Genomic DNA, 49,431 nt, shown 5'->3' with positions numbered 1-49,431 from the left:
GTGACGCCCAAAGGGAGCAAGGCCGAGAGCCCTCACCCCCCCCTTCTGCCCCTCCTCCCCCTCGGTTGTCCCCCGGACGCGCTCAACCGGGCGCTTTAGGGCGCCCGAGCGCGGGCGTCCGAAAGCGCCCGTCCGCGTTTCCACGACTCGGGGAGGACACACATGGGCGTCACGCTCGCCAAGGGAGGCAATGTCTCCCTCTCCAAGGTCGCACCCAACCTCACCCAGGTGCTGGTCGGGCTCGGCTGGGACGCACGCTCCACCACCGGAGCCGATTTCGACCTCGACGCCAGCGCACTGCTGTGCCGCTCGGGCCGGGTGCTCGGAGACGAGTGGTTCGTCTTCTACAACAACCTCACCAGCCCCGACGGCTCCGTCGAGCACACCGGCGACAACCTGACGGGCGAGGGCGAGGGCGACGACGAGTCGGTCATCGTCCGTCTCGACCAGGTCCCCGCGCACTGCGACAAGATCGTCTTTCCGGTCTCCATCCATGACGCCGACAACCGGGGCCAGGCGTTCGGCCAGGTCAGCAACGCCTTCATCCGCGTGGTCAACCAGGCCGACGGCCAGGAGCTGGCGCGTTACGACCTGAGCGAGGACGCCTCCACGGAGACCGCGATGATCTTCGGCGAGCTGTACCGCTATCAGGGTGAGTGGAAATTCCGTGCAGTCGGTCAGGGGTACGCGTCGGGGCTGCGCGGTATCGCTCTAGACTTCGGCGTCAACGTTTCATAACGCCGCGCACGGCGCGGGGGAACCCCGTTCGCACCAGGGGAGACCCTTACACAACACGATGAGGTACCAGTGGTCCTGAAAACCTTCGGCTGGTCGTTCGCGGTGACCGCGCTCGGCCTGGTCGCGGCCTTCTTCTACGGGGGGTGGCATGCTTTCGGCATCGTCGCGATCCTGTCGATCCTGGAGATCTCGCTCTCCTTCGACAACGCGGTGATCAACGCCGGAATCCTGAAGAAGATGAACGCCTTCTGGCAGAGGATCTTCCTCACGATCGGCATCCTCATCGCCGTCTTCGGTATGCGGCTGGTGTTCCCCGTCGTGATCGTGGCCGTGAGCGCCCAGCTCGGCCCGATCGAGGCCATCGATCTCTCCTTCAACGACCCCGACAGGTACAAGGAACTGGTCACGGACGCCCATCCGGCGATCGCCGCCTTCGGTGGCATGTTCCTCCTGATGATCTTCCTCGACTTCATCTTCGAGGACCGTGACATCCAGTGGCTCCGCTGGATCGAGCGCCCGCTCGCCAAGATCGGCAAGGTCGACATGCTGTCGGTCTGCGTCGCGCTGGTCGTGCTGCTGGTCAGCGCGATGACCTTCGCGACCCACGCCCACCAGCACGGTGGCGGCCACGTGGACAAGACGTCGACCGTCCTGCTCTCGGGTATCGCGGGTCTGATCACCTATCTGATCGTCGGCGGGCTCTCCGGATTCTTCGAGGGCAAGCTGGAAGAGGAGGAGGAGCGGGAGCAGGAGGCCGAGGAGCTGGCCAAGAAGGCGGGCAAGCCGGTCACCGGGGTGGCCCTCGCCGGAAAGGCCGCGTTCTTCCTCTTCCTCTACCTGGAAGTCCTGGACGCCTCGTTCTCGTTCGACGGCGTCATCGGCGCCTTCGCCATCACCAACGAGATCGTGCTGATGGCCCTGGGCCTCGGTATCGGCGCGATGTACGTCCGCTCGCTCACCGTCTACCTGGTCCGCCAGGGCACCCTGGACGACTACGTCTACCTGGAGCACGGTGCGCACTACGCGATCGGTGCCCTCGCCGTCATCCTGCTGGTCACCATCCAGTACGAGATCAACGAGATCATCACCGGTCTGATCGGTGTCGTCCTCATCGGCCTCTCCTTCTGGTCCTCGCTCCGCCGCAACAAGGCCATCGCTGCCTTGGGCGGAAGCAGCGGGGACGCCGGAGGGAGCGCCGGTTCCAAGGCAGAAGTCCACTCCGGGGTGTGACCCGGTAGGGATTGAGGAACGCTCTCTGCGGGGCGGCCCACACGGCGAAGGCTCTCCGGGATTCCCCCGGACCCGACCCGGGGGCCGCCCCGCGGCGGTATGCGGACAGACGAGTACGGCGGGTACGACGAGTGCGGATCGACAAGTCGACAGGCCGACAGGTGGGCAGGCCGAGAGGCCGGACAGGTGGGGGTTGGGATGGGACTCTTCGACGGCCTGTGGCCGACGCGCGCGGCACAGTTCGACGCGGGCAGCGGCACATCGAGCGCGATCACGCTCTCGAAACGCAATGCCACCGTCTCCCTCAGCAAACAGGGCCCGCTCTCGGGCAACCTCCGCGTCAACCTCTCCTGGCGGATGCGCACCTCGGACATCGAGGGCCGCTCGCGCCAGAGCGGCCGACTGAGGCGCCCCCTCAAGCTCTTCCAGCCCGAGGTGGTCCAGGCGCACACCCAGGGCGTCGTCAACGTCGACCTGGACCTCGGCTGCATGTACGAGCTGGCGGACGGCACCAAGGGGGTCGTGCAGCCGCTGGGCAATCTGATCGGCGACCTGAACAGCCCGCCCTACATCCGGCTCAGCGGCGACGACCGGTTCGGCGCCCCTTCCGGGGAGACGGTCTACGTCAACCTCGACCAGCGCGATCAGTTCAAGCGGCTGCTGTTCTTCGTCTACATCTACGACCGGACTCCCGCGTTCGACCGTACGCACGCCAAGATCACGCTCTACCCGGGCAACGGCCCCCGGATCGAGATCGAACTCGACGAGCGCGCGCCGCAGGCCCGCTCCTGCGCGGTCTTCACCGTGGAGAACGTCAAGGACGAGCTGATCGTGCGGCGCGAGGTGAAGTTCGTCTACGGCTTCCAGTCCGAGCTGGACCGGCTCTACGGCTACGGCATGCAGTGGGGGCGGGGCTACAAGTCACGGACCTGAGCGCGCCTCTCCGTGCCTTTCGTACGGGGCCGACGCTCCCAGGGCCACTCCGGGCTCGGACTCAGGTCCGGATGAACTGCGGGCCCTGCGGAGGCAGGACGAAGTGCGGGTCGGGCGCGTGAGCCGCGGCCACCGCCGGCTGCGGATAGCCGTAGGCGGGCGGAGCCCCGGCCCCCTGCGGATAGCCGTACGCGGGCTGCGGCGCGGGCACGGCGGGAGCGGGCGGGGCGGCCGGGGGTGCGACGGGCGGCGGGTAGCCGTAGGCGGGCTGCCGGTGCAGGACGGTGGCCTGGGAGTCAGCGCTCGGCACGGCGGGTGCCGGGGGCTCCTCAGCGGTGCCCGCCGCACCGGAACCCCTGCCGTCGGCTGCGGAGCCGGACCCACCGGCTCCGGACCCGGAATCGGCCCCACCGGAACCGGACCCACCGGAACCGGGATCGGCCCCGCCCGCCCCGGCCTCCGCCGCTTCCGAGTCGTCGACCGAGATCCCGAAGGCCGTGGCCAGCCCGATCAGCCCGGTCGGATAGCCCTGGCCGACCGCCCGGAACTTCCATCCCTCGCCGCGCCGGTAGAGCTCACCACAGATGATCGCGGTCTCCTCACCGGTCTCCGGCCGCACATCGAAGACCGCCAGCGGCTCCCCGTCGGCGGACGCCGCGTCGAAGAGGAGTATCCGCAGGTCCGGCACGCTCGCGAAGGCGGCGCCGTCGGAGGAGGCGGCGATGACCACCTGGTCCACCGAACCGTCGAGCGCGCCGAGGTCCGCCTCGATCGTGTCCGTGAGCCCCTCGGGGACGCTGCGCTTCGGCAGCCGCCGGACCAGCCCGGAGGGGTGGCGCGGCTGGTTGTAGAAGACGAAGTCCTCGTCGGACCGCACACGGCCGGAGGAACCGAGCAGCAGGGCGGAGGCGTCCACGTCCGGGACGTCGGCCCCCGGCGTCCAGCGCAGCACGGCCCGTACGGCCATGGCGTCGACCTGGACGTTCGAGCCCTTCAGCATCGTGTGCGTCATGGGCGTCATCCTGCCTGCTGGCGGCACGTGCGGACAACGCGGGGGCGGCAAAGACCCGGTTCTGTCGCGGTTGCCTCGCGCGGGCGCGGGGGCGGCGGGAGGAGGGGGCGACGAGGGGCGGGGAGGGCAAAGGGGCGGAACGGTACCGCGAGCAGAGCCCCGGTGAAGGGCGGGCAACCGGAAATTCATGTCCATCGGGAACTGTTGACACTCGTCCGTACGTACTATTACCGGCCACACGTTGTCCGGCCGGTCAGGCAGTTCGGGGGAAACTCATGCGTCACTTCGGGTATATGTCGCCCGCTGCCCGGGAGGGCCTGTTCTTCCGGGAACCGTGTGAGTTCAGCGCGGACTCGCCCGCGAGTCTGCTCTCCGTCGCGCTGGGCGCCACGCTCTACTCCCCGGCCACCCGGCCCACCCTGGCCGACGACGTGATGAAGCAGGCCGGGCGCGGGGTCGTCTCCATGGTGCTGTGCCTGGAGGACTCGATCGACGACGCCGAGGTGGTCGGCGCCGAGGCCAACCTGATCAGGCAGTTCACCGAGCTCGCAGAGCGGGACGCGACGGGCGCCGGACTGCCGCTCCTCTTCGTCCGGGTCCGCGAACCGGGCCAGATCACCGACCTGGTCGCCCGCCTCGGCCCTTCCGCCCGGACACTGTCCGGTTTTGTACTTCCCAAATTCACCGAGGAGCGTGGATCCCTCTTCCTGGAGGCCCTGGCGGAGGCCGAGGCGGCCTCCGGGCAGCGGCTGTTCGCCATGCCCGTCCTCGAATCGCCCGAGCTGCTCCACCTGGAGACGCGCGGCGAGGTCCTCCAGGGCATCGCGCGCTGCGTCGACAAGTACCGGGACCGGGTGCTCGCCCTGCGGCTCGGCGTCACCGACTTCTGCTCGGCCTACGGGCTGCGCCGCGCGCCCGACATGACGGCGTACGACGTCCAGATCGTCGGCTCCGTCATCGCGGACGTGGTCAACGTGCTGGGCCGGGCGGACGGCACCGGCTTCACGATCACCGGCCCGGTCTGGGAGTACTTCCGCCGCCAGGAGCGCATGTTCAAGCCCCAGTTGCGCCGCAGCCCCTTCCTGGAGGGCAGCGCCGAGGAGCTGCGTACGGCACTCATCGAGCACGACCTGGACGGACTGCTGCGGGAGATCGAGCTGGACCGGGCCAACGGCCTGCTCGGCAAGACCTGCATCCACCCGTCGCACGTGGCACCCGTCCACGCGCTGTCCGTGGTCAGCCACGAGGAGTTCACCGACGCGCAGGACATCCTGCGCCCCGAGCGCGGGGGCGGCGGGGTGCTGCGCTCGGCGTACACGAACAAGATGAACGAAGTGAAGCCCCACCGGGCCTGGGCCGAGAACACGCTCCGGCGGGCCGAGGTGTTCGGCGTGGCGGGGGCCGACGTCGGCTTCGTGGACCTGCTGGCCGCCGGCCTGGCGAAGTGAGCGCGCGTTCGATGAGCGGGCGCGTGAGGAGAGAAGAGACCGTGGACGTGGTGTGGTCGGGCGACTGGGTGGCCGAGCGGCTGGGCGTGGCCCTGGAGGGCGACGGCGAGCTGCGGGAGCTGCTGGGCCTCGCCCTGCGGCGCAACCCCAAGCGGGCCCATCTGCTCGTCTCCAACGTGCTGGGCAAGCATGTGCCGCAGCACCCTTCCGTCGTGTACGGGGCGGGGTACGGGCTCGGTGAGCGTGTACGGGCCCTCCTCGGCACGGAGGAGGCCCGCCGAGCGGTGGTCCTCGGGTACGCGGAGACGGCCACCGGTCTCGGCCACGCCGTCGCGGACGGCCTGCGGGACGCCCCGTACCTCCACTCCACCCGGCGCCCGGTCGCGGGCACCGCCCCGGCGGGCGGCTTCGAGGAGGCCCACTCGCACGCCACCTCGCACCTGCTGCTGCCGGAGGACCCCGGGCTGTTCGCGGGGGACGGAGCCGCTGCCCTGGTGCTGGTCGACGACGAGTTCTCCACCGGCAACACGGTCCTGAACACGATCCGCGCCCTGCACGAGCTGCACCCGCGCGAGCGGTACGTGATCGTCGCGCTCGTCGACATGCGCTCGTCGGCCGACCGCGACCGGCTGACCGCCTTCGCCGCCGAGATCGGCGCCCGCGTCGACCTGGTGACCCGCGCCGCCGGAACGGTGTCCCTGCCGGACGGCGTCCTGGAACACGGCCGGGCGCTGGTCGCGGAGCGGGAGGCGGAGCAGGCGGACGCCCCGGGCGGGCAGGCCGGCGGAAGCGCGGGCGCGGGCCGGTCCGGGGAGGCCCCCCGGAAATCCGCTCCCCCCACCCGGGTCGACCTCGGCTGGCCCGCAGGTGTCCCGGACGGCGGGCGGCACGGCTTCACCCCGGCCCACCGGGCGGCGCTCGAAGCGGCGCTCCCGGGCATGGCGGAGCGGATCGCGGCCGCGCTGGGGCCAGAGCCCCGCCGGGTCCTCGTCCTCGGCTTCGAGGAGCTGATGTACGCGCCGCTGCGCCTGGGCACCGCTCTGGAAGAGGCGCTGGGCACGCACGTCGATGTCCGCTTCTCCACCACCACCCGCTCCCCGGTCCTCGCCGTCGACGACCCCGGCTACGCGATACGCACGCGCCTCGTCTTCCCGGCCCACGACGACCCGGCGGACGGCCCCGGCGACCGGTACGCGTACAACGTGGCGGGCGCGGGCTTCGACGCGGTGGTCGCCGTCGTCGACTCCACCGCCGACACCCCCGAGCTGCACGCCCCCGACGGGCTGCTGGCCCGTCTGGCGGCCCACACCGGCCACGTACTCCTCGCGGTCGTCCCCTCGTACACCCCGGCGACCGCCCCCCACCACGAGCAGGAGCCCTCCGTGCTGCCCGAGCCCCTCCGCGGCCCCGACTTCTCCAGCTACGCGCCCGAGGACGTCGGCTGGCTGCTCCAGGACCTCTCGGACACCCAGCTGGAGGCGCCCACCGAGGAGCGCGAGGAGGCGATCCAGAGCGGCGGCGCGCACTACGCGGAGTCGCTGCCCGTGGAGTACCAGCCGAGCGCCGAGTACCAGGCCCTGTTCACGGCCGCCCTGGACGCCTCGGCCGCGCGCATCGCCCGTGCGGTGGGCACCGTCACCGAGACGGTCCTCGCCGAACGCGGCCCGCGCCCGGTCCTCGTCTCGCTCGCCCGCGCCGGAACGCCCGTGGGGGTCCTGATGCGCCGCTGGGCCCGCCACCGCCACGGACTGGACCTGCCGCACTACGCGATCTCCATCGTCCGGGGCCGGGGCATCGACGCCACCGCCCTCCGCTGGCTCGCCGCCCACCACGACCCGGCCGACGTGGTGTTCGTCGACGGCTGGACGGGCAAGGGCGCGATCACCCGCGAACTGGCCGCGGCGCTGGAGGAGTTCGAGCGGGAGGAGCCCGCGGCCCCCGGGGGCCCGGTCACGGCCGCGGGCTCCGCGGCCCGGGGCTCCACAGGCGCGGGCGGCGCCGGGCGCTTCGACCCGGAGATCGCGGTGCTGGCGGACCCCGGCGGCTGCGTCCGTACCTACGGCACCCGCGAGGACTTCCTGATCCCCTCGGCCTGCCTCAACTCCACGGTCTCCGGCCTCATCTCCCGTACGGTGCTCCGCGCCGACCTGGTCGGGCCGAACGACTTCCACGGCGGGAAGTTCTACCGGGAGCTGGCGGAGTCCGACGTCTCGGGCCGCTTCCTCGACACCGTCGCCGCGCGCTTCGACGAGGTGGCCGACGAAGTGGACGCCGCCACCAAGGAGTTGCTGGCCGCCGACCGGGCCCCCACCTGGGAGGGCTGGGCGGCCGTCGAGCGGATCAGCGAGGAGTACGGCATCCACGACGTCAACCTGGTCAAGCCGGGCGTGGGCGAGACCACCCGGGTCCTGCTGCGCCGGGTCCCCTGGAAGATCCTGGCCAGGCGCGGGGCGGACGCGGACCTCCAGCACATCCGGCTGCTCGCCGAACAGCGCGGCGTCCCGGTCGAGGAGGTCGACGACCTCCCGTACAGCTGTGTCGGTCTCATCCACCCCCGCTACACGCGCGGCGCGACGGGCGCGGACGGCAAGGCGGTACAGGGCGCGTGAACGAGACGACACCGGCCACTCTGGTGGCGAGCGACCTCGACCGTACGCTGATCTACTCGGCGGCTTCGCTCGACCTGTCCATGCCGGACGCCCAGGCGCCCCGGCTCCTCTGCGTCGAGGTGTACGGCCACAAGCCGCTCTCGTACATGACGGAGACGGCCGCCGCCCTCCTCACCGAGCTGGCGGGCGCCACGGTCTTCGTCCCCACCACCACCCGCACCCGCGAGCAGTACCACCGCATCCATCTCCCCGGACCCGCCCCCCGGTACGCGATCTGCGCCAACGGCGGCCACATCCTGGTCGACGGGGTCTCCGACCGGGACTGGCAGCAGCGGGTGGAGGCGCGCATAGCGGACGAGTGCGCCCCCCTCACCGAGATCCGCGCCCACCTCGCCGCCACCGCCGACCCGGCCTGGCTCCTCAAGGAACGGGTGGCCGAGAACCTCTTCGCCTACCTGGTCGTCGAGCGCTCCCTGCTGCCCGAGGAGTGGGTGAAGGAGCTGGCGGTGTGGGCAGCGGAGCGCTGCTGGACGGTCTCCCTCCAAGGCCGCAAGATCTACGCGGTCCCCGTGCCGCTCACCAAGAGCGCCGCCATGAACGAGGTCGCCCGCCGCACCGGCGCCACCCGCACCTTCGCCGCCGGGGACTCCCTCCTCGACGCGGACCTGCTGCTCGCCGCCGACCTCGGCTGGCGCCCCGGCCACGGCGAACTGGCCGACCACGACTGGCGAGCCCCGCACGTGGTGGCGCTGGAGGAGCGGGGCGGGGCGGCGGGGGAGGAGATCCTGCGCCGCTTCCTGGCCGCCGCCCCGACCGCGTAGGGCCCCGGCGGGGTCCGGGCCGCTTTCAGCTGCGCGGGGGCGCGGGGTGGGCGAGGCTGAGGGCATGACGAAGGGCAACGAAACCACGATCACGGCCGAGCTGTACGCGTACATGCTCGCCCACAACCCGCCGCTCGACCCGGTCCAGCGGGAGCTGGTGGAGACCACCTACGCCCGGTTCCCCGACCACGCGGGCATGGTGTCGGCCGAGGAACAGGCGCCGCTCCTCGCCTTCCTGGTCCGCCTGGTGGGCGCCCGGCATGTGGTGGAGGTCGGCACGTTCACCGGCTTCAGCGCCCTGGCGATGGCCCAGGCGCTGCCCGCCGACGGCAGGCTGATCGCCTGCGACATCTCCGAGGAGTGGACGGCGTACGGGCGCGAGGCCTGGGAGAAGGCGGGTGTCGCGGACCGGATCGACCTGCGCATCGCCCCGGCCCTGGACACCCTGCGCGCGATGGAGCCCGAGCCGCACATCGACCTCGCCTACCTGGACGCGGACAAGGGCGGCTACATCGCGTACTGGGAGGAGCTGGTGCCCCGCATGCGGCAGGGCGGTCTCATCGCCGTGGACAACGTGCTCTTCCACGGTGGCGTCACGGACCCGGAGGCGACCGGGCCGACGGCGGCCATCAAGGAGTTCAACGACCACGCGGCCGCCGACGCCCGGATGGACACCGTGCTGCTCACGGTCGCGGACGGCCTGACGCTGGCCCGCAGGAAGTAGCGCAGGGCCCTGCTGTCGGGCCGTTCCGGCTCAGCCGCAACAACCGCCGCCGCAACAGCCTCCGCCTCCGCCGGGCGGCGCGGGGGCGGACGCGGCGGCGCCACCCACGGCCACGGCTGAGAGCAGCTTGACGGTGTCGTCGTGCCCGGCCGGGCAGGAGGCCGGGTCCGAGGACTGGGCCATGGGACGGCTGAGCTCGAACGTGTCGCCGCAGGTGCGGCAGCGGAATTCATAGCGAGGCATGGCCACAGGCTAGAGCCATCCCCGCCCGACGGCTACGCCCTCCCGCAACCGACCGGGGTCGGCCCCTCGCCGCCTCGGCCTCCCGCAGGAGCGCGGGCCCGGCCCCCGCCGCCTCGGACTTCCGCGTCGGGGCGGGTTCAAGGCCCCTGCTCCCGGGCCCCCGCGGCAGCAGGGACCCGGGCGCCGCCGCTTCGGCCTCCCGTGACGGCGCCGACCCGACCCCACTCACGCGTCGGCCCTTCCGCAACCGTGCGGGCCCCGAGCCCGCCCGCTGAGGACTGACTCCGCCCGCTGAGGGCTACCGCGTCGGCGTGGGCTCAGCCCCCGCTCCCGCGCTCCTCGCGGATGTCGGAGACGACCCGGGCGGCGGTCTGCCGTACGGCCTCGGTCTCGGTCAGGAAATGCCAGTAGTCGGGGTGGCGACCCTCCAGTCCGGCGATGGCCCGGTCCAGCCGGGCCACGGAGTCGTCCAGGGGGCGGGCGTGCCGGGGGTCGGGTGTGTGGCGGCCGGCCATGGCGAGGCGCTGGGCGTCCCGCACGGCGAACCGGGTCCGCTCGATCTCCTGCTGCGGGTCCTTCGCCACGGCGTCCAGCCGCTGGAGCCGGTCCCCGGCGGCGGAGACCGCCTCATCGACCGCATTGAGCAGGGCGCGGACCGTGGAGAGCCGGGAAGTGGCGTCCGCCCAGCGCTGCTCGTCGCGCGCCTTCGCGGCCTCCGCGAGCTTCTCCTCGGCCTGCCGTACGTTGACGGCAGCCTGCTCCGGCACCGGCTGGAGGTCCTGCCAGCAGGCGGCCGAGAACCGCCGCCGCAACTCACTGAGGACCGGCTCCACCGAGCCCGTCCGGGTCGTCAGGGCCTGGGCGCGGGTCCGCAGCGACACCAGTCGCCGGTCGATCTCGGCGGCCCGCTCAGGCAGCCGCTCCGCCTCCGCCCGCAGGGCCTCCGCATCGCGCAGGACCACATCGGCCCGCTGGAGCGTCTCGGCGACACCGTGCTTTCCCGCGCCCTGGTTGAGCTTGGTCAGCTCCGGGGCGAGGGCGGCGAGCCGGGCCGCCAGCTCGTCCGCGCGCAGCCCCGCCGCCCGTACGGCGTCGAGCGCGTTGCTCGCGCCGAGCAGCGCCTGCCGGGCCCGCTCCACGGCCGGGGCGAGCCGGGCGAGCTGGGTCTCCGCACTGCCCAGCAGCGCCCCGAGCCCCTGTCCGAACCGGTCCAGCTCGCCCTTGACCCGTACGAGGTCGTCCTTGGCCCGGGTCAGCTCGGTGCGGGCGCGGGAGGCGACGGAGGGCTCCAGGTCGTCCCGGTCCAGGTCATGGCTGTCGACGGCGGTGATGTAGGCGTGGCTGACCTCGTCGATCCGCCGCCCCAGCGCCGCGAAGTCCTCCGCTGCCTTACGGCCGCGCGGGGAGTTGTCCACGGCGTTGATCGTCTCGATGGAGATCCTCAGATCGCGCTGGGCGGTGTCCAGCTCGTAGAAGGCCTCCGCCGCCGCGTCCCTGGCCGCCTGGGCCTCGGCACGCTGGTTCTCCCCCCGCCCGCCGAACCACCGCCGCGTGCCGCCCCCGGCGAAGGCGACGGGCAGAGCCGCGACGAGGAGAGGCAGGGGCAGCAGCACCAGGGCCAGGGCGTCCCGCACGCCGTGCCCCGCCGAACGGTGACCCTGCCTGCCCGGGGCCGCACGGCCACCTTGCCCGGCCGGGGCCCGGTCGCCCCGGTCTCCACGGCCCAGGTGGTCCTGGCGTATCCCCGGAGCGCTCCCGCCCCGGGCACCCGAATCTTTCTCGACGGCGGAACTCCCACCCGCTCCTGCCTCCGGCCGCGTGTGTGTCGCCGTCACATCCCTCTCCCGTGCTGTTCCGCCCCTGCCCGGTACATTCTCCCACCAGGTAAGGACGAACACACGAGCCCGTTAGTTCGCGGTTCGCACCTTCACTTCGCCGTTGTCGCTGCGGGCCTTCACCACATGGGTGCTGCTCTCGCTGCGCGGCACCCCGATGCTGACCTCGCCGTTGGTGGCGCTCGCGTTCACCGCGTACTCCTGTCCGCCCTGCGGCAGGTCGATGACGATGCTCCCGTTGTCACTGACCGTGTCCACGAGGTCGGGCACACCGCTGAACCCGAGCCGGATCTCCCCGTTGTCCGCGCGGGCGACCACGGACTTGGTGCCTATCCGCTCGGCGAGGACGGACCCGTTGTCGCTCTTGAGGTCGAGCGGCCCGCCGGAGTCCCGCACGACGATGTCGCCGTTGTCGGCGGAGAGCCGCAGCGGGGTGTCGAACCCGACGGCGGTGACCCGGCCGTTGTCCGCGTCGGCCGCCACGGTCACCCCGCGGGGCACCTTCACCTCGTGGCGCGCGGCACAGTTGTTGATCATGGCGTCGCACTTCACCCGGAGCGTGAGGGTGTCGTTCTCCATCTTCCAGACGGGATCGGGCCCGCTGCCCAGCACCACCCACCCGTCGACCTGCCGCTCCACCTCGACCTCCCGGACATCGGCCGGCACCAGGGTCACGGTGGAGTCCTCGGCGTCGATGGTCAGCGTCTTCCCCTTCAGCGCGAAGGTCTTGCGCTCCACGGGCGCGTCATCGACATCGGCGCTCCCGCACCCGGTGAGAGCCAGCGCGACCAGCGCGCCCCCGACCCCCACGCCGACTGCACGGCCGGGAACCCTGCGCCGCTTGCGGATCGGTGCGCTGATACGGATGTCCACGGTGATCGGTCCCCCAGGAATGACGGCTGCGCGGTGTCACCGGTCGTCGCCGCCGGTGCGTACTGCCAACCGTATGTACCGGCACCCCTGCGACGGCATCCGGACCGCTACCGTCTCCGGGGTGGGGTTATCCCCCGGTCCCGCTCGGTCCCGCCGGTCTCCCCCGGTCCCGCTCGGTCCCGCCGGTCTCGCCCGGTCCCGCACCGGCGGTTCGGGCCGTCCTATCTGTTTATGACCAGGGCCCCTGTCCATGTACGCTGTTGTCTCCTCCACGGGTGCGTAGCTCAGGGGTAGAGCGCTGCTCTTACAAAGCAGATGTCGGCGGTTCGAAACCGTCCGCGCCCACCAGTGCGAAGTACGAAGGCCCCGACCGTCACGGTCGGGGCCTTCGTCGTGCGATGCCGCCCCCGGCGGTCCGGGGGAGACCGGGGAGTGGGCGGAATGGGCGCTTCCGGGCCGGTGTTGAGGAGGGAGTGGACCAGGAGACCGGTGGCGACCCGTACCTTCCGCCCGAGCGCGAGGACGTACGGCAGCGACTGCTGGCCGAACGCGGCGCCACCCGTGAGCGCATGGATGCGTTGAGCCGCGATTTCGAGGCCATCGTCGAGGCGAACGCGTTGGTGGCCGTCGACGACGAGCATGACCTCGAGGGTGCGAGCACCGCCTTCGAGCGGGCCCATGTCGCCGCCCTGCTGACGCAGGCGCGCGAGCACTTGGCCGCGCTGGACCTCGCCGTGGAACGGCTGGAGGCCGGTGAGTACGGGCGGTGCGAGCGGTGCGGGGAGCCGATTCCGGCGGCGCGGCTGGAGGTGCGGCCGGCGGCTACCACGTGTGTGGGCTGTGCCGGTGGGGTGCGGCCCGGCCGGTAGCCGTACTCCATGATGGGTGCGGCAGTCGGAGCGGTGGAGCGGGACGGGGAGAGGGTGGTCGTTGATGGGGGAGAGCCTTGCGGAGATTCTGGACCGGGCCGCGGGCGGGCGGTTTCCGGTGCCGGACGGGCGTACCACCGTGGTGGAGGCGCCGAGCGGGCGGGACTGGGGGGTGATCGCCTTCACCGCGCACTCGGTGGTGTTCACCGACGAGGACCCCGCGTGGGTCCGTGCGACCCTCGGCTCCACGGACTGCGACGCGCTCGCCGCCACCATGCATCCGCGCTTCCTGAACGCGCTCCTGGAACGGACCGGCCGGACCACCGACACGATCGACCTGCTCACCGTCGCGTCCGCTCTTCCCGGTGATCCTCCGCTGGAGCTGCGGGAGATCACCGATCCGGTCCACCCCCGGGTCGTGAGCGCTCGCCGACGGCGGGACGGGGTGCGGATGTGGGCGGTCGACGGTGGGGTGCTGGTCCTCGGACGTGGGGTGGCGGGGCGCTGGGAGGTCGCCGTCGAACTGGAGGAGGGCGCCCGGCACCGGGGGCTCGGGCGGGCCCTGGCCACGGCTGCCCGGCATCTGGTGCCCGAGGGGGAGCCGCTCTGGTCGCAGCAGGCGGCGGGCAACGCGCGCAGTATCAGGGCGTTCCAGGCCGCCGGGTTCCGGCCGGTGGGTTCCGAGGCGTTGTTGCTCGTGCGGTAGGGCGTAGGGCGTTGGGCGTAGGGCGGTGGAGGGGTAGGGGTAGGAGTAGGGCGGTAGAGGGGAGCCGGGTGTGCGTGGGGCGCTGTGCGGGGGCGTGCGTTCTTCCGGGATGCGGGCCGGCAGTCGCCAGGGCACGGTGTAAGCATGGCCGCGCATCCCCCCGTGATCGTCTACCCGCCCTCCGCGTCCGGAGCGCGGCGGGTCACCGTGCACGGGCAGATCGTGGGGGTGGCGCACGGGCGCGGAGAGGTGGCCGCGCTGCTGCGGGCCGCCGGGTTCGCGCCGGGGCCCGACCAGGCCGTCGAGCTGGACCGGCCGGGGTTGATCGAATGGCGTGGCGGGGACCTCGACACCTGGGAGTGATCGCCGTCGGACGTCACCCGAACGGGTGCGTCAAGGTGGTCGGCCGGGACGGTCGGGAGGAACGTCGAAGCTGATCTGCGCGCACCATCAGCGCAGCTCGAGACGGCAGGTGTCCGTGCCTGTCCCGGCCAAGGAGTCCTCATGTCCCAGCCCACCGCACCTACACCCGGGTCCTCGCGCCCCGCCGCGTCCGCCCCCGACGGCGTCGGCAGCCCGTGGGCCGGCGGCGGAACGCTGTTCGCCGGCTTCCTGCTCCTCGTCGACGGTGTCCTCGGGGTCATCAAGGGTGTCGCGGGGATCGCCACCAACGACGTGTACGCGGCCGTCAACGACTACGTCTTCAAGTTCAACGTCACCGCGTGGGGGTGGATCCACCTCGTCCTCGGCGTGGTCCTGATCTTCGTCGGCTGGGGCATCCTCAAGGGTGCGACCTGGGCCCGGGCCGTGGGCATCGCCCTCGTCTCGCTGAACCTGATCGCCAACTTCATGTGGCTCCCGTACACGCCGGTCTGGGCCATCGTCACCATCGCCATCGACGTCTTCGTCATCTGGGCGCTCTGCACCGACCGCTCCGAGCCCGTGGTCTGAGCGCCGGCACCGGGCCGTTGTCAGTGGCGCGGTCCACACTGGAATCATGTGCCGCAGCATCAAGACCCTTCGCCCGCCCGCACTCCCCGAAGAGGCCACCGAGGAGGACATGCGGGCCGCGGCCCTTCAGTACGTGCGCAAGGTGTCCGGCTTCCGGGCGCCCGCAGCACACAACCGGGAGGTGTTCGACCGTGCCGTCGACGAGATCACCGCAGCCACGATGAGGCTGCTCGGTGGGCTGGAGATACGGGGCTCCGCCCGTGCTCACACCCCTGCCGCCGATGCGGCCTCGGCGCGGAGTGCTGCCTCGGGCGGGTGAGTGCGCGGTCGGCCCTGGAGCCCTTCAGGTCTCAGGGGGAGACCGGCGCCGGTGGCGTGACCGGGGTCGATCCGTGCGGCTGGCTGGGGATGGTGCCCAGCGTCGGGCCGGGGGCCTGAGCCGACCGGGAGCCGGTGGGCGGGGACGGTACGGCGGCGGAGCCCTGGAGCGCCTCCACCGTGGCGGCGGCCGCGGCCCGTGCCGCCGTGGGGCGCTTCACCACGAAGGCCGCGAGCGCGCCCGCCATGAACAGGGCCAGCACCGAGACCGCCGTCCCGAACCAGGTCGAGCCCAGCCATCGGCCCCCGAAGTAGCCGAGCCCCACGCTGTAGCCCGCCCAGGCCAGGCCCGCCAGGGCCGACCACGGCAGGAAGTCCCGCACCCGGCGACGCGCGGCGCCCGCTCCCAGGGAGACCACCGAGCGGCCGGCGGGGGCGAACCGGGCGATGACGACGAGCGCGCCTCCACCCCTGCTCAGCGCCGCGCCGAGACGTTCCTGCGCCCTGGTGAGACGGCGTGAGCGGGCGATCGCCCGGTCCAGCCTGTCTCCCCCGCGCCAGGCCAGCCGGTACGCGACGAGGTCGCCGAGCACCGACGCGGTGGCCGCGCAGAGGATGAGGACGACGAGCGAGGGCACCTCACCGGTCGCGTTGCCGGACCCGTTGACCCCGGTCGAGCCCGCGGCGGCGGCGGTGGCGGCCGTGATGACGAGAACCCCGCTGGGCAGCAGGGGGAGGAAGACGTCCAGGAGGACCGAGACCGCGACCACGACGTAGATCCACGGACTGCTGGTCAGCGCGCCCAGACTCTCAAGCACCCGTCGACTCCCCGATCGTGTCAACGCCGCGACGTCGCAGGGGAGCGGCATGGGCGGCAGGTTCAGCTGTACAGCGTACGCGGGAGCGTTCCGCGTGGATCGGTCAGGGTGGGGTGATGTTGTGCGGGTCATGTACCCCCTCGTGCCTCGCGGGCGGTGTCGGCCGTTAGGCGGGCGAAGGCGACCGGCACGAACGAGGAGCAGGGGCAGCGCATGACCGGATCGGTGGACCGCGCGGTGGCAGCGGAGGGAAGGAGGACCGTGCGGCGGAAGGTCCTGGTGGGGGCCGCCGCCCTCGTGATGCTCGCCGGCGGTGGCGCCTCCATCGCCCAGGGCGCGGCGGACAGTCCCGATGGCGGAGGACACGCGGCCCACGGCACCGGAAGTGCCGGCGGCAGCGGGGACGGAAGGGCGAGCGAGGCCGGGATGGTCGGCGGGGCCTCGCGGAGCGGGGGGTTCTGGATGCGGGCCGACGGGGTGTTCTCCCCGCCCGGCTCCTTCGTCCCGTCCGACGCCCTGACGTACGACACCGGTCTGGTCCCGGCCGCCGCGCGGATCGAGATCACGCAGTACGCCGACCGGTCCACCACGCGCGTCGGCACCCGGCTCAAGGGGCTCGTCCCGAACCGGGCGTACGGGATGCATGTGCACACTTCGCCGTGTGCGGCCGAGCCCGCCTCGGCGGGCCCGCACTACCAGCACCGCGCCTCGGCCACCGCGGACCCGGTCAACGAGGTGTGGCTCGACTTCCGCACCGACCGGAACGGCGACGGAGAGGCGGAGGCCCGGCCCGACCGGGGGTTCCGGGACGGCGGTGCCCGCTCGGTGGTCATCCACGATGTGCAGGGCGGGGCGGGCAAGCGGATCGCCTGCTTCACGGTGCCGTTCGCGTCCTGAGGCGCTTGTGTCCCGGTGGTGCGGGGGGCGGACTGGCTGAACACCCCCGCCGGGTCGGCTCCGGTGGGGGTGCTCAGGTGTTCCGGGGTGTGTCGGAGGCCCGGTCAGACCGGAACGGCCGTGGCCGGCTCGCGGTGGGGCTCCTCGGCGGAACCGTGCTCCGGGCGTGCCCCGAGGAGCCGGTCCACGGCTCCGGCGCCCGGGCCGGTGAAGACCAGCAGAAGGAACGCCCAGCAGAAGAGGGCCGAGGCCTCGCCGCCGTTGCCCACCGGGGTGAGCGCTTCGGGCTGGTGGACGACGAAGTAGGCGTAGGCCATCGAGCCGGAGGCCAGGAAGGCGGCTATACGGGTGCCGAGGCCGAGGGCGACCAGGGTGCCGCAGACGAGCTGGATCAGGGCCGCGTACCAGCCCGGCCAGGCTCCGGCCTCCACCTCACGGCCGCTGAAGAGGCCGAAGAGGCTGGAGGCGCCGTGGATCGCGAAGATCAGGCCGATGACGAAGCGGAAGAGGCCGAGCACATAGGGCTGGGCCCCGTTCAGGCGAGTGGACATGGGGGGTGGGCTCCTTCGGTCTGGGTGGGGACGTGAACCGACTGAGCGCCTCAGGTTAGGGAAACCTCACCAGTACTTGCAACTTCAACATTCTGGCGTGTGGCTGAAAAGTGACCATGACCTCCGGGTGAGTGAACGCTCAAGAGCGCTCACCAGCAGTTCGCTGGTGAAGGTCGACTTGGCCTGGACCAATGCCAGCGCAGGGTTCCGGCCATGCAGGAGCGGTGGCGTGAGCTGGTTGCCGAACCAGAGGCTGCCCGTCCTGCTCCACGGCGCCGAGGGGAGTTCCGTACGGCCGTGCCGGATCAGCAGTCGGCCGATTCTCCGGCCCACCCTGCTCCAGCCGAAGCGGAATGCCCAACGGATTGACCGCGGCACTGAGCTGGGCGGGCCGGGCAGGTCGGCCGGAGGGCGCGGACCGCCGGTACGCCGCCGGGGGCGGTGTCGGGTCGGCGCGGCTCGGCGGCACGGGCGTGGTGCACGCCCCCGGACAGCACGCATCCCGTCGCCGGGACGCCCGGACCGCTCCCCGCCCGGCGGAGCGGCTTTCGTGAACCGGTCGAAGGAATCCGGGAACGCGGTCCGGTGCGCACGGTCCGCCGCCCGGCGCGTCTTCTCGCCGAGACGTGCCCAGCGGCCACCGCGGGAGCCGCCGCACAAGGCCGCGTTCCAGGGCTCCGCGTCTTGGGGGTGAGTGCCGGCGGCAGTCACGGCGGCGGGCTGCCGATCATGATGTGGTCGTGCGCGGAGGGGTCCGCCGGCCCCCTCTCGTGGAGTCAGGCGGCCTCGCCGTCGTCCGGCATCGCCCGCCGCCCCTCGGGCGGGGCGCGGGCCGCCCGGGTGTCCGCCAGCGCCAGCTGTACTCGGCCGAAAATGCGCTGGTAGCTCCAGCGGGCCCGGGCCGGATCCGCACCCCGTACGCCGTCGTCGTGCCGGGCGTCAACCGCCCCCCCACGGCCACCGGGGGCGTAGTGGTCCCTGGCCACCGCGAACGACGGGGGCGCGCCCGAGGTGCCGTCCGCGCACCGGACTCCACGGTGCGCGGACGGCTCGCGTCGCCGCTGAGGGGGCCGGTGACGGGGGCTCGGCGAGGGGATTCTCGGTGAGGGGTGCTCAGCAGCCGTTGAGCGCCGACTGCAGCGCGCTCTTCTCGGCCGAGTCCACCTTGAGGTCGTAGTAGTGCTTCACGTGCACCCACGCGCGGGCGTACGTGCACGTGTACGCGGTGCGCGGCGGCATCCACTTGGCCGGGTCCTTGTCGCCCTTGGCCTGGTTGACGTTGTCGGTCACCGCGATGAGCTGGGGGCGGGTCAGGTCGTTGGCGAAGGCCCGGCGCTGGGTGTTGGTCCAGCTGCTGGCGCCGGAGCGCCAGGCCTCGGCGAGCGGGACGAGGTGGTCGATGTCGACATCGGACGCGGCGTTCCAGGTCGCGCCGTCGTACGGGGAGTACCAACTCCCGCTGACGGCGGCGCAGGAGGCGTCCTGCTGGACGTTCGTACCGTCCCGCTTGAGGACGACCTCGCGGGTGTTGCAGGTGCCCGACTGGGTGATCCAGTGCGGGAACTTGTCGCGGCTGTAACCGCTGGAGGAGCCCTCGGCGGCGACGGTGAGCTGGCCGAGGTAGGTGCGTGCGGTCGCCGCGCTGACCGGGGTGGGCAGGGCGGCCTGGGCGGTCGGGGCGGTGAGCAGTACGGAGGTGGCGGCGAGGGCGGCGGTGGCGGCGACGACCGCTGAGCGACGCGCGTAGATACCGAACATGCGAACTCCCTTGCTGTGGGGGTGCGTTGGCGGGCGGCATGTGGAGCCCGTCCAGCGTGGCGGCGCCAGGTTTCGTGGGGGTGGGCGCCAGGTGACAGCGTGACGACATGTTCACGTCACATCAAGGGGTGTGGCGTATCCGGCGGAAGCGAAACGTCCGCCCGGGTGGGGCGGTCGGGGGTGGTGCGAGCGGGCGGTGTGCCGGGCGGACCTATCGTTGCCGCGTGCTGCTTCCGGTCTCCCCGGCCCTCGGGATCGTCCTCGTCCTCCTGCTCCTCCTCGCGGCCGCCATCGCCGCGTGGGCCCGGCTCGGCCGCTCGCGCGACATCCTGGTCGCCGGGGTGCGGGCCGCCGCCCAACTCGCCGCCGTCTCCCTGCTCATCGGCTGGGTGGCCCAGCGGCTGGGGCCGCTGCTCGGGTTCCTGGTGCTGATGTTCGCCGTGGCCGCGTGGACGGCGGGGCGCCGTGTCACCCCCAACCGCACCTGGTGGTGGGCGGCCGTGCCGATCGGGGCGGGGGCGCTCCCGGTGGTCGGGCTCCTGGTGGTCACGGGGCTCGTGCCCGTCCGGGGGCTCGCGCTCATCCCGGTGGCGGGCATCCTCATCGGCGGGGCGCTCACCGCGACCGTACTCGGCGGGCGGCGCGCCCTGGACGAACTCGCCACCCGGCACGGGGAGGTGGAGGCGGGGATGGCGCTCGGGCTGCTCGACCGGGAGGCCCGGCTGGAGATCGTGCGGCCCGCGACCGCGGACGCGCTGCTGCCGGGGCTGGACCAGACGCGGACAGTGGGGCTCGTCACGCTGCCGGGGGCCTTCGTGGGCATGCTGCTGGGCGGCGCCTCACCGGTGGAGGCGGGTGCCGTGCAGCTCTTCGTCCTGGTGGCGTTGATGGCTGTGCAGGCGACGGCGGTCGCGGTGGTGCTGGAACTGGCCACGCGGGGGCGGCTGCACCGGGACTGAGTCCCGGCGCTCGCGGGGCGGGTGCCGGGGCCTGTCGTGCCGCGGTGGTGGTGGGCGGACTACGCCGTGGTGATGTGCAGGCGGATCGAGCCGTCCTCGGCCGCCTCCACCCGTACCCGCGTCAGATCGTCCACATGCGCGTCCGGTGCCAGGGCCGCGGCGCGCGGGCCGACGCCCACGACGCGCATCCCGGCCGCCCGGCCCGCCGTGATCCCCGCCTCGGAGTCCTCGAACACGATGCAGTCGGCGGGGTCGAACCCCAGCTCCGCCGCGCCCTTGAGGAAGCCCTCCGGGTCCGGCTTGCTGGCACCGACCTGCTCGGCGGTGACGCGGACGGCGGGCATCCGCAGCCCGGCCGCGCCCATCCGGGCCGTCGCGAGCGCGCTGTCGGCCGAGGTCACCAGGGCGTGCGGGAGGTCGGCGATCGCGGCCATGAACGCGGGGGCGCCGCCGATCGGGACCACGCCGTCGACATCGGCGGTCTCCTCGGCGAGCATCGCCCGGTTGTCCGCGTAGTTCTCCTCCACGGGGCGGTCCGGCAGCAGGACGGCCATCGTGGCGTACCCCTGGCGGCCGTGGACCACCTTGAGGGCGGCCTCGGGGTCCAGTCCGTGCCGGAGGGCCCACCGGCGCCAGCAGCGCTCGACGACCGCGTCGGAGTTGACGAGGGTGCCGTCCATGTCCAACAGGAGGGCGCGTGCGGTGAGGACGGTGGCCGACATCGGCTGACTCCAGAGCGCGGGGGTGGTGGCGCGGCGGTGCTGAGCACAGGGCAGCCCCGCCCGGTACAAGAGCAGCCCCGCCCGCCGGTCAGGGAGTGCGGGCGGGAGCTACTTTGTTCCACGAAGATACAAAAACCTGGGCCGGAAAGCCAATCCCGCCCGTCGCGCTGCCGCCGACGGCATCCCCGCCCCGTCGCGCTGCCGTCACCCGCGTCCCCGCCCGGTCGTCTCCGCCTCCAGCACGCGCCGCGTGTTCGGCCCGTACACGCCGGGCGGGTCGCCCTGGATCGCCTGGTAGGACTGGTAGACCCGGACGGCGTTCTCCACCCGTTCGGTGAAGTCCCCGTCCGAGGGGCCGTGGTAGAGCCACACCTCCTTGAGCCGGTTCTGCAACTCGCCCACCTGGGGCCCCTGGTCGCCGCGCCGCAGCGACGGCGGGGCCGCCTCCGCGGGCGGGGCGGCGGAGGGCGGGGCCGGACTCTCGGACGCCGGTGCGGACGAGGTGCCGGGGGTCGGCGTGGCCGAGGCGCTCGGGCTCGGCTCGGCGCTCGCCGAGGGGGAGGCCGAGACGGACGGGGACGCGGACGCCGAGGGGGAGGGCGACGCCGATGCCGTACGGGAGGGAACGGCCGAGGGGGAGGGCGACGGGGCGACGGAGGCCGCCGCCGGTTCGTCCGCCGGGACCGGGGCGCTCGTGGTCGCCTCCGGCAGCGCCTCGTCCTGGCTCCCGTCCCGGTCGAAGAGCCCTCCGGCGAAGGCCGCCGTGCCGACCACCGCCGCCACGGCCGCGCCGACGGCCAGGGCCGCCAAGGGCCGCCTCCGGCGCGGCTGCACGGGATCGGGAGCGCCGGGGGGCGCGCCGAAGGGGGGCTCCGCGCCGAAGCCCGGGCCCACGCCCATCGCCGCGGTGCGCCGCCTGCTCTCGTCGGCCGCGGGGGGTGCGCCGGGGCCGTGACCGGGGCCCGCAGTCATGCCCGTACGCGGTCCCATGACCGTACGGGGATCCGAGCCCGGCCCCGTAGCGCCGACCGGTCCCCTGACGTCGTCCAGGTTCAGCCGCATCGTGGTGGCCGCGTCGGCCCCACCAGCCCCACCGCTCCCACCGGCCGCAGGCCCGCGTACGGCCCCTCCCACGGCCGGGCCGTCCCCCGTCGTCTCCGGTCCGTCACCCTTCACCGGGCCGTCCCCCGTCGTCTGTGGCCCGTCGCCCGCCGACGCGTGCCCCAGCGTCACGTACGGCCTGATCCGCAGCGGGTCGAAGTCCTCCGCCGCGGCCATCTCCGCGGAGCGGGCGGCCCGCAGCTCGTCCCCCAGGAGCCGTGTGGCGTCCGCGTCCGTCTCCGTACCGCACCGGCAGGGCGGCACCCGGTGCTCCGCGCCGGGCTCGCCTGCCGTCGTCCGTCTACCGCACTCCGGGCATGCGCGTCCGGTCATCGTGGGTCCCCTCCCCTTGAACTGCCTGCGATTATGCAGCCCGCCCCGGCGAACCCCAATGCCCCGTCCGTGCCCGACGGGTCACGGACGGTGCTCGGCAGGCCATAACAGAGCAGAACGGCCAGGATGGGGGTGTAGTGGATCAGCGGACAGCAGCGGATCGCAGCGGATCGGACTGCGAGCGGAGCGCAGCGGATCGAGGAGACGCCCATGGCCCAGCAGCTCAGCCCGCCCGTGGTCCCCGGCGAGGGGCGGCCCCGCCGGACCGTCCTGGTGGCGATCGGCGCGCTGCTCCTCGGCATGCTGCTCGCGGCACTCGATCAGACCATCGTCTCCACGGCACTGCCCACCATCGTCAGCGAGCTGGGCGGCATGGACCACCTGTCCTGGGTGGTCACCGCCTACTTGCTGGCGGCGACGGCGGCGACACCGCTCTGGGGCAAGCTCGGCGACCAGTACGGCCGCAAGAAGCTCTTCCAGACCGCGATCGTCATCTTCCTGATCGGCTCCGCGCTCTGCGGCATGGCCCAGAACATGCCCCAGCTCATCGGCTTCCGCGCTCTCCAGGGGCTCGGCGGCGGCGGGCTCATGGTGCTCTCGATGGCGATCGTCGGAGACCTCGTCGCCCCGCGCGAACGCGGCAGGTACCAGGGGCTGTTCGGTGCCGTCTTCGGCGCGACGAGCGTGCTCGGACCGCTGCTCGGCGGGTTCTTCACCCAGCACCTCAGCTGGCGCTGGGTCTTCTACATCAACCTGCCGATCGGCATCGTCGCGCTGCTCGTCATCGCGGCCGTGCTGCACATCCCGGTCCACCGCGAGAAGCACACGATCGACTACCTCGGCACCTTCCTCATCGCCTCCGTCGCCACCTGTCTGATCCTCGTGGCCTCCCTCGGCGGTACGACCTGGGCCTGGGCTTCGGCGCAGATCATCGTGCTCGCGGTGCTGGCCGTGGTGCTGCTGGTCGCGTTCGTCGCCGTCGAGCGGCGGGCCGTGGAACCGGTGCTGCCGCTGAAGCTCTTCCGGATCAGGACCTTCAGCCTCGTCGCCGTCATCAGCTTCGTCGTCGGCTTCGCGATGTTCGGCGCGATGACCTATCTGCCCACCTTCCTCCAGGTGGTCCACGGCATCACGCCGACCATGTCCGGCGTGCACATGCTGCCGATGGTCCTCGGTCTGCTGCTCACCTCGACCGGCTCCGGCCAGATCGTCAGCCGCACCGGCCGCTGGAAGGTCTTCCCCCTCGCGGGCACCGCCCTCACCGCCGTGGGCCTGCTCCTGCTCCACCGGCTCACCCCGGCCAGCTCCACCTGGGAGATGAGCCTCTCCTTCTTCGTCTTCGGCGCCGGGCTCGGCCTCGTCATGCAGGTCCTCGTCCTCGTCGTGCAGAACGCGGTCTCCTACCGGGACCTCGGCGTCGCCACCTCCGGCGCCACGTTCTTCCGTTCCATCGGAGCCTCCTTCGGCGTGGCCATCTTCGGCACGGTCTTCACCAACCGGCTCACCGGTCAGCTCGACAGCGCTCTCGCGGGCCGGTCCCTGCCGCCCGGCGCCGACGCCGACCGGCTGGCGGCCGACCCCCGGGCCATCCAGATGCTCCCGGCCGACCTGCGCCCGACCGTCCTGGACGCGTACTCCACCTCCATCACGGACGTCTTCCTGTACGCGGCACCCGTCGTCCTCATCGCCTTCGTGCTGGCCTGGTTCCTGCGGGAGGACAAGCTCAGGGGCTCGGTCACCGCCCCCGACACCAGCCAGACGCTCGCCTCCAACCCCGTCGAGCGTTCCTCGTACGACGAGTGCGCCCGCGCGCTGTCGGTGCTCGCCACCCGGGAGGGGCGCCGGGAGATCTACGAGAAGATCACCGCGCGCGCCGGATACGACCTGCTGCCCGCCGCGAGCTGGCTGCTGCTGCGGATCAAGCGCCACGGCACCGTCGAGCCCGCCCGGCTCGCCGAGGTGGCGCCCGTTCCGCTGCGCATCATCACGGAGGCGGCCCGGCAGGTGGAGGAGCGCGGACTGGCCCGCCGCGAGGGCGTCCAGATGATCCTCACGGACGCGGGGGGAGAAGCGGTCGTACGGCTCTCCCAGGCCCGGGAGGACTCCCTCGCGGAGCTGCTGGGCGACTGGTGGGGGCCGGAGCGGCCGACGGACCTGGTCAAGCTCGTGGCCGAGCTGACGGCGGAGGTCAGCGGGTCGAGCAAGGAGCGCCCGTACACGCCGGCGCCCCCGCGCGACCACGCGGCGGACTGGCACCACGACATCGACCACCCGGGCCGCCGGGGGCGCGGGAGCCGTCCGGACCGCTCGGACCGTGACGACCGGCCGGGCCGCCCGGAGCGCGGGACGCGGGGAAGCCGGCGGGGCCCTGGCGATCACCGCTGACGCGGAGGCCACCGGGGCCACCCGTGGCGCGGGCCCTCACAGCTCCTTGGCGAACCAGACCTCCGCGTACGGGTTGCGCCGGTGGAAGGCCGGGACCTCCCCGTAGCCGTGCTTCGCGTACAGTCCGCGCGCCTCCACCAGGTCGAGACGGGTGTCCAGCCGGAGCAGCCGCACCCCGAGCGCCCGCGCCTCCTCCTCGATCGCGGCCAGCAGCAGCCCGCCGCCGCCCGTCCCCCGGAACTCGGGGCGTACGTACACCCGCGTCAGCTCCGCCGAGCCCGGCAGGGCCTCCTCCGTCAGCAGCAGCCCCGCGCAGCCCGCGGCCCTGTCCCCGTGGCGGCCGACCACGAACCGGCCCGTCGGCGGCAGCAGCAGGTCCGCGCCGTCGTCCGTCAGCCCCTCGGCTATCTCCGCGTCGGTCGCGGGCCGCTGCCAGTAGCGGCTCGCGACCTCGTCGTAGTAGTCGCGGCGCAGCGCGGTGGAGTCGGGGGAGTCGTAGCGTTCGGCGGTCACAGTCCAGGTCACGTGGGGCATTCTTGCTCTCCACCCGTCTTAGGGCGACACGATTTTGCCGCAGGGGGCACCAGTGAACCGACCCGCCACCCACACCCGCCCCGGGCACCCCGGGGCGAGGGCCCGGGCCGTCCAGGGCCTCGCCCACCGCTGGATACGGGACGCCCTGGCCACCGGGGGCCCGGCGGCGGGCGGCGGCAGCTTCGTCTGCTCGCCCGCCGGGCTGTGGCTGGCGCTCGCCGCCGTGGCCGCCGGGGCGCGCGGCGGGACAGCCGAGGAGCTGCGGGCGCTGCTCGGTACGGCGGACCGGGAAGCGGCCCCCGCCGTGACGGCGGCGGCCCGCGAGCTGGCGCTGACCGGTGCGCTGGGCGTGGCGACCCGGGTGTGGGCCCGGGTGCCGGTCGAGCCCGCCTACCGCGAGGCGCTGCCGGACGTCCGCTTCGACGACCTACCGGACCCCGCGGCCGCCGACGCCTGGGTGCGCGGGGCGACCGGCGGGCTGATCGAGCGGCTGCCCCTGGTGATCACCGACGACACCCTGCTCGCCCTGGTCGGCGTCCTGGCGCTGAAGGCCCGCTGGGAGAAGCCGTTCGACATCCGGCGGACCCGGGACCTGCCGTTCACCGACGCGTCGGGGACGACCCGCCCGGTGGCGACCATGGCCCGGGACGTGCCGCTCGCCGACGTGTGGGCGGTGGACGGCCGTCACGTCGTCGAGCTGCGCTGCACCGGAGGGGAGGGCGGTGCGGACGGGGCCCGGGTCAGGTTCGTCCTGGGCGAGCCGGGCGCGGGGGCGGCCCGGGTGCTGCCGGCCGGCTGGGCGGACCGGGACGCCGGGGCCCGGCCGGAGGCGGACCGGGTGACCGTCACACTGCCCCGCCTCACGCTCCGCACCCGCATCACCGTCACCGAACAGCTCTCCGCGCTCGGCGTGCGGCTGGCCACCTCCGACGCGGCGGACTTCTCCGGCCTCTCGCCCGAGCCGCTCGCCCTCTCGGACGTCGTCCAGGAAGCCGTGCTGAAGGTGGCCGAGGAGGGGGTGGAGGCCGCGGCGGTCACGGTGGTCGCCCCGCGGGCCGCGGGGGCGGCCCCGCCGCCGCGGCTGCTGCACCTCGCCTTCGACCGGCCGTTCGGCATCGTCGTCCTGCCCGCCGCCGGTGACGTCCCGCTCTTCGCCGCCTGGCAGGCGGACGCCCCGGCGGCCCCGCCCCGACCCGGCCCGGTCCCACCGGCCTGACCCCGCCCAGCGGCCGTCGGACAGGCCCCGCCCCGCGCCCCCGCTCCCGTAGCCCCCGGCGTCCTTCGGCCCTGAGCACGGTGACCGTCAGGCAAAGAGGGGGTTGATTGTGTCTACCTCGTAGGGCAATGCGAGGCTTCACCCTGCGCTGCCCCGAGTGGAAGGGGCGGGGACGGAACGGGTGGGAAGGTCGGCGCAGCGTGGCGAATGCGGATCACAGGGTGCGCGGTGGCGCGGTGACGGACGCGGTGGCGGACACGGTCGCGGACGTGGAGAGCAGGACCCGGCTGACCCGGGTCGTGCTCTGGCTGGTCGTGGCAGTCCTCGGGATACGGCAGATGGCGGTGGTGCTGCGGCAGCCGCCCGGGGAACGGCTCACCGATCTGGAGACCTGGATCGGGGAGAACGGCGTCCTGCACGGCACCGGCTCGCTCTACGACGGTGACCGGTTCACCGGCACCCCTTTCGCCGGACTGGTGCTGAAGCCGCTCACCGCGTCGGCTGAGGCGTCCCTCGGCGTCGCCTGGACCTTCGGCTCCCTGCTCCTGGTGGCCGCCCTCGGAGCCGTCGCCGCCCGCGCCCTGCCCGAGCCGGTCGGCCGGCGTACGGCGCTGCTCGCCGCCCCCGTCGCCATCACCCTGCTCATGCTGTCGCTGCCGGTCCGCAACACCCTCCACCTCGGCCAGACCAGCATCCTGCCGGTCCTGCTGGTGCTGCTCGCCTGGTTCGCCGCCCGGGACGACCGGCTGCGGGGGGTCCTCGTCGGCCTGGCCGCCGCCCTGCAGCCGACGCTCCTGCTCTTCGCCGTCCTCCTCTGGCTGACCGGCAGGCGGCGGGCCTCGGCAGCCTCGCTCGCGACCTTCGCCCTCGGCACGGCCGCCGCCTGGGCCGCCGTGCCGAAGGACTCGTGGACGTACTGGATCCACCACGGGGCGGGCGCCGGGCTCGGTGAGCGGCCGGACAGCCTCGCCAACCAGTCCCTGCACGGCGCGCTGCTCCGGCTCGGCCTCGAAGGACCGGTCGAGATCGCCCTCTTCCTCGTGCTCGCCGCCGCCGTCGCGTTCATCGGCGTGCGCCGCGCGGTCCGCTACGCCCGGGACGGGCAGCTGCTCCTGGCCGTCGCCGTGACCGGGTGCGTCGTCGTGGCCGTCTCCCCGACCGCCTGGCAGCACCAGCTCCTGTGGGTGCTCCTCGCCGTCGTCGGCAAGGTCGGCAAGCGCGCCTCCGACCGGCTGGTCTGGCCGGCGGTCGTGGTGCTCGTGGTCACGCTCCCCGGCCAGATGCTGCTCCCGAACGTCGGCCCGGTCACCTCCGTACGGGACAACGCGCTGCTCCTCGCGGCGCTCGGCGCGGCCTGCGCCACCCCGTTCCTGCTCCGCACCTCGCCGTACTGGGCGCGGCCGATCCCCACGGACTACGCGCGACCGGTCGCGGCGCGATGGAGACGCGTGCCGCTCCTGCCGTTCTGGCGCCGGGTGCTCCACCGCCCCAACCTGCTGCTGGAACTCCTGCTCATCCGCGTCGTCTACTCCGCGTACGCACAGGTCCGCCTCGCCGCCACCGCCGGCCGCCCCCTCGCCGAGGAGCACGGCCGGCAGATCCACGCCATCGAGCAGTGGCTGCACATCGACATCGAGCTGTGGGTCAACCACACGGTCGTCCAGATCACCTGGCTGCGGGAGTTCTTCGACTACTACTACTCCACCTTCCACTTCATCATCCCGCTGGCGATCCTCGGCGTGCTGTACGCGCGCCGCCCCGCCGACTACCGGTGGGCCCGCACCTCCATCGGCTTCGCCACCGTGCTGGCGCTCGTCGGCTTCTGGCTCTACCCGCTGGCCCCGCCCCGGCTGATGCCCGGCCTCGGCTTCATCGACACCATCCACGGGGTCCAGGACTTCGCGAAGCCCGACTACGGAACGCTGACGGGGGTCACCAACCAGTACGCGGCGATGCCGTCGCTGCACTTCGGCTGGTCGCTGTGGTGCGGGGTGGTCATCGTGATCCTCGCGCCGAGGCTGTGGATGAAGGCGCTCGGTCTGCTCCACCCGCTCTTCACCGTCGCCGCGATCGTGGCGACCGCCAACCACTGGGTGCTGGACGCGGTCGGCGGCGCGCTGGTCGTCTCGCTGGGCTTCGGGCTGACGTATCTGCTGGCGGGCCCGCGGAAGCTGAAGCCGGTGACGGAGGAGAAGGAAGCGGCGCCGGACCCCGTACCGGAGCCCGCCCCGGGCCCCGAACCCGTACGCGCCGAAGTGGTCGGCCCCGAACCCGTAGGCGCCGAAGCCGTCGGCACCGGAGGGCCGTCGGCAGGCAACAGGCAGGGCACCGGCAGCTGACGGCGTGACCGGCGGGCAGCGGGCCGAAGGGGTGCCGGGGCGGCTTTCGCCGTCGCCCCGGCACCCCTTCGGCGTGGATCGTCGCGTCCCCTCATGGTCCGCCCGCCGCGCACGCTCCGCCACTCGTGGGCGCCGCTCCTCAGGAGCCCCGGGGCCTCAGGAGTGACGGGGCTCCTCGAACCCCACCCGCGCGTCGAACGCCGCCCGCCGGGTCGCCCGGCGCAGCGCCTTCAGCAGCGTCGGGCCGATCGTCAGCGTCAGCGCGACCGTGAGCACCGCCCGGCCCAGGTCCCAGCCGAGCGAGGTGGCCGCGCAGTAGGCGAGGAAGCGCACCAGGTTCTCGTGGAGCGGGTCGCCCGCGACGAACGAGATGCCCGAGGCCAGCCCGGGGATGATCGTCCAGCCGTAGAGGTTCATGACCGTGCCGTACGCGAACGCCGCCACGGACCCGTAGACCGCGAGCATCGCCAGCTCCGCCCTGCCGCGCAGCCGGTCCGGGCCAGGCAGCAGCCCCGCGCCCATCGTGAACCAGCCCATCGAGAGCATCTGGAACGGCATCCACGGTCCCACCCCGCCCGTGAGCAGGGCGGAGGCGAACATCGTCACGGAACCGAGCACGAAACCGAAGCCGGGCCCCAGCACCCGGCCGCTCAGCACCATCAGGAAGAACATCGGCTCCAGGCCCGCTGTGCCCGCCCCCAGCGGGCGCAGCGCCGCCCCGACCGCCGCCAGGACGCCGAGCATCGCGACGGCCTTGGCGTCCATGCCGGACTCCGAGATGGTCGCCACGACCACCGCGACCAGCAGCGGCAGCAGTGCGGCGAACAGCCACGGCGCGTCCTGGGCGTGGGCCAGCCCGGAGCCGGCTCCGGCCAGCAGCGGCCACCCGAAGGCGACCACCCCGACCGCGCTGACCAGCACCAGCGCGGCCACCGACTTCGGCCCGAGCCGCACGGGCCGGGGAGCCCGTACCCGCTCCTGTACCGCTGTCGCGTCGCTCATCGGCCCGTCCTCTGCCGCACGGGCCGGGGAGCCCGGTCCCGTACGCCCGCTCCGCCTCCGCTCACGCGCCCGCCTCCAGCGCCGCGCGCACCTGGGAGACGGTCAGCCACTCCCGCGGGGCGAGGATCTTCGCGGTCTGCGGGGCGAAGGCGGGGGAGGAGACCACCACCCGGCCGGTCGGGCCGTCCGCGACGACCTCCCCTTCGGCGAGGATCACCACCCGGTGGGCCAGCTCCGCCGCCAGTTCCACATCGTGCGTGGCCAGGACGATGGCGTGCCCTTCGGCCGCCAGCGAGCGCAGCACACCGACGAGCCGCCCCTTCGCCGCGTAGTCCAGGCCCCGGGTCGGCTCGTCCAGCAGCAGCAGCGGCGGGCGGGCCGTCAGCACCAGGGCGAGGGCCAGGGCGAGCCGCTGCCCCTCGGAGAGGTCGCGGGGGTGCGTGGCGTCCCCGACCCCCGGCAGCAGCTCGGAGACCAGGGCCCGGCAGGTGCCCTCCGCCGCGCCCGCGTCCCGGTCGGCGGCGGCGCACTCGGCGGCCACCGTGTCCGCGTACAGCAGGTCGCGCGGCTCCTGCGGGACCAGGCCGACCCGCCGGATCATGGCACGCGGATCGGTACGGGCGGGAGCCAGGCCGCCCACGCGGACCGAGCCGGAGGTGGGCTCGACCATGCCGACGAGGGCGCCCAGCAGCGTGGACTTGCCTGCCCCGTTGCGGCCCATCAGCGCCACGGTCTCGCCCGGCGCCACGGTGAGCGTGACCCGCCGCAGCGCCTCGATCCGCCCGCGCCGCACACTCAGCGCATCGACCCGGGTGACGGGGTCGGCCGCCGGTGCCTCCGCGGCCCTCGTGCGGCCCAGCAGACGGGCGATCCGTCCCGGGCGCGGCCCGCCCGACACGGGCCCGGGCGCCAGGGGCACACTTCCGGACGGCTCCGGGGGTGCGGGCGGCGCGGCCTCCGCCAGGCGGGCCCGCAGGCCACCGGCCCCGCGCCGGGCGTCGCGTACCGAGAGCGGCAGCGGGTCCCAGCCCGCCAGCAGCCCCAGCTCCGCGACCGGCGGCCGGACGGGCGACACCTTCATGATCTCGGCGGGCGGGCCCAGCACCGGGGCGGCCCCCGGCGCGGGCAGCAGGACGACCTGGTCCGCGTACTGCACGACCCGCTCCAACCGGTGCTCGGCCATCAGCACGGTCGTCCCGAGGTCGTGCACCAGCCGTTGCAGTACGGCGAGGACCTCCTCGGCCGCCGCCGGGTCCAGCGCGGACGTCGGCTCGTCGAGGACCAGCACCCTGGGGTGCGGGGTGAGCACCGAACCGATCGCCACCCGCTGCTGCTGGCCGCCCGAGAGGGTCGCGATCGGCCGGTCACGCAACTCGGCCAGGCCCAGCAGATCGAGCGTCTCCTCCACCCGACGCCGCATCACGTCCGGTGCCAGGCCCAACGACTCCATGCCGTAAGCGAGTTCGTCCTCGACCGTGTCCGTGACGAAGTGGGCCAGCGGGTCCTGTCCCACCGTGCCCACCAGATCGGCCAGTTCACGCGGCTTGTGGGTGCGGGTGTCGCGCCCGCCCACGGTGACGCGGCCGCTCAGCACCCCGCCCGTGAAGTGCGGGACGAGCCCGCAGACCGTCCCCAGCAACGTCGACTTGCCGACCCCCGACGGGCCGACGAGCAGCACCAACTCCCCCTCCGGCACCGTGAGGTCGACGCCGGACAGGGTGGGCCGGTCCGTCCCGTCGTACCGTACGGAGACCCGCTCGAACCTGATCACGCCTGCTCCTTGCCGCTACGGTCGTGTGCATCGGGGCCGCGTACCGGAGGCGGTACGGGGGCGACCAGCGCGGGCACCAGCCCGACCAGCACCGCCGCCGCCGGCCACAGCGGCAACTCGGGCGCTGTCAGCGGGACGACACCGGGGTGCAGCGCCTCCGGATCGACCGAGCCCGCCCAGATCATCACGGCCGCCACCACCGCACCCGACCCCGCCACCAGCCAGGCCCGTGCACCCCACCGGTCCGGGCGGTAGCGGGTGCGCACCGAGCGCCGCCCGCCCAGCCGCAGCCCGGCCATCGCGGCGAGGAGCCCCGCCAGCAGCACCGGCAGCCCGTACCCGGCGCCCTGCGCGGCCAGCAGACCGTACGTCCCCGCGCACACCCCGAGCAGACCGCCGAGCGTGAGCACGTCGGTGGTGAGCCGGACGGCGGGCGGCACCTGGGCGGTACGCCCGTAACCGCGCGCGTCCATCGACGCGGCCACCGCCACCGACCGTTCCAACGCCCCCTCCAGCACCGGCAGTCCGATCTGCGCGACCGCCTTCACCCCACCGGTCGGCCGTCCCCGCAGCCGCCGCGCGGTCCGCAGCCGGACCACATCGGCGACCATGTTCGGGGCGAACGTCATCGCGACGACGACGGCGACCCCCACTTCGTACAGCGCGCCGGGCAGCGACTTCAGCAGCCGGGCCGGGTTGGCGAGCGAGTTCGCCGCGCCGACGCAGATCAGCAGGGTGGCCAGCTTCATCCCGTCGTAGAGCGAGAAGACCAGCTGCTCCACCGTGACCCGGCCACCGATCCGCACCCCCTGCGCCCAGTCGGGCAGGGGCACTTCGGGGAGCGTGAACGCGGTGTGCGAGCCGGGGATCTGCGAGCCCAGGAAGGCGGAGAAGAGCAGCCGCAGCGCCACGACGAAGAGCCCGAGCTTGATGAACGCCCCGTAGGAGCGGGCCCAGGGCGCGTCCGTGCGCCGGGCCGCCACCACATACCCGGCCACCCCGACCAGCAGGCCGAGCAGCAGCGGGTTGGTGGTCCGGGAGGCGGCGGTGGCCAGCCCCAGCGCCCAGAGCCACCACGCCCCGGCGGGCAGCGCGTTGGACCGGCTCGCCTCGGGCGCGTGCAGGGCACGCCGGAGCAGCCGGGGCGTGCCCGGGGCGTACGTCATCGGCGGTGGCGGGCCTGGAACACGGCGGCGGCACCCAGCAGCAGGACGGCCGCGATGCCGACGAGGAGCCCGGCGGAGGGACCGCCGCCACTGCTGTCGTCGTCACCGTCCGCGCTCGACGGTGCGGACGGCTCCGCACGGCCGCTGTCCTTCCTGCCGCCGTCTCCGTCGCCCGACACCTGCTCGCCGCAGCCCGCCTTCGGGTAGCCCGAGATGGCGCAGATCATCGCGCTGCTGTCGTACCGCAGCGGCTTCGCCACCGAAGCCAGCGCCTCCGCGCTGCTGGCGTCCGGCGCCACCTGGGCGCAGGCGGTGCGCAGTGCGGGCGGCCGCTCGCCGTCCGGGGCGTCCTCGGGCGTACCGGGGTCGATCACCAGGGCCACCCGCTTGGTCCCGTCCTTCGCCGGGGTGTCCGCGCAGATCGCCCCGAAGTCGGGGGCGTGGCGCGGCTGGTCCGCGTCGGAGGAGTCCTCGCTGACGGCGAACCGGAAGCCCTGGACCGTACCGTCGTCGGGGCGGACCAGCGCGGGCCCCTGGGTGGCGTACGCCCAGCTCGTGCCGCTGCCCTCCCAGAAGGACCAGTAGCGGTACCCGGCGGCCTGGGCGCTCCCGGCGCCCAGCAGGACGGCCGAGGCGGCGAGCAGGGCGACGAGCAGCGCGCCGACGGAGTTCCGGAGCGGCGGGAGGACGTACGGACGCCTCACGGCCGGTGTCCCGGATTCCGTACGTCTCACGGCTGCTGCTTCTTCCGGCGCATGCTGAGCAGGAAGCCGATGCCCGCGCCGAAGAGCAGGCCGACGCCGATCAGCCACCACAGGCCGGGGCCGCCCTCGTCGTCGCTCTTCACGCTGTCGGAGGACTGGCCGCCGGTCGGCTCGGACGAGGGGGGAGCGGAGGTCGCGGCGGGCGCGGGACCGGTCGCGTTGAGCTGCTGGACCAGGTCGACCCCGCCGAAGCTGCGGGCGTCGGCGCCGGTGGCGTGCGCGGCGAGGATCAGCTGCGCGGTGGCGGCGGGCCCGCCCTGCTGCGCCCAGGCCTTGGAGTTCTGCTCCAGCCACTCCACGGAGGCGGCGGCCTTGTCCTTGTGGCCGGAGGCGGCGAGGGCGAGGACCGCGTCCGCCGTGTTCCCGAAGTCGGGCTGCGGCTCGCTCTCCTCGGCGCCCGGCATCGGGGGCTGCTCCAGGTAGGGGGAGGCGGCCAGGGTGGCGGCGAGGTAGTGGGCGCCGTTCTGCGCGCTCTCCTCGGGGGTGAGGTCGTCGCCCTCGCGGCAGACGGGGTCCTTCACCGCGTTGGAGTTCCCGACGGCCATCCCCTTGCCGAGCAGGCCGAGCACGGCGGCGGCCGAGGCGTCGTTGTTGGCGACCAGCTCGCCCTTCTTGCCGGGCTGGTAGGCGAAGGCGCCGCCGTCCTTCTTCCCGCACGGGATGGCCAGGGACTGGAGCGCGGTGTAGGGGGTGGAGCCGTCGGCGGTGGTCAGCTCGGCGACCGGCACGTTCGTCCGGGCGAGGGCGCCGATCACGACGGCGGTGGAGTTGGCGTCGCTGGGGCTGCCCGGGTTGTACCCCCAGCCGCCGTCCTCGTTCTGGACGGACTTCAGCCAGTCGGCCCCGTTGTCGGCGGCCTCACGCTGTCCGCCCAGCGCGGCGAGGGCCTGGACGGCGGCGGCCGTGGCGTTGGTGTCCATCACCGTCGACGCGTCGCACGGCTGGGAGGCGTCCCGGAACGAGGTGAACGCGCCGCTGTCGCACTGCTGCTCCAGCAGCCAGGTCACGGCCTGCGGCGACGGGGTGACGTGCTCGATCCTCTGGGCGAGGAAGGCCAGCGACTGCCGCCACACCCCGTCGTAGGTGGGGTCCGTGGTCCCGTACAGCCCGCTCGGCAGCTCGGCCGACGGGGAGGGACTCGGCGCGGCGGACGCGACGGGTGCGGCCGCGGCCAGCAGAACGGCGGTGGTCGCGAGCGCGGCTGCGCTGCGGCGTACGGTCATGGCGGGCTGTGCCTCTCCTGCGGGGACCGGCTCACCCGGGCGCACGACGGCACCGGGCTCCGGCCCCGTACTGCCTCGACGGTGCCGGCCACCGGGGTTCCGGTGGCCCTGGGGCCGTGGTCACACTGCCCCTGGCCGCTCACGCTCCGCGGACAGGGCGTTCCGGCTGCTGCCGCCGGAGGGACGGCGCACGGCCGGGGCGGGCGTCGGACCGGTACCGGCTTCCCCCTGTACGGGCATGATGACGACCTGCCCACTCTACCGGTCCGCAGGGTCCCTCCCCGGGGCGGCGGGCCGCTCGCGTCGTGGCATGTGTCGTGCGGGCGGGGTACGGCTCAGGTGGCGATGTACGTGACCGGGTCGCTGCCGCCCACCGTTTCCGCGCGCCCGAGCTTCACCAGTCGGCGCAGGTGGGACTCGGCCTCCGACACGGCGATCGACCGCGAACCGTGCGGGATCTGCTCCCAGGGCCGGTTCCACACCATCCGCCCGGCCGGCTGCCACGGGGTGCACGGGGTGGCCGGCAGGGCGAGCAGCCCGGGTCAGCCGCTCCTCGTGGTGGTCCGGCGGCTCCCGTAGGCGCCCGCCCGCGTCGGCTCCGGCCTGTGCGTCAGCCACGCCCCGAACACCTTCCACCTGGACGCCGCTCGCCGGTCCCGTCCCCTGACCGGGGACCGCGACGCCGGTGAACAGCTTCTCGCGGCGGCGGAGGGCTGTCCGGTGGAGGCGATCACGCTGACGCCGACGGGGACGGGGGAGGCGGTGTTCCCGCCGGAGGAGCAGGGACGCCCGCCCGAACGGCTCCGGAGGCCGCAGGGCGCCGGCGCGCTGCCGACGCCCCGAGCCGCGTACCACCGGAACGCCGTGCCCCGGTGGTACGCGTCAGACCGCCGGTTCGCCCTCCACCTTCCTGGCCGTGCCCTCCGGCGCACGCCGCAGCGCACGGATGGCCGGGACGCTGAGCATGACGGCCAGGAGGAGGCACGACACCACCGAGGAGAAGATCAGCACCTCGTTCGCGCCGAACCTCTCGGCGGCTGGTCCCGCCAGGGCGCGGCCGAGCGGGATGACCATGATGGAGCCGGCCACGTCGTAGGCGGAGACGCGGCTCAGGACCGTGAGCGGGATGTGCGACTGGACGCTCGTCGCCCACATCACCCCCCAGAAGGCGAAGCCGTAACCCGCGATGACATGGGCGACGACGGTGGCGGCGAAGGACCATTCCAGCGCCGGGGCCAGGGGGTTGAGCGCGAAGCAGAGCATGGCCAGGGCGCCCGCTACGAGGGGGCGCCTCGGACGGACCCGCATCCCGACCAGGCCGCCGATGATCGTGCCGGCCCCGTCGGCGGAGGCGATCCAGCCGTAGCCGCTCGCCCCGTGCTGCTCGATCATCAGCGCGGCGCCCAGTGGCAGCGAGGGGCCGAAGACGAACAGTCCGTAGACGGACCAGACGGCGATGACGCCCCAGAGCCACTGCCGGGAGCGGAACTCCTGCCAGCCCGCCGCGAGCCTGCGCCACATCGGGGCGTCGCCCTCGTCCCGCTCGGTGCGCAGCTTCCGCAGCGGCAGCAGTACCACCGCGCTGAGCGCGTAGGCGGCCGCGATGACGAGGTACGAACCCGACACGTGCCAGTACGCGACGAGGAGGCCGGCCAGCCCCGGGCCCAGCAGGGCGCTCAGGGCCTCTGAGATCCGCAGCAGTGCGTTGGCCTTCTGGATGTCCTCGGCGACCCGGGGAACCATGCTCGCCATACCGGGCTGGAACATCGCGGTCGCTGCCCCGCTGAGCGCCATCAGCGCCATGATCTGCCACAGCGGGACACGGTCCGAGGAGAAGAGCAGCGCGGCGAGTGTGATCATGGCCAGCATCCGCACCAGGTCGGCGCAGATCATCATCAGCTGAGGGGTGAACCGGTCGGCCAGTACCCCGCCGAACAGCACCAGCAGGACGATCGGGGTCATCCACGCGGCCAGCGCGTAGCCGACGCCGCTCGCTCCGTGGCCCGCTCCCAGCACAGCGGTGGTGAGGGAGACCATCAGCATGCCGTCGGCCAGCAGCGACGCGCTGCGGGCCGTGAAGAACAGTTGGAACCTGCCCGACCGCCAAGGGCTGGGCAGCGGCTCGGGCCTCTGCTGGAGGGTCGTGTCGTCGACGCTCATGTCACACCTGCCGGCTTCGGCCGGTCCCTTCCTCGATGGTCTTCAGCTGACGCCAGGCGTCGCTCCGGTCCGGGTCGGCCGGCGGGGCCGTGACGAGGACGTAGCGGCGGGGCGCCAGGACGCCCGAACCGGCGGTGGGAATGAGGGCGGCCAGCGCCCGGTGGACGTCGGCGGGCGTCAGGTGGGTGTCACCGCGGGCGATGTACGCCGTGAGACGCGGTTCCGCGCCGCCCGTGTCGCGAATCGTGCCGTCCACCTCCGGGTCGCGCCCCGCGCCGTCCGGTCCCGGGGTGTCCGTCCCGTGCGGCCGGTCCTCCACGGCCACGTGGACCGGCAGTCCGCCCGTCGCCCGGCTGAGGGTGCGGGCCACGGCCGCGGGCGACACCCAGCAGCCGTCCACCCGGAGCCAGCCGGGTCCGCGTTCGGCGGGACGGACCCCGGTCACCCCGGTCAGCGAGTCCATCGGCAGGTCCCCGGCGGCGGCTGCCTCCAACAGCAGGACCAGACCGGAGAGGAAGCCTTCCGCCTCCTGGGGGGTGAAGAGGGCGGGGTCGGCCCACAAGGACATGTGGAGCTGGGGGAACGTCCGGTACGTGAAGGCGAGCAGCCGGGTCGGCAGTGCCTGGTCCGGGCCCCACGAGAGCTCCAGCTCGGCGTCGTCCCGGTCCTGCGGGGCGGCGGCCAGGAGCGAGGCGGGCAGTGCGCTCACGTCGTTGAAGACCACATCCCGCCCGAAGTGGCTGCCGCGCTCGGTGGTGACCCGGCCGATCATCTCCCACAGGCGCACGGAGTCGAACTGGCTGTGCCGGTAGGCGTTGAGCACCGCCCCCCACGTCCTGGAGACCAGAGCGTCGAAGGACGGCACTCGTACGTCCAGGCAGAGCAGCGCGTCCTGGGCCGCGGTGGTCACCGAGCGGGCGACCCTGGGGTGGAACCGGTTGGAGGTCGGGACGGCGGTGACGCACGCGTCCTGGCCCGCCCGGTGGGCCACCAGGGCGCACCAGGCCGCCAGCAGCACGGTGGCCTCCGGGTTCCCGGTGCGCCGGGACGCCTCGGCGAGTGCCCGCGCGCCCCGGCGGGAGCGGAGTGTCAGCTGCCGGGCCCGGTCGTCCGCCCCCGCGCCCCTGCCGCGCGGCTCGGCGAACATCTCCTGCGGCCCGGTGCCGATGATCCGCTCCCAGTACCGCAGGGACGCCTGCGACTTCCGCAGCCCGGCCGGGGAGGCCTCGACGGCGGCCAGGTCGACCGGGTCGAGGGAGACCGGATCCGGCAGCTCCTTGCCCGCCAGCAGATCGAGGAACTCCTCCCGCAGGACGGCCATCGCGCTGCCGTCCGTCACGGCGTGGCTGCACGCCAGGGCGGCGTACACGGGCATACCGCCGACGGTGAGCAGAGTGATCCGCAGCGGGAACTCGTGCTCCAGGGCGAAGCGCCCGGCCCGTGCGGCGCGTGCCACCGACTCGGCGTACCGCATCGGCTCGCCGGGGAGTTCGCGGTGGTCGAGGACGCTCACGGTGAACGTGCCCTCGGCCGCCACGATCTGCTCCACGGGCGCGGTGCCCGGGGTGTGCGGGAACGTGGTGCGCAGCCCTTCGTACCGCAGGGTCAGCGTGCGCAGGGCGGCGATCACCGGGTCCAGGGCGGTGCCCTCGGGCAGGGGCCACACGTCGTGGTTGTTGATGTGGGTGGGGTCGTCCCGCAGGATGCAGCGGATCATGTTGGCCTGGCCCATGGTGACAGGACCGCGGCGCTCCACGCCGCCTGCGTAGGAGACGGTGACGGTACGCGGGGGGATCGGGTGCAAGGCGTCCTCGGGGGCAGCGGAGTTCATCGGCTCACGGCCAGACCCGTGTCGGCGCCGGCGCGGGCCAGTGCCTGCCAGTGGTCCAGCAGGAGCGCGAAGCCGGCCATGTCGTCCCGGACCTCGGCCAGGAGGGGGGCGCGGCGGGCGGCGAGGGCGTCGGCGACCTCGACGTACCGGCCGCCCAGGCGCCGGTAGGCGCGTTCGACCGTTTCGAGGCGGGGGGCGTTCTCCTCCGGTCCCCGCGCGAGGCTGTCCCGTACGACCTCCGTCACCATGGAGGTCCGCAGCCGCCCCTCCTCGTCGAGCAGCGCGTCACCGGCCGCCGACGTCCGGGCGTGCACGGCGTTGAGGTACGACTTCGCCAGCAGGAACCTGGCGAAGCGCAGCTGGTAGGCGAGGAAGCCCGCGTCCGTACGTCGTTCCTCCGTGTGGAAGTTGACGATGTGCCGGTTGTGCCGCACGCCGGGCAGGCGGGCGTCGTGGACCAGGTCGAGCAGGAAGTAGTCGGTGCCGATGGTGTCGGTGGCGGGCGGCAGCGGCACCCGGCGGTAGACCTCGTGGTCCAGGGCGATGTTGCACATGTCCACGCGCGTCGGACTGAAGGGCGCGAGGGTGGTGCGGTCGCCGTCGAAGGAGGCGTCCCCGGCCCCCCGGAAGGCCTCATCGACCAGATGGCCGCGCCAGATCGCGGGGCAGTCGTCGGGGATCGAGAGACCGACCAGCTCGCGGTAGGTGTCCGGGTCTCGGCGGCGGATCTCCGCGATGTCCACCGACATCTCTCCCACGAAGGAGCCGCCGACCGCCGCCACCGGGCGGTCCCCGGAGCCCGGCGCGATCCTGCTGCGCGTCGCCGACTCCCGTACCTCGTCGGCGCGTCGGCCCAGGAAGGTGAGTTCCTGGTGGAGGGGGAAGACGGGCTCCCCGCCGAAGGACTGGTAGCGGCTGTCGGAGTCGCGGCGGTGCACGGAGGTGCAGCGGAGGGCCTGGGCGATGAGGAACGCCCGGTTGGTGCAGGCGCCGTAGGAGACCCGGGAGGGCAGCATCAGCTCCAGCAGCCGGTCCGGCTCGGTGGCCGCGGACCGGCCGATCACCTCGCGCAGGAAGCCGCGCTGCCCGTCCTCGTCCAGGTGGTGGACGCTCACACCGGGTGCCGGAGGCAGGGCGGCGACGGCCTTCCGGTGCCCGGCGAACACCGGGGCGGGGGAGGAGTCCAGCACAAGGAGGACGACATCGGCATCGAACTCCCTCGCCCCGTAAGCCGCTTCGTCCGCGACCGCCGCGATGGTGGCGGCGCACTCCCGATGGGTGGGCAGGGTCAGGCAGACGCGGCGCACGAGGGCTCCCCGCTCTGTGCGGCGGGTGCCGGGTCCTCGACCGGGTCCTGCCAGGAGGCGAGCCCCAGCAAGCGGCGGCCCAGCGGGTTCAGCTCGGCCGTGGGGTAGCGCTTGGCCTCGGGCAGCACCGGGTCGCCGACCAGGGTGCGGTTCCAGCGCGGGGTGCGCAGATGGCGCCAGGACTCCACCCGGGACCTGCACAGCCGCTCATGTTCCTCCAGGGCGGGCATCATCGACAGGTACTGCACGGCCCGCACCCCGCTCTCGGAGAGGTTGCGGGCCACGCCGTGGGCGAGCAGGCCGTTCCAGATGAGCAGGTCGCCGGGGCGCAGATCCGGCCGCACGACGGGGAGTTCGTCCCGGTCGATGGCGGGGCGCAGCGGGTCGCGGTCGGCGGGCTGGCCGGCCTTCCAGGTCTCGAACCGCCGGAACAGCTCCGGGCAGCACTGGAAGCCGCCGGTCTCAGGCCGGGTGTCGTTGAGCGCGATGATGCCCTGCACCCGCTGCGGTGGCACACCCAGGGTGGTGTCGATGTCCCAGTGCAGCTCGATGTCGAAGCCCCGGTCGGTGGGCTCGATCAGCGCGCGGTCCCGGATGCCCCGGTTGGGCGGGTTGAGGTTGAGCCGGTCCAGCGTGACCCACAGCTCCTCGCAGTCCCAGACGTCGACGAACGCGTCGTACACCCGCTGTGACTGCCTGTTGTCCCAGAGGAGTTGGTGGTGGTAGGCCTCCACGAATCCGTAGATCAGCAGCTGCTGGTCCAGCTCGGAGCGCAGTGGCCTCTCCTCGTACCAGCTCTCCGGCCGTTCGGGGTCCAGGCCCTGGAAGTCCCAGGTGAAGTCGAGCAGCCGGCGGGCGTGGGAAGCGGGAATGGCCTCCCGGACGATGACGTAGCCGTAGGTCTGCCAGTGGGCGAAGTCCTCCTCGGAGAGCACCCGGAGCGGCCGCGACTTCTCCAGCTCGCGCAGGGTGGTCTGGGCCAGGTAGGACTCGCCGTCCGCGCTGAAGTACGGGAGGTCGGACGCGGCGCGGTGCAGGCGGGGCCGGCGCCGAGGGGCGGGAGTCGTCACGAGGTTGATGGCAGGTCCTTCTCTCGGCCGGGTCCGGGCGGCGCCCCGTTCGGACGGGGCCGGCCGCGATCGGCACGGGCAGATGGCTGCGTCGTGGTGAACGGCGTTGTGACCACGTCGCTCAGCAGGATTGGTCCAGACCGCTGTGAGTGTCAAGTGCCGCGCCAATATGCGGATATGCGGTCGCTTTCCACCCCGGGGCGCCAGGAGGCCGATGCTCGCTGTTCGTCATTTTTGGTCTAGACAACATGTGATCAGCGGGCCTACTGTCCAAGAGTGCGGACGGATTCATGACGGGTCGTCATGCCGTCTCGTGCCTGCCCTCCGGTCGGTGACGGCCACGCCCGGCGGCGTTGCCGGAACGATGACGCCCTCCGCGGGCCCGCCGGTCGATCCGGGCGCATGCCCACACCGAGAGAGACGCGGTTCGATGAACGCATCCAGCATCACGGCCCTTCCCGGCATCGAGCTGAAGAGTCCCGGCGCCGGGCTGATCGCACTGGACCCGGTCCGTACCGCACTGCTGAGAGGGCTGGACGAGCTGCTGTCGGGCCTGGCCGCGCGGCTGTCCGCCCCCGAGGTTCTGGGGCCGCCCCTGCTCTCCGTCGAGGGCTTGGCCCGGCTGGACTTCTTCCGCAACTTCCCACACCTCGGGGTGTCCGCCGGACGGTTCGGCCCGGAGGCGCTCGACGGCCTGGCTTCCGGCGGTGCACCGCAGGACCTTCCCCTGGTGCCCACCGGACATCTGCTCCCGTCCGCCACCTGCTACGGGCTGCTGCTCTCGCTGGAGGGCCAGGATGTGGGCGAGGGCGGGGTGCGCGTCTCGGCGGTCGGCCGTTGCTTCCGCAACGAGACGCACTACGACGGCCTGCGCCGCCTGTGGGGCTTCCACATGCGCGAGGTGCTCTACCTCGGCAGCAAGGAGGGAGCGGCCGAGCACCAGGAGCGCGGGGGCGAGTTCGTCCAGGAGGTCGCGGGGCGGCTCGGGCTGACGCTGACCCGGGCGGCGGCCGACGACCCGTTCTACGACAACGGGGGATCGCGGGCGCGTCTGATGGCGCTCGACCCGGTGAAGTTCGAGTACAGCGCCCCCGACGGCACGGCCATCGCCTCCGTCAACCGGCACCGCAACTTCTTCGGCGAGCGGCTCGGCATCCACGCCGGTTCCCACGGGCCCGCGTACAGCTCCTGTGTCGCGTTCGGCGTGGAGCGCTGGGTGCACGCGATGATCCTCGCCCACGGCTCCGCCGAGCACGCCCTGGACCGGCTCCGGGCCGCCGCCTCCTGACCCCTTCACGCGGATTCCGGCTTCCTGCCGCCGGTCTCCGGCAGTCCCCCGAACGACAAGAGGAACGATGCCGACCATGGAACAAGTCGTAGCGTGGCTCCACGAGAAGAACCCCGGCCTCGACGGCGCGATCGGCTTCGAGGAGGATCTCATCGAGGCGCGTCTCATCGACTCGATGGACTTCCTGGAGTTCATCGATCTCCTGGAGGAGATCTCGGGCAGCACCATCGACCTCCAGGAGGTCACCATCGACGACTTCCGCACCCTCGCACGTGTCCGGGAGCGGTTCCTGAACTCCTCCGAGCCGGCGGAAGTGCCGGCCGGGTGAGCACGGGCCGGTGATCCGCCCTCCTGCCCGGCCCTCCGTGTCCGGGCCCTCCGCAACCGCCCCGCCGCCCGCGCCCCCCGTGGTGCTGGTGGCCACCACCGCGGAGGTGCTGGCCCACCCGGACCTCCATGTGTCCATGCTCGCCCCGTGGGAGCGGCGGCGGCTGGCGGGGATCAGGATCCCCGGCCGTCGCGACGACGTGGTGGCGGCCCGGCTGCTGCTGCGGCTGGGGGCCGCCCGGTTCACCGGGCGCCCACCCCGCGAGGTGGAGCCGGCCCAGCTCTGCCCCACCTGCCGGGGGGCCGGTCACGGGCGTCCGTATCTGCCCGGGTACCCGGGCGTGGGCGCCAGTTACAGCCATGCCGACGGGCTGGTCGCGGCGGCCGTCGCGACCGGGCCGGTCGGGATCGACGTCGAGCCGCTGGCCCGTCGGCCCGGCTCCCTTTCCGTACTCCGTCGCATGCTGTCCGGGGCCGAGGCGGCGTCGGCCCTCGCCGAGCCCGAGCCCGGCCCGGCACTGCTGCGGCTGTGGGTCCGCCGGGAAGCCCTCCTCAAGGCGGGCCGGGATGACCTGGAACTGACCGAGTGGACGGACCACCACCGCCGGGCGGTGGTGGCTCTGGCCACCGGGCCGGCCGGCCGCGTTCGTGTGCCGGGGCCCGGCCCCTGCCCGGACCTCGCTGAACAGACCCGTGGCGCTCGCCCGCGCCCTTCGGCGTCAACTGCCCGGGAACGAGCTACCGGGTGGTCGACAGCTCTGAAGAGCGGGTGTGATGCGGGCTGCGGCGGAGCGGCAGCAGCTGGCTGAGAGCCATCAGGAGCATTCCGCCGAGTAGCAGGGCGCTCCCGCCGAAGAAGGTGACATCCCAGGGAAGGTCGGGCAGGATCCGGAAGTAGACGAGGCTCCGCAGGAGGAGGGAGGCGCCTATGAAGAGGGCGCCGAGTCCGTGGAGCCGGGGCCTGGTGACGTGGCGGCGGGCCGTGGGCAGGACCCACCCCGTCCGGATCCCGACCGTTCCCAGCGTGATGGCCAGGAGCCCCAGCAGCGCGTTCGCCCCTACTACCCATGCCATGCCGTCGCCCCGCCCTGAGCTGGAAGAGGCCCGAGTCGCGCGTGACGACCGGCCCGAAGATGCCTCCATCATCGCCGGACCCGGTCATGGCCGACCATGCCGGGGTCGGGCAGTCTTCGTCCCGCTCCGCTGCCGGACGCGCGCGGCGTGATCACGATCCGCCGTACGGGCCCCGGGGTCTCACATGCGAAGCCTCGGGCTCTCAGGCCCGGCCCGGCTCCGCCGTCAGGTCGATCAGGCGGCAGACCGTCTCGATATCGATCTTGACCTGGGCGATCGACGCCCGCCCCGACAGCCAGGTGATCAGCGCCGAGTGCCAGGTGTGCTCGATCACCCGCACCGCCGAGAGCTGCTCCGGCGTCGGGTGTTCCAGGCCCATCGCGTCCAGGATGATCGCCGTCGTCAGGCGGGAGACGGTGTCCACCTCCGGGCTCACGCTGCGGTCGGCGAAGGTCAGGGCGCGGACCATGGCGTCGGCCAGGTGCGGTTCGCGCTGGAGGGCGCGGAAGGCGCGCATCAGGGTCTCCGCGACCCGCTGGGCCGCGTCGTCCCCGGCCGGCGGGCGCTTGCGCAGCGTGGTGTGCAGGTGCTGGAGCTGGTCCTGCATGGTGGCGACCAGCAGATGGATCTTGGAGGGGAAGTAGCGGTAGAGCGTGCCGAGCGCGACCCCCGCCGCCTCCGCCACCTCCCGCATCTGCACCGCCTCGAAACCGCCCCGGCCGGCGAGCCGGGCGCTGGCGTGCAGGATGCGGCGGCGACGGGCCTCCTGCCGCTCGGTCAGCGGAGACTCCGTGCGTTCCGTCGGCACAGGCGCTGCCGGTCTGGCGTCCGCGGTCATGCTGTCCCCATCCGCGATCCGTGAGTGGTCGATCCGTGCATCATCTCTGATCCCGCGCCCCGGAATCCTCTGATCCGCGCCCCGGAATCTCTGATCCCGCGCCCTCCTGACGGAACGGTGGACCGGGCGCGTGCGGCGGGGCGCGCACAGCATGCCAGGGCGTCCGCCGTGGCGCGAATCACCTGATCCGGCCGTCACGCCGTCGCTACCTGCCGGTAGATTCGATGCACGTGGAAGGGGCAAGTCTGGAACTTGTTCTAGATTAGCGCGACCGGTTACGCTCCGGCGAACACGCAGCCAGAAGGGGGCCGAGTGTGACCGCTGAGGCCATAGAGACGGGCCCCCGCACGGGCGACAGCAGCTCCTCCGCCGGGGCCGGCGACCGGCCGTTGCGTATCGCGCTCCTCACGTACAAGGGCAACCCGTTCTGCGGCGGGCAAGGGGTGTACGTCCGCCACCTCGGGCGTGAGCTCGCCCGGCTCGGGCACAGCGTCGAGGTGATCGGCGCGCAGCCCTACCCCGTGCTGGACGAAGGCGTTCCGCTCACCGAACTGCCCAGCCTGGATCTGTACCGGCAGCCGGATCCGTTCCGTACGCCGAAGTGGGGCGAGTACCGGGACTGGGTCGACCTCGCCGAGGTCGCCACCATGTGGACCGGCGGCTTCCCCGAACCGCTCACCTTCAGCCTCCGCGCCCGCCGCCACCTCCGGTCCCGGCGCGGTGAGTTCGACGTCGTCCACGACAACCAGACCCTCGGTTACGGGCTCCTCGGAGACCTCGGGGCCCCGCTCGTGACGACGATTCACCACCCGATCACCGTGGACCGCCGGCTCGACCTGGCCGCCGCCACCAGCCGCCGTCGGCGCGCCTCCGTACGCCGCTGGTACGCCTTCACCCGGATGCAGAAGCGGGTCGCCCGCAAGCTGGACACCGTGCTCACCGTCTCCGGCTCCTCCCGCGACGAGATCGTCGAGGACCTCGGCGTACGCGCGGACCGGATCAGCGTCGTCCACATCGGCGCCGACACCGAGCTGTGGTCGCCCGACCCCTCCGTGGCCGAGGTGCCGGGCCGCATCGTCACCACCTCCAGCGCCGACGTCCCCCTCAAGGGGCTCGTCCACCTGGTCGACGCCCTCGCCAAGCTCCGTACGGAGAACCCCGACGCCCACCTCGTCGTCGTCGGCAAGCGGGCCGAGGACGGGCCGGTCGCCCGGGCCATCGAGCGGCACGGGCTGGCGGACGCGGTCGAGTTCGTCAAGGGCATCAGCGACGCCGAGCTGGTCGACCTCGTGCGCAGTGCCCAGGTCTCCTGTGTGCCCTCGCTCTACGAGGGGTTCTCGCTGCCCGCCGCCGAGGCGATGGCCACCGGTACGCCGCTCGTGGCCACCACCGGGGGTGCGATCCCCGAGGTCTCCGGCCGCGACGGGGAGACCTGCCTCGCCGTGCCCCCCGGGGACGCGGACGCGCTGGCCGGGGCGCTCGCCCGGCTGCTGGCCGATCCGGAGCTGCGTGCCCGGCTCGGCGCGGCGGGGCGTGAGCGGGTGCTCGCCAACTTCACCTGGGCCCGGGCGGCCGCCGGAACGGCCGAGCTGTACCGTCGGGCGATCGCCGCCCGCGGAGCCGGAGTCCGCAGGTGAGTGCGCCGTCCTCGCGGGTGACCGGGCCGCACCCGGGGATGACCGGGTCGCACCCGAGGGTGACCGGGTCGCATCCGCTGGTGACGGAGGTCCCGTTCGCCGGAACCCGTGACCCGGACCCTGTGACGTGGATCCCGTGATCCGCACCCCGGATCTCGTGATCCGCACCCCGCTCCGCTGAACCCGTACCCCCGAAACCCGTACCTCCGACCTCGAAGGCAGGCCCTCGTGCTGACCGTCGACTTCACCCGCTTCCCGCTCGCCGCCGGCGACCGAGTGCTCGACCTGGGCTGCGGTGCCGGCCGGCACGCCTTCGAGTGCTACCGGCGCGGTGCGCAGGTCGTCGCCCTCGACCAGAACGGTGAGGAGATCCGCGAGGTCGCCAAGTGGTTCGCCGCGATGAAGGAGGCCGGTGAGGCCCCCGAGGGCGCCACCGCCACCGCGATGGAGGGCGACGCCCTCAACCTGCCCTTCCCCGACGACTCCTTCGACGTCGTGATCATCTCCGAGGTCATGGAGCACATCCCGGACGACAAGGGCGTCCTCGCGGAGATGGTCCGGGTCCTGCGGCCGGGCGGCCGGATCGCCATCACCGTCCCGCGCTACGGCCCCGAGAAGATCTGCTGGACCCTCTCCGACGCCTACCACGAGGTCGAGGGCGGCCACATCCGCATCTACAAGGCCGACCAGCTCCTCGCGCGCATCCGCGAGGCCGGACTCAAGCCGTACGGCACCCACCACGCCCACGCCCTGCACTCGCCGTACTGGTGGCTGAAGTGCGCCTTCGGCGTGGACAACGACAAGGCCCTGCCGGTGCGGGCGTACCACAAGCTGCTGGTCTGGGACATCATGAAGAAGCCGCTCGCCACCCGGGTCGCGGAGCAGCTGCTCAACCCGGTCGTCGGCAAGAGCTTCGTCGCGTACGCCACCAAGCCGCACCTTCCGAAGGCCGAGGCGTGAGTACTCCCGAACAGACCGAGCACCTGGTCCTTCCCGGGGTCCTGACCGCGGCCGAGGCCGCCGAGACGGTCCGGGCCCTGCTCGCCGTCCAGTGCGAGGACGGGGCGCTGCCCTGGTTCCGGGGCCACCACCTCGACCCGTGGGACCACACCGAGGCCGCGATGGCGCTGGACGCGGCCGGAGAGCACGCGGCGGCCGAGCGCGCCTACGCCTGGCTGGCCCGCCACCAGAACGGCGACGGCTCCTGGTACGCGGCCTACCACGACGGCGACCCGGAGCGGCCCACCGACCGCAGCCGCGAGACCAACTTCTGCGCGTACGTGGCCGTCGGCGTCTGGCACCACTACCTCGCCACCGGCGACGACGCGTTCGTCGACCGGATGTGGCCGACGGTCTACGCGGCGGTCGAGTTCGTGCTCCGGCTCCAGCAGCCCGGCGGGCAGATCGGCTGGAAGCGGGAGGCCGACGGCACGCCGGTGAACGACGCCCTGCTGACCGGATCCTCCTCGATCCACCAGGCGCTGCGCTGTGCGCTCGCCATCGCGGAGCTGCGCGAAGAGCCGCAGCCCGACTGGGAGTTGGCGACCGGGGCGCTGGCCCACGCGATCCGCAACCACCCCGAGCGCTTCCTCGACAAGAACCGGTACTCGATGGACTGGTACTACCCGGTCCTCGGCGGCGCGATCACCGGGCCCGAGGCCACCGCCCGCATCCAGGAGGGCTGGGACCGCTTCGTCGTCCCCGGCCTCGGGGTGCGGTGCGTGCTGCCCAACCCCTGGGTCACCGGCGGCGAGAGCTGCGAACTCGCCCTGGCCCTCTGGGCGACGGGCGAGTCGGACCGGGCCCTGGAGATCCTCCAGTCGATCCAGCATCTGCGCGCCGAGGGCGGGCTGTACTGGACGGGGTACGTCTTCGAGGGCAACAAGGCCTTCTGGCCCGAGGAGCTGACCACCTGGACGGCGGGTTCCCTGCTGCTCGCGGTGGCCGCGCTCGGAGGGGACGAGGCGACCACCGCGGTCTTCGGAGGCGAACGGCTCCCGGTCGGCCTGGAACCGGACTGCTGCCGCTGAGGGTTCAGGGGCGAGGCGGGCGGGTGGCCGCCGCGGAAATCGGATGAGCGTGTTCTGGCACCGCGGTTAGGCTCCCCGTATGACGCTTCTTCCTTACGACCGTTACTGCGACGAGATCCTGGCCCAGACCGACGCCCTCCGCGCCACGCTGAAGGGTGCGGACCTGGCCGCGACCGTCCCCTCCTGCCCCGACTGGAACCTGCGGCAGCTCGCCGTGCATGTCGGTGGCGCGCACCGCTGGGTCGGGGAGATCGTCCGTGGGCGGGCCACCGAGGACGTCCCCGAGGAGAAGGTGCCGGGGATCGGAGGGCCGGACACCGACGCCCCGGGGGCGCTGGACGCCTGGCTCGCCGAGGGGGCGGCCGCCACCGTCGCCGCGCTGCGGGAGGCGGGGCCGCACACCGAGGTGTGGAGCTGGGCGTGGGAGCGGAGCACGGCGTTCTGGGCACGGCGCATGACGCACGAGACGGTGGTCCACCGGGCGGACGCGGCGCTCGCCGCGCGCGTTCCGTACACGGTCGACGCCGAGGTGGCCGCCGACACGATCGAGGAGTGGCTGCGGATCGTCTCCTTCGTCCAGGAGCAGGGCGACGACCCGGAGGCGAACGAACTGCGCGGAGGCGACCGCTCGTTGCATCTGCACGCCACCGACGTACCCGGGGCGGAGTGGCTGATCGAGCTCGGCGAGGACCGCTTCACCTGGCGGCACGACCACGCGAAGGCGACGGTCGCCCTGCGCGGGTCCCTCACCGACCTGATGCTGGTCTTCAACCGCCGCCTGGCGCCGACGAGCGACCGGGTCGAGGTGCTCGGTGACGCGGAGCTGCTGGACTTCTGGCTGGAGCGGTCGTCGTTCGGGTGAGCCCGACCGGCCGGACTCAGGTGTTCGGCTCTGCCCGGACCCGCGGCGTGTGCGGGTCGGTGGACTGTACGGCGGCGGGGGGGGGGGGGAAGGGGGGGGGGGGGGGGGGGGGGGGGGGGGGGGGGGGGGGGGGGGGGGGGGGGGGGGGGGGGGGGGGT

Annotated in this window: 46 protein-coding genes, 1 tRNA gene and 2 pseudogenes; 26 read left to right on the top strand and 23 right to left on the bottom strand. The window is 73.3% G+C overall.

Translation table 11 applies throughout. The annotated features are described in order from the left end of the window. The first annotated feature begins 162 nt into the window (after nt 1-162). From AC0682_RS10880 to AC0682_RS10870, 3 genes are all read left to right on the top strand, one after another. Nucleotides 163-738 (top strand): TerD family protein, encoded by a 576-nt coding sequence (locus tag AC0682_RS10880; RefSeq protein WP_018486928.1) that lies wholly within the window; start codon nt 163-165, stop codon nt 736-738. 69 nt (nt 739-807) lie between these two features. Continuing rightward, nucleotides 808-1,968 carry a DUF475 domain-containing protein gene (locus tag AC0682_RS10875; protein ID WP_254812637.1) on the top strand — a complete coding sequence of 387 codons (1,161 nt, stop codon included), beginning with the start codon at nt 808-810 and terminating at the stop codon, nt 1,966-1,968. A 198-nt stretch (nt 1,969-2,166) separates the two neighbouring features. After that, nucleotides 2,167-2,901: a TerD family protein gene (locus AC0682_RS10870; RefSeq protein ID WP_254812638.1), complete on the top strand. Its 735-nt coding sequence runs from the start codon at nt 2,167-2,169 to the stop codon at nt 2,899-2,901. A gap of 61 nt (nt 2,902-2,962) precedes the next feature. Here the strand turns inward: AC0682_RS10870 and AC0682_RS10865 are convergent, their stop codons facing one another. After that, nucleotides 2,963-3,922 carry a TerD family protein gene (locus AC0682_RS10865; protein WP_478532253.1) on the bottom strand — a complete coding sequence of 320 codons (960 nt, stop codon included), beginning with the start codon at nt 3,920-3,922 and terminating at the stop codon, nt 2,963-2,965. Nucleotides 3,923-4,188: 266 nt separating this feature from the next. Here AC0682_RS10865 and AC0682_RS10860 point away from each other — a divergent pair, with 266 nt between their 5' ends. From AC0682_RS10860 to AC0682_RS10845, 4 genes are all read left to right on the top strand, one after another. After that, the gene (locus AC0682_RS10860) at nt 4,189-5,361 is read left to right on the top strand and encodes an HpcH/HpaI aldolase/citrate lyase family protein (protein WP_254812640.1); all 1,173 of its coding nucleotides are present in this window, start codon (nt 4,189-4,191) and stop codon (nt 5,359-5,361) included. A gap of 11 nt (nt 5,362-5,372) precedes the next feature. Further along, entirely contained in the window at nt 5,373-7,970 is a 2,598-nt protein-coding gene (locus AC0682_RS10855) for a phosphoribosyltransferase (RefSeq protein WP_478532252.1), read from the top strand. Between the two features lie 23 nt (nt 7,971-7,993). Continuing rightward, nucleotides 7,994-8,791, top strand: a complete 798-nt coding sequence (locus AC0682_RS10850) for an HAD family hydrolase (protein WP_478532327.1) — start codon at nt 7,994-7,996, stop codon at nt 8,789-8,791. Between the two features lie 64 nt (nt 8,792-8,855). Further along, entirely contained in the window at nt 8,856-9,515 is a 660-nt protein-coding gene (locus AC0682_RS10845; RefSeq protein WP_478532251.1) for an O-methyltransferase, read from the top strand. A 30-nt stretch (nt 9,516-9,545) separates the two neighbouring features. Here the strand turns inward: AC0682_RS10845 and AC0682_RS10840 are convergent, their stop codons facing one another. The 3 genes from AC0682_RS10840 to AC0682_RS10830 form a co-directional block, all read right to left on the bottom strand. Next, nucleotides 9,546-9,758: an FmdB family zinc ribbon protein gene (locus AC0682_RS10840; RefSeq protein WP_478532250.1), complete on the bottom strand. Its 213-nt coding sequence runs from the start codon at nt 9,756-9,758 to the stop codon at nt 9,546-9,548. A gap of 317 nt (nt 9,759-10,075) precedes the next feature. Next, entirely contained in the window at nt 10,076-11,371 is a 1,296-nt protein-coding gene (locus AC0682_RS10835) for a hypothetical protein (protein ID WP_478532326.1), read from the bottom strand. 294 nt (nt 11,372-11,665) lie between these two features. Then, nucleotides 11,666-12,466 (bottom strand): DUF4097 family beta strand repeat-containing protein, encoded by an 801-nt coding sequence (locus AC0682_RS10830; RefSeq protein WP_478532249.1) that lies wholly within the window; start codon nt 12,464-12,466, stop codon nt 11,666-11,668. Between the two features lie 273 nt (nt 12,467-12,739). Between AC0682_RS10830 and AC0682_RS10825 the strand changes: the two genes are divergently transcribed. The 6 genes from AC0682_RS10825 (at nt 12,740) to AC0682_RS10800 (ending at nt 15,311) form a co-directional block, all read left to right on the top strand. Beyond that, nucleotides 12,740-12,814 (top strand) — tRNA-Val (locus AC0682_RS10825). A 125-nt stretch (nt 12,815-12,939) separates the two neighbouring features. After that, nucleotides 12,940-13,335 carry a TraR/DksA family transcriptional regulator gene (locus tag AC0682_RS10820; protein ID WP_478532248.1) on the top strand — a complete coding sequence of 132 codons (396 nt, stop codon included), beginning with the start codon at nt 12,940-12,942 and terminating at the stop codon, nt 13,333-13,335. 64 nt (nt 13,336-13,399) lie between these two features. Next, nucleotides 13,400-14,041, top strand: a complete 642-nt coding sequence (locus tag AC0682_RS10815) for a GNAT family N-acetyltransferase (RefSeq protein ID WP_478532247.1) — start codon at nt 13,400-13,402, stop codon at nt 14,039-14,041. Nucleotides 14,042-14,185: 144 nt separating this feature from the next. Then, on the top strand, nt 14,186-14,404 hold the full coding sequence (locus AC0682_RS10810; RefSeq protein ID WP_478532246.1) for a hypothetical protein: 219 nt from the start codon (nt 14,186-14,188) through the stop codon (nt 14,402-14,404). A gap of 141 nt (nt 14,405-14,545) precedes the next feature. After that, a complete protein-coding gene (locus AC0682_RS10805) occupies nt 14,546-14,992 on the top strand; it encodes a DUF7144 family membrane protein (RefSeq protein ID WP_478532244.1) in 447 nt (148 codons plus the stop codon). A 46-nt stretch (nt 14,993-15,038) separates the two neighbouring features. After that, complete coding sequence (locus AC0682_RS10800; protein WP_478532243.1) at nt 15,039-15,311, top strand: DUF2277 domain-containing protein; 273 nt, start codon at nt 15,039-15,041, stop codon at nt 15,309-15,311. 31 nt (nt 15,312-15,342) lie between these two features. Here AC0682_RS10800 and AC0682_RS10795 read toward each other — a convergent pair whose 3' ends face one another. Beyond that, nucleotides 15,343-16,128 (bottom strand): DedA family protein, encoded by a 786-nt coding sequence (locus tag AC0682_RS10795; RefSeq protein ID WP_478532242.1) that lies wholly within the window; start codon nt 16,126-16,128, stop codon nt 15,343-15,345. 279 nt (nt 16,129-16,407) lie between these two features. Here AC0682_RS10795 and AC0682_RS10790 point away from each other — a divergent pair, with 279 nt between their 5' ends. After that, nucleotides 16,408-17,025: a superoxide dismutase family protein gene (locus tag AC0682_RS10790; RefSeq protein WP_478532325.1), complete on the top strand. Its 618-nt coding sequence runs from the start codon at nt 16,408-16,410 to the stop codon at nt 17,023-17,025. A 104-nt stretch (nt 17,026-17,129) separates the two neighbouring features. Here the strand turns inward: AC0682_RS10790 and AC0682_RS10785 are convergent, their stop codons facing one another. The 3 genes from AC0682_RS10785 to AC0682_RS10775 form a co-directional block, all read right to left on the bottom strand. Beyond that, the gene (locus AC0682_RS10785) at nt 17,130-17,576 is read right to left on the bottom strand and encodes a DoxX family protein (RefSeq protein WP_478532241.1); all 447 of its coding nucleotides are present in this window, start codon (nt 17,574-17,576) and stop codon (nt 17,130-17,132) included. A gap of 776 nt (nt 17,577-18,352) precedes the next feature. Then, a complete protein-coding gene (locus AC0682_RS10780; RefSeq protein WP_478532240.1) occupies nt 18,353-18,562 on the bottom strand; it encodes a hypothetical protein in 210 nt (69 codons plus the stop codon). 127 nt (nt 18,563-18,689) lie between these two features. After that, nucleotides 18,690-19,334: an HNH endonuclease family protein gene (locus AC0682_RS10775; protein ID WP_478532238.1), complete on the bottom strand. Its 645-nt coding sequence runs from the start codon at nt 19,332-19,334 to the stop codon at nt 18,690-18,692. Nucleotides 19,335-19,558: 224 nt separating this feature from the next. Between AC0682_RS10775 and AC0682_RS10770 the strand changes: the two genes are divergently transcribed. Beyond that, on the top strand, nt 19,559-20,293 hold the full coding sequence (locus AC0682_RS10770; protein ID WP_478532236.1) for an ABC transporter permease: 735 nt from the start codon (nt 19,559-19,561) through the stop codon (nt 20,291-20,293). Between the two features lie 59 nt (nt 20,294-20,352). Here the strand turns inward: AC0682_RS10770 and AC0682_RS10765 are convergent, their stop codons facing one another. Both AC0682_RS10765 and AC0682_RS10760 read right to left on the bottom strand, forming a co-directional pair. After that, on the bottom strand, nt 20,353-21,015 hold the full coding sequence (locus AC0682_RS10765; protein WP_478532235.1) for an HAD-IA family hydrolase: 663 nt from the start codon (nt 21,013-21,015) through the stop codon (nt 20,353-20,355). Nucleotides 21,016-21,219: 204 nt separating this feature from the next. After that, nucleotides 21,220-22,449, bottom strand: coding sequence for a peptidoglycan-binding domain-containing protein (locus AC0682_RS10760; protein WP_478532234.1), 1,230 nt, complete (start codon nt 22,447-22,449; stop codon nt 21,220-21,222). Nucleotides 22,450-22,659: 210 nt separating this feature from the next. Here AC0682_RS10760 and AC0682_RS10755 point away from each other — a divergent pair, with 210 nt between their 5' ends. Beyond that, a complete protein-coding gene (locus AC0682_RS10755) occupies nt 22,660-24,834 on the top strand; it encodes an MDR family MFS transporter (RefSeq protein ID WP_478532233.1) in 2,175 nt (724 codons plus the stop codon). A gap of 36 nt (nt 24,835-24,870) precedes the next feature. On the opposite strand, the gene AC0682_RS10750 is transcribed toward AC0682_RS10755, so the two are convergent. Then, complete coding sequence (locus AC0682_RS10750; protein ID WP_478532232.1) at nt 24,871-25,368, bottom strand: GNAT family N-acetyltransferase; 498 nt, start codon at nt 25,366-25,368, stop codon at nt 24,871-24,873. Between the two features lie 52 nt (nt 25,369-25,420). Between AC0682_RS10750 and AC0682_RS10745 the strand changes: the two genes are divergently transcribed. Together AC0682_RS10745 and AC0682_RS10740 are read left to right on the top strand one after the other, a co-directional pair. Further along, nucleotides 25,421-26,584, top strand: a complete 1,164-nt coding sequence (locus AC0682_RS10745; RefSeq protein WP_478532231.1) for a serpin family protein — start codon at nt 25,421-25,423, stop codon at nt 26,582-26,584. Nucleotides 26,585-26,712: 128 nt separating this feature from the next. Then, nucleotides 26,713-28,923 (top strand): bifunctional glycosyltransferase 87/phosphatase PAP2 family protein, encoded by a 2,211-nt coding sequence (locus tag AC0682_RS10740; protein WP_478532230.1) that lies wholly within the window; start codon nt 26,713-26,715, stop codon nt 28,921-28,923. 156 nt (nt 28,924-29,079) lie between these two features. Here the strand turns inward: AC0682_RS10740 and AC0682_RS10735 are convergent, their stop codons facing one another. The 6 genes and pseudogenes from AC0682_RS10735 to AC0682_RS10710 form a co-directional block, all read right to left on the bottom strand. Then, on the bottom strand, nt 29,080-29,925 hold the full coding sequence (locus tag AC0682_RS10735; protein WP_478532229.1) for an ECF transporter S component: 846 nt from the start codon (nt 29,923-29,925) through the stop codon (nt 29,080-29,082). 61 nt (nt 29,926-29,986) lie between these two features. Then, a complete protein-coding gene (locus AC0682_RS10730) occupies nt 29,987-31,696 on the bottom strand; it encodes an ABC transporter ATP-binding protein (RefSeq protein ID WP_478532227.1) in 1,710 nt (569 codons plus the stop codon). Continuing rightward, nucleotides 31,693-32,862, bottom strand: coding sequence for an energy-coupling factor transporter transmembrane component T (locus tag AC0682_RS10725; protein WP_478532226.1), 1,170 nt, complete (start codon nt 32,860-32,862; stop codon nt 31,693-31,695). The genes AC0682_RS10730 and AC0682_RS10725 overlap by 4 nt, the downstream gene beginning before the upstream one ends. Continuing rightward, on the bottom strand, nt 32,859-33,596 hold the full coding sequence (locus AC0682_RS10720) for an SCO2322 family protein (protein ID WP_478532225.1): 738 nt from the start codon (nt 33,594-33,596) through the stop codon (nt 32,859-32,861). Before AC0682_RS10720 ends, AC0682_RS10725 begins: the two co-directional genes overlap by 4 nt. Continuing rightward, nucleotides 33,593-34,849 carry a prenyltransferase/squalene oxidase repeat-containing protein gene (locus tag AC0682_RS10715; RefSeq protein WP_478532223.1) on the bottom strand — a complete coding sequence of 419 codons (1,257 nt, stop codon included), beginning with the start codon at nt 34,847-34,849 and terminating at the stop codon, nt 33,593-33,595. Before AC0682_RS10715 ends, AC0682_RS10720 begins: the two co-directional genes overlap by 4 nt. A 335-nt stretch (nt 34,850-35,184) precedes the next feature. Next, a pseudogene (locus tag AC0682_RS10710) lies at nt 35,185-35,452 on the bottom strand (MBL fold metallo-hydrolase); the annotation flags it as partial. Between AC0682_RS10710 and AC0682_RS10705 the strand changes: the two are divergent. Further along, nucleotides 35,453-35,629 (top strand): annotated as a pseudogene (locus AC0682_RS10705) (ferredoxin); the annotation flags it as partial. It abuts the pseudogene before it with no gap. A 102-nt stretch (nt 35,630-35,731) separates the two neighbouring features. On the opposite strand, the gene AC0682_RS10700 reads toward AC0682_RS10705, so the two are convergent. Genes AC0682_RS10700 through AC0682_RS10685 form a run of 4 tightly spaced genes read right to left on the bottom strand, consistent with a single transcriptional unit; the run spans nt 35,732 to nt 41,217 of the window. After that, the gene (locus tag AC0682_RS10700; RefSeq protein ID WP_478532222.1) at nt 35,732-37,009 is read right to left on the bottom strand and encodes an MFS transporter; all 1,278 of its coding nucleotides are present in this window, start codon (nt 37,007-37,009) and stop codon (nt 35,732-35,734) included. A gap of 1 nt (nt 37,010) precedes the next feature. After that, on the bottom strand, nt 37,011-38,840 hold the full coding sequence (locus tag AC0682_RS10695) for a condensation domain-containing protein (protein WP_478532221.1): 1,830 nt from the start codon (nt 38,838-38,840) through the stop codon (nt 37,011-37,013). Continuing rightward, nucleotides 38,837-40,147: a DUF6271 family protein gene (locus AC0682_RS10690; protein ID WP_478532219.1), complete on the bottom strand. Its 1,311-nt coding sequence runs from the start codon at nt 40,145-40,147 to the stop codon at nt 38,837-38,839. The genes AC0682_RS10695 and AC0682_RS10690 overlap by 4 nt, the downstream gene beginning before the upstream one ends. Beyond that, entirely contained in the window at nt 40,129-41,217 is a 1,089-nt protein-coding gene (locus tag AC0682_RS10685; RefSeq protein WP_478532217.1) for a phytanoyl-CoA dioxygenase family protein, read from the bottom strand. The genes AC0682_RS10690 and AC0682_RS10685 overlap by 19 nt, the downstream gene beginning before the upstream one ends. Nucleotides 41,218-41,647: 430 nt before the next feature. On the opposite strand from AC0682_RS10685, the gene AC0682_RS10680 reads away from it, so the two are divergent. The 3 genes from AC0682_RS10680 (at nt 41,648) to AC0682_RS10670 (ending at nt 43,641) form a co-directional block, all read left to right on the top strand. Beyond that, the gene (locus tag AC0682_RS10680) at nt 41,648-42,505 is read left to right on the top strand and encodes a class-II aminoacyl-tRNA synthetase family protein (RefSeq protein WP_478532215.1); all 858 of its coding nucleotides are present in this window, start codon (nt 41,648-41,650) and stop codon (nt 42,503-42,505) included. A 76-nt stretch (nt 42,506-42,581) separates the two neighbouring features. Next, nucleotides 42,582-42,833: an acyl carrier protein gene (locus tag AC0682_RS10675; RefSeq protein ID WP_478532214.1), complete on the top strand. Its 252-nt coding sequence runs from the start codon at nt 42,582-42,584 to the stop codon at nt 42,831-42,833. Nucleotides 42,834-42,870: 37 nt separating this feature from the next. Then, nucleotides 42,871-43,641, top strand: a complete 771-nt coding sequence (locus AC0682_RS10670; RefSeq protein WP_478532324.1) for a 4'-phosphopantetheinyl transferase family protein — start codon at nt 42,871-42,873, stop codon at nt 43,639-43,641. On the opposite strand, the gene AC0682_RS10665 is transcribed toward AC0682_RS10670, so the two are convergent. Both AC0682_RS10665 and AC0682_RS10660 read right to left on the bottom strand, forming a co-directional pair. Next, on the bottom strand, nt 43,571-43,906 hold the full coding sequence (locus tag AC0682_RS10665; RefSeq protein WP_478532213.1) for a hypothetical protein: 336 nt from the start codon (nt 43,904-43,906) through the stop codon (nt 43,571-43,573). The two genes, AC0682_RS10670 and AC0682_RS10665, sit on opposite strands and share 71 nt — an antisense overlap. Before the next feature lie 202 nt (nt 43,907-44,108). Then, nucleotides 44,109-44,744, bottom strand: coding sequence for a TetR family transcriptional regulator (locus tag AC0682_RS10660; protein ID WP_478532211.1), 636 nt, complete (start codon nt 44,742-44,744; stop codon nt 44,109-44,111). 314 nt (nt 44,745-45,058) lie between these two features. On the opposite strand from AC0682_RS10660, the gene AC0682_RS10655 reads away from it, so the two are divergent. The 4 genes from AC0682_RS10655 to AC0682_RS10640 all read left to right on the top strand — a co-directional run bounded on the left by AC0682_RS10655 (nt 45,059) and on the right by AC0682_RS10640 (nt 49,273). Continuing rightward, complete coding sequence (locus AC0682_RS10655) at nt 45,059-46,381, top strand: glycosyltransferase family 4 protein (RefSeq protein ID WP_478532210.1); 1,323 nt, start codon at nt 45,059-45,061, stop codon at nt 46,379-46,381. 228 nt (nt 46,382-46,609) lie between these two features. Next, nucleotides 46,610-47,341 carry a class I SAM-dependent methyltransferase gene (locus AC0682_RS10650; RefSeq protein WP_030584022.1) on the top strand — a complete coding sequence of 244 codons (732 nt, stop codon included), beginning with the start codon at nt 46,610-46,612 and terminating at the stop codon, nt 47,339-47,341. Further along, nucleotides 47,338-48,411 carry a prenyltransferase/squalene oxidase repeat-containing protein gene (locus AC0682_RS10645; RefSeq protein ID WP_254812648.1) on the top strand — a complete coding sequence of 358 codons (1,074 nt, stop codon included), beginning with the start codon at nt 47,338-47,340 and terminating at the stop codon, nt 48,409-48,411. The genes AC0682_RS10650 and AC0682_RS10645 overlap by 4 nt, the downstream gene beginning before the upstream one ends. A 79-nt stretch (nt 48,412-48,490) precedes the next feature. After that, complete coding sequence (locus tag AC0682_RS10640; protein WP_478532208.1) at nt 48,491-49,273, top strand: maleylpyruvate isomerase family mycothiol-dependent enzyme; 783 nt, start codon at nt 48,491-48,493, stop codon at nt 49,271-49,273. The last annotated feature ends 158 nt before the right edge of the window (nt 49,274-49,431 follow it).

Source organism: Streptomyces sp. NPDC043746 (genome assembly GCF_056436485.1).
Note: the sequence above shows the minus strand (reverse complement) of the source record. Positions and strands in the feature narration are given on the sequence as shown.

Coding starts and splice junctions, on each gene's coding strand:
- AC0682_RS10815 (WP_478532247.1), top strand. CDS start 13,400: ATGGGGGAGAGCCTTGCGGAGATTCTGGACCGGGCCGCGGGCGGGCGG.
- AC0682_RS10765 (WP_478532235.1), bottom strand. CDS start 21,015: ATGTCGGCCACCGTCCTCACCGCACGCGCCCTCCTGTTGGACATGGAC.
- AC0682_RS10735 (WP_478532229.1), bottom strand. CDS start 29,925: ATGAGCGACGCGACAGCGGTACAGGAGCGGGTACGGGCTCCCCGGCCC.
- AC0682_RS10760 (WP_478532234.1), bottom strand. CDS start 22,449: ATGACCGGACGCGCATGCCCGGAGTGCGGTAGACGGACGACGGCAGGC.
- AC0682_RS10675 (WP_478532214.1), top strand. CDS start 42,582: ATGGAACAAGTCGTAGCGTGGCTCCACGAGAAGAACCCCGGCCTCGAC.
- AC0682_RS10865 (WP_478532253.1), bottom strand. CDS start 3,922: ATGACGCCCATGACGCACACGATGCTGAAGGGCTCGAACGTCCAGGTC.
- AC0682_RS10775 (WP_478532238.1), bottom strand. CDS start 19,334: ATGTTCGGTATCTACGCGCGTCGCTCAGCGGTCGTCGCCGCCACCGCC.
- AC0682_RS10695 (WP_478532221.1), bottom strand. CDS start 38,840: ATGAACTCCGCTGCCCCCGAGGACGCCTTGCACCCGATCCCCCCGCGT.
- AC0682_RS10810 (WP_478532246.1), top strand. CDS start 14,186: ATGGCCGCGCATCCCCCCGTGATCGTCTACCCGCCCTCCGCGTCCGGA.
- AC0682_RS10785 (WP_478532241.1), bottom strand. CDS start 17,576: ATGTCCACTCGCCTGAACGGGGCCCAGCCCTATGTGCTCGGCCTCTTC.
- AC0682_RS10840 (WP_478532250.1), bottom strand. CDS start 9,758: ATGCCTCGCTATGAATTCCGCTGCCGCACCTGCGGCGACACGTTCGAG.
- AC0682_RS10755 (WP_478532233.1), top strand. CDS start 22,660: ATGGCCCAGCAGCTCAGCCCGCCCGTGGTCCCCGGCGAGGGGCGGCCC.
- AC0682_RS10715 (WP_478532223.1), bottom strand. CDS start 34,849: ATGACCGTACGCCGCAGCGCAGCCGCGCTCGCGACCACCGCCGTTCTG.
- AC0682_RS10855 (WP_478532252.1), top strand. CDS start 5,373: ATGAGCGGGCGCGTGAGGAGAGAAGAGACCGTGGACGTGGTGTGGTCG.
- AC0682_RS10665 (WP_478532213.1), bottom strand. CDS start 43,906: ATGGCATGGGTAGTAGGGGCGAACGCGCTGCTGGGGCTCCTGGCCATC.
- AC0682_RS10860 (WP_254812640.1), top strand. CDS start 4,189: ATGCGTCACTTCGGGTATATGTCGCCCGCTGCCCGGGAGGGCCTGTTC.
- AC0682_RS10700 (WP_478532222.1), bottom strand. CDS start 37,009: ATGAGCGTCGACGACACGACCCTCCAGCAGAGGCCCGAGCCGCTGCCC.
- AC0682_RS10870 (WP_254812638.1), top strand. CDS start 2,167: ATGGGACTCTTCGACGGCCTGTGGCCGACGCGCGCGGCACAGTTCGAC.
- AC0682_RS10680 (WP_478532215.1), top strand. CDS start 41,648: ATGAACGCATCCAGCATCACGGCCCTTCCCGGCATCGAGCTGAAGAGT.
- AC0682_RS10800 (WP_478532243.1), top strand. CDS start 15,039: ATGTGCCGCAGCATCAAGACCCTTCGCCCGCCCGCACTCCCCGAAGAG.
- AC0682_RS10750 (WP_478532232.1), bottom strand. CDS start 25,368: ATGCCCCACGTGACCTGGACTGTGACCGCCGAACGCTACGACTCCCCC.
- AC0682_RS10845 (WP_478532251.1), top strand. CDS start 8,856: ATGACGAAGGGCAACGAAACCACGATCACGGCCGAGCTGTACGCGTAC.
- AC0682_RS10660 (WP_478532211.1), bottom strand. CDS start 44,744: ATGACCGCGGACGCCAGACCGGCAGCGCCTGTGCCGACGGAACGCACG.
- AC0682_RS10880 (WP_018486928.1), top strand. CDS start 163: ATGGGCGTCACGCTCGCCAAGGGAGGCAATGTCTCCCTCTCCAAGGTC.
- AC0682_RS10725 (WP_478532226.1), bottom strand. CDS start 32,862: ATGACGTACGCCCCGGGCACGCCCCGGCTGCTCCGGCGTGCCCTGCAC.
- AC0682_RS10740 (WP_478532230.1), top strand. CDS start 26,713: ATGCGAGGCTTCACCCTGCGCTGCCCCGAGTGGAAGGGGCGGGGACGG.
- AC0682_RS10805 (WP_478532244.1), top strand. CDS start 14,546: ATGTCCCAGCCCACCGCACCTACACCCGGGTCCTCGCGCCCCGCCGCG.
- AC0682_RS10640 (WP_478532208.1), top strand. CDS start 48,491: ATGACGCTTCTTCCTTACGACCGTTACTGCGACGAGATCCTGGCCCAG.